General features: G+C 46.4%; 53 protein-coding genes, 2 pseudogenes and 2 riboswitches. Of the genes and pseudogenes, 7 read left to right on the top strand and 48 right to left on the bottom strand.

Going from position 1 to position 43,316, the window contains the following annotated elements:
- The 41 genes and pseudogenes from EV211_RS06255 to EV211_RS06060 all read right to left on the bottom strand — a co-directional run.
- Positions 1-806, bottom strand: an 806-nt coding sequence (locus tag EV211_RS06255) for an IS30 family transposase (RefSeq protein WP_243108551.1), incomplete at its 3' end; no start/stop codon positions are given.
- A 315-nt stretch (positions 807-1,121) separates the two neighbouring features.
- Positions 1,122-1,238 (bottom strand): annotated as a pseudogene (locus tag EV211_RS11160) (helix-turn-helix domain-containing protein); the annotation flags it as partial.
- Between the two features lie 386 nt (positions 1,239-1,624).
- A complete protein-coding gene (locus EV211_RS06250) occupies positions 1,625-2,326 on the bottom strand; it encodes a DUF4430 domain-containing protein (protein WP_133528566.1) in 702 nt (233 codons plus the stop codon).
- A gap of 272 nt (positions 2,327-2,598) precedes the next feature.
- Positions 2,599-2,790: riboswitch (cobalamin riboswitch) on the bottom strand.
- 111 nt (positions 2,791-2,901) lie between these two features.
- Positions 2,902-3,675: a sugar phosphate isomerase/epimerase family protein gene (locus EV211_RS06245; RefSeq protein ID WP_166635387.1), complete on the bottom strand. Its 774-nt coding sequence runs from the start codon at positions 3,673-3,675 to the stop codon at positions 2,902-2,904.
- 51 nt (positions 3,676-3,726) lie between these two features.
- Positions 3,727-4,665, bottom strand: coding sequence for an ECF transporter S component (locus EV211_RS06240; RefSeq protein ID WP_243108549.1), 939 nt, complete (start codon positions 4,663-4,665; stop codon positions 3,727-3,729).
- Positions 4,644-6,305 (bottom strand): ABC transporter ATP-binding protein, encoded by a 1,662-nt coding sequence (locus EV211_RS06235; protein ID WP_133528564.1) that lies wholly within the window; start codon positions 6,303-6,305, stop codon positions 4,644-4,646. Before EV211_RS06235 ends, EV211_RS06240 begins: the two co-directional genes overlap by 22 nt.
- On the bottom strand, positions 6,278-7,183 hold the full coding sequence (locus tag EV211_RS06230; protein WP_133528563.1) for an energy-coupling factor transporter transmembrane component T: 906 nt from the start codon (positions 7,181-7,183) through the stop codon (positions 6,278-6,280). The genes EV211_RS06235 and EV211_RS06230 overlap by 28 nt, the downstream gene beginning before the upstream one ends.
- Positions 7,184-7,328: 145 nt before the next feature.
- Positions 7,329-8,384 (bottom strand): M23 family metallopeptidase, encoded by a 1,056-nt coding sequence (locus EV211_RS06225; protein WP_133528562.1) that lies wholly within the window; start codon positions 8,382-8,384, stop codon positions 7,329-7,331.
- Positions 8,385-9,011: 627 nt separating this feature from the next.
- Positions 9,012-9,353, bottom strand: coding sequence for a 50S ribosomal protein L17 (gene rplQ, locus EV211_RS06220; RefSeq protein ID WP_133528561.1), 342 nt, complete (start codon positions 9,351-9,353; stop codon positions 9,012-9,014).
- Positions 9,354-9,375: 22 nt separating this feature from the next.
- On the bottom strand, positions 9,376-10,320 hold the full coding sequence (locus EV211_RS06215; protein WP_133528560.1) for a DNA-directed RNA polymerase subunit alpha: 945 nt from the start codon (positions 10,318-10,320) through the stop codon (positions 9,376-9,378).
- A gap of 46 nt (positions 10,321-10,366) precedes the next feature.
- Positions 10,367-10,987, bottom strand: coding sequence for a 30S ribosomal protein S4 (gene rpsD, locus EV211_RS06210; protein ID WP_133528559.1), 621 nt, complete (start codon positions 10,985-10,987; stop codon positions 10,367-10,369).
- Between the two features lie 22 nt (positions 10,988-11,009).
- Positions 11,010-11,408 carry a 30S ribosomal protein S11 gene (gene rpsK, locus EV211_RS06205; RefSeq protein ID WP_133528558.1) on the bottom strand — a complete coding sequence of 133 codons (399 nt, stop codon included), beginning with the start codon at positions 11,406-11,408 and terminating at the stop codon, positions 11,010-11,012.
- A complete protein-coding gene (rpsM, locus tag EV211_RS06200) occupies positions 11,408-11,791 on the bottom strand; it encodes a 30S ribosomal protein S13 (protein ID WP_133528557.1) in 384 nt (127 codons plus the stop codon). Before rpsM ends, rpsK begins: the two co-directional genes overlap by 1 nt.
- A gap of 129 nt (positions 11,792-11,920) precedes the next feature.
- On the bottom strand, positions 11,921-12,034 hold the full coding sequence (gene rpmJ / locus EV211_RS06195) for a 50S ribosomal protein L36 (RefSeq protein ID WP_133528556.1): 114 nt from the start codon (positions 12,032-12,034) through the stop codon (positions 11,921-11,923).
- A gap of 22 nt (positions 12,035-12,056) precedes the next feature.
- Complete coding sequence (gene infA, locus EV211_RS06190) at positions 12,057-12,284, bottom strand: translation initiation factor IF-1 (protein ID WP_133528555.1); 228 nt, start codon at positions 12,282-12,284, stop codon at positions 12,057-12,059.
- 15 nt (positions 12,285-12,299) lie between these two features.
- Positions 12,300-13,046 (bottom strand): type I methionyl aminopeptidase, encoded by a 747-nt coding sequence (gene map / locus EV211_RS06185; protein WP_133528554.1) that lies wholly within the window; start codon positions 13,044-13,046, stop codon positions 12,300-12,302.
- A gap of 2 nt (positions 13,047-13,048) precedes the next feature.
- Positions 13,049-13,696, bottom strand: a complete 648-nt coding sequence (locus EV211_RS06180; RefSeq protein WP_133528553.1) for an adenylate kinase — start codon at positions 13,694-13,696, stop codon at positions 13,049-13,051.
- 11 nt (positions 13,697-13,707) lie between these two features.
- Entirely contained in the window at positions 13,708-14,985 is a 1,278-nt protein-coding gene (gene secY / locus EV211_RS06175) for a preprotein translocase subunit SecY (RefSeq protein WP_133528568.1), read from the bottom strand.
- 7 nt (positions 14,986-14,992) lie between these two features.
- Positions 14,993-15,433 (bottom strand): 50S ribosomal protein L15, encoded by a 441-nt coding sequence (rplO, locus tag EV211_RS06170; protein WP_133528552.1) that lies wholly within the window; start codon positions 15,431-15,433, stop codon positions 14,993-14,995.
- Between the two features lie 21 nt (positions 15,434-15,454).
- Positions 15,455-15,640: a 50S ribosomal protein L30 gene (gene rpmD, locus EV211_RS06165; RefSeq protein WP_133528551.1), complete on the bottom strand. Its 186-nt coding sequence runs from the start codon at positions 15,638-15,640 to the stop codon at positions 15,455-15,457.
- 13 nt (positions 15,641-15,653) lie between these two features.
- Positions 15,654-16,157, bottom strand: coding sequence for a 30S ribosomal protein S5 (rpsE, locus tag EV211_RS06160; RefSeq protein WP_133528550.1), 504 nt, complete (start codon positions 16,155-16,157; stop codon positions 15,654-15,656).
- A gap of 14 nt (positions 16,158-16,171) precedes the next feature.
- Complete coding sequence (gene rplR / locus EV211_RS06155) at positions 16,172-16,537, bottom strand: 50S ribosomal protein L18 (protein WP_133528549.1); 366 nt, start codon at positions 16,535-16,537, stop codon at positions 16,172-16,174.
- A 16-nt stretch (positions 16,538-16,553) separates the two neighbouring features.
- Entirely contained in the window at positions 16,554-17,099 is a 546-nt protein-coding gene (gene rplF, locus EV211_RS06150; RefSeq protein ID WP_133528548.1) for a 50S ribosomal protein L6, read from the bottom strand.
- 11 nt (positions 17,100-17,110) lie between these two features.
- On the bottom strand, positions 17,111-17,509 hold the full coding sequence (rpsH, locus tag EV211_RS06145; protein ID WP_133528547.1) for a 30S ribosomal protein S8: 399 nt from the start codon (positions 17,507-17,509) through the stop codon (positions 17,111-17,113).
- 104 nt (positions 17,510-17,613) lie between these two features.
- A complete protein-coding gene (locus tag EV211_RS06140; RefSeq protein ID WP_133528546.1) occupies positions 17,614-17,799 on the bottom strand; it encodes a type Z 30S ribosomal protein S14 in 186 nt (61 codons plus the stop codon).
- Positions 17,800-17,811: 12 nt separating this feature from the next.
- Complete coding sequence (gene rplE / locus EV211_RS06135) at positions 17,812-18,354, bottom strand: 50S ribosomal protein L5 (RefSeq protein ID WP_207667998.1); 543 nt, start codon at positions 18,352-18,354, stop codon at positions 17,812-17,814.
- A 17-nt stretch (positions 18,355-18,371) separates the two neighbouring features.
- Positions 18,372-18,677 carry a 50S ribosomal protein L24 gene (gene rplX / locus EV211_RS06130; protein ID WP_133528544.1) on the bottom strand — a complete coding sequence of 102 codons (306 nt, stop codon included), beginning with the start codon at positions 18,675-18,677 and terminating at the stop codon, positions 18,372-18,374.
- 12 nt (positions 18,678-18,689) lie between these two features.
- Positions 18,690-19,064, bottom strand: coding sequence for a 50S ribosomal protein L14 (gene rplN, locus EV211_RS06125; protein WP_133528543.1), 375 nt, complete (start codon positions 19,062-19,064; stop codon positions 18,690-18,692).
- 14 nt (positions 19,065-19,078) lie between these two features.
- Entirely contained in the window at positions 19,079-19,339 is a 261-nt protein-coding gene (gene rpsQ / locus EV211_RS06120) for a 30S ribosomal protein S17 (protein WP_133528542.1), read from the bottom strand.
- 18 nt (positions 19,340-19,357) lie between these two features.
- Positions 19,358-19,561 (bottom strand): 50S ribosomal protein L29, encoded by a 204-nt coding sequence (gene rpmC, locus EV211_RS06115; RefSeq protein ID WP_133528541.1) that lies wholly within the window; start codon positions 19,559-19,561, stop codon positions 19,358-19,360.
- Positions 19,561-19,995, bottom strand: coding sequence for a 50S ribosomal protein L16 (rplP, locus tag EV211_RS06110; protein ID WP_133528540.1), 435 nt, complete (start codon positions 19,993-19,995; stop codon positions 19,561-19,563). Before rplP ends, rpmC begins: the two co-directional genes overlap by 1 nt.
- 26 nt (positions 19,996-20,021) lie before the next feature.
- Complete coding sequence (rpsC, locus tag EV211_RS06105; RefSeq protein ID WP_133528539.1) at positions 20,022-20,927, bottom strand: 30S ribosomal protein S3; 906 nt, start codon at positions 20,925-20,927, stop codon at positions 20,022-20,024.
- Positions 20,928-20,944: 17 nt separating this feature from the next.
- Complete coding sequence (rplV, locus tag EV211_RS06100) at positions 20,945-21,280, bottom strand: 50S ribosomal protein L22 (protein WP_133528538.1); 336 nt, start codon at positions 21,278-21,280, stop codon at positions 20,945-20,947.
- A gap of 103 nt (positions 21,281-21,383) precedes the next feature.
- Positions 21,384-21,662: pseudogene (rpsS, locus tag EV211_RS06095) on the bottom strand (30S ribosomal protein S19); the annotation flags it as partial.
- A 14-nt stretch (positions 21,663-21,676) separates the two neighbouring features.
- On the bottom strand, positions 21,677-22,510 hold the full coding sequence (gene rplB, locus EV211_RS06090) for a 50S ribosomal protein L2 (protein WP_133528536.1): 834 nt from the start codon (positions 22,508-22,510) through the stop codon (positions 21,677-21,679).
- An 18-nt stretch (positions 22,511-22,528) separates the two neighbouring features.
- On the bottom strand, positions 22,529-22,819 hold the full coding sequence (rplW, locus tag EV211_RS06085; protein ID WP_133528535.1) for a 50S ribosomal protein L23: 291 nt from the start codon (positions 22,817-22,819) through the stop codon (positions 22,529-22,531).
- Positions 22,819-23,442 carry a 50S ribosomal protein L4 gene (gene rplD / locus EV211_RS06080; protein WP_133528534.1) on the bottom strand — a complete coding sequence of 208 codons (624 nt, stop codon included), beginning with the start codon at positions 23,440-23,442 and terminating at the stop codon, positions 22,819-22,821. Before rplD ends, rplW begins: the two co-directional genes overlap by 1 nt.
- 27 nt (positions 23,443-23,469) lie before the next feature.
- Positions 23,470-24,108 carry a 50S ribosomal protein L3 gene (gene rplC / locus EV211_RS06075; protein WP_133528533.1) on the bottom strand — a complete coding sequence of 213 codons (639 nt, stop codon included), beginning with the start codon at positions 24,106-24,108 and terminating at the stop codon, positions 23,470-23,472.
- Positions 24,109-24,169: 61 nt separating this feature from the next.
- Positions 24,170-24,481: a 30S ribosomal protein S10 gene (rpsJ, locus tag EV211_RS06070; protein ID WP_067532850.1), complete on the bottom strand. Its 312-nt coding sequence runs from the start codon at positions 24,479-24,481 to the stop codon at positions 24,170-24,172.
- Between the two features lie 502 nt (positions 24,482-24,983).
- Complete coding sequence (rbr, locus tag EV211_RS06065; RefSeq protein ID WP_133528532.1) at positions 24,984-25,520, bottom strand: rubrerythrin; 537 nt, start codon at positions 25,518-25,520, stop codon at positions 24,984-24,986.
- A 112-nt stretch (positions 25,521-25,632) separates the two neighbouring features.
- On the bottom strand, positions 25,633-26,034 hold the full coding sequence (locus EV211_RS06060; RefSeq protein ID WP_133528531.1) for a Fur family transcriptional regulator: 402 nt from the start codon (positions 26,032-26,034) through the stop codon (positions 25,633-25,635).
- Between the two features lie 168 nt (positions 26,035-26,202).
- Here EV211_RS06060 and EV211_RS06055 point away from each other — a divergent pair, with 168 nt between their 5' ends.
- Positions 26,203-26,580 (top strand): desulfoferrodoxin family protein, encoded by a 378-nt coding sequence (locus EV211_RS06055; RefSeq protein WP_133528530.1) that lies wholly within the window; start codon positions 26,203-26,205, stop codon positions 26,578-26,580.
- A gap of 513 nt (positions 26,581-27,093) precedes the next feature.
- Here the strand turns inward: EV211_RS06055 and EV211_RS06050 are convergent.
- The 7 genes from EV211_RS06050 to EV211_RS06020 all read right to left on the bottom strand — a co-directional run bounded on the left by EV211_RS06050 (position 27,094) and on the right by EV211_RS06020 (position 36,027).
- Positions 27,094-28,758, bottom strand: coding sequence for a nucleoside kinase (locus EV211_RS06050; protein WP_133528529.1), 1,665 nt, complete (start codon positions 28,756-28,758; stop codon positions 27,094-27,096).
- Between the two features lie 170 nt (positions 28,759-28,928).
- Positions 28,929-29,477 (bottom strand): YdbC family protein, encoded by a 549-nt coding sequence (locus EV211_RS11065; protein ID WP_133528528.1) that lies wholly within the window; start codon positions 29,475-29,477, stop codon positions 28,929-28,931.
- 214 nt (positions 29,478-29,691) lie between these two features.
- Positions 29,692-30,573, bottom strand: coding sequence for a metallophosphoesterase (locus EV211_RS06040; protein ID WP_133528527.1), 882 nt, complete (start codon positions 30,571-30,573; stop codon positions 29,692-29,694).
- Positions 30,566-32,692: an ATP-binding protein gene (locus tag EV211_RS06035; RefSeq protein WP_133528526.1), complete on the bottom strand. Its 2,127-nt coding sequence runs from the start codon at positions 32,690-32,692 to the stop codon at positions 30,566-30,568. The genes EV211_RS06040 and EV211_RS06035 overlap by 8 nt, the downstream gene beginning before the upstream one ends.
- A 53-nt stretch (positions 32,693-32,745) precedes the next feature.
- Positions 32,746-33,462 carry a cache domain-containing protein gene (locus EV211_RS06030; protein ID WP_133528525.1) on the bottom strand — a complete coding sequence of 239 codons (717 nt, stop codon included), beginning with the start codon at positions 33,460-33,462 and terminating at the stop codon, positions 32,746-32,748.
- Positions 33,463-34,585: 1,123 nt separating this feature from the next.
- Positions 34,586-35,332, bottom strand: coding sequence for an exodeoxyribonuclease III (locus tag EV211_RS06025; RefSeq protein WP_133528524.1), 747 nt, complete (start codon positions 35,330-35,332; stop codon positions 34,586-34,588).
- 59 nt (positions 35,333-35,391) lie between these two features.
- Entirely contained in the window at positions 35,392-36,027 is a 636-nt protein-coding gene (locus EV211_RS06020) for a biosynthetic peptidoglycan transglycosylase (RefSeq protein ID WP_133528523.1), read from the bottom strand.
- 201 nt (positions 36,028-36,228) lie between these two features.
- Positions 36,229-36,316: riboswitch (glycine riboswitch) on the top strand.
- A 161-nt stretch (positions 36,317-36,477) separates the two neighbouring features.
- Between EV211_RS06020 and gcvT the strand changes: the two genes are divergently transcribed.
- The 6 genes from gcvT to lpdA are packed head-to-tail and all read left to right on the top strand — an operon-like array spanning position 36,478 to position 43,196.
- Positions 36,478-37,581: a glycine cleavage system aminomethyltransferase GcvT gene (gcvT, locus tag EV211_RS06015; protein WP_133528522.1), complete on the top strand. Its 1,104-nt coding sequence runs from the start codon at positions 36,478-36,480 to the stop codon at positions 37,579-37,581.
- Positions 37,582-37,630: 49 nt separating this feature from the next.
- Complete coding sequence (gene gcvH / locus EV211_RS06010) at positions 37,631-38,005, top strand: glycine cleavage system protein GcvH (RefSeq protein WP_133528521.1); 375 nt, start codon at positions 37,631-37,633, stop codon at positions 38,003-38,005.
- A 14-nt stretch (positions 38,006-38,019) separates the two neighbouring features.
- The gene (gene gcvPA, locus EV211_RS06005; RefSeq protein ID WP_133528520.1) at positions 38,020-39,354 is read left to right on the top strand and encodes an aminomethyl-transferring glycine dehydrogenase subunit GcvPA; all 1,335 of its coding nucleotides are present in this window, start codon (positions 38,020-38,022) and stop codon (positions 39,352-39,354) included.
- A gap of 3 nt (positions 39,355-39,357) precedes the next feature.
- Complete coding sequence (gene gcvPB, locus EV211_RS06000) at positions 39,358-40,797, top strand: aminomethyl-transferring glycine dehydrogenase subunit GcvPB (RefSeq protein ID WP_133528519.1); 1,440 nt, start codon at positions 39,358-39,360, stop codon at positions 40,795-40,797.
- Positions 40,798-41,808 carry a lipoate--protein ligase gene (locus EV211_RS05995; protein ID WP_133528518.1) on the top strand — a complete coding sequence of 337 codons (1,011 nt, stop codon included), beginning with the start codon at positions 40,798-40,800 and terminating at the stop codon, positions 41,806-41,808.
- A gap of 2 nt (positions 41,809-41,810) precedes the next feature.
- Positions 41,811-43,196 (top strand): dihydrolipoyl dehydrogenase, encoded by a 1,386-nt coding sequence (gene lpdA / locus EV211_RS05990; RefSeq protein WP_133528517.1) that lies wholly within the window; start codon positions 41,811-41,813, stop codon positions 43,194-43,196.
- Positions 43,197-43,316 lie beyond the last annotated feature (120 nt).

Below are 43,316 nucleotides of genomic sequence, written 5' to 3'. Positions count from 1 at the left end.
ATATCGTCGCCGTATAAAAAGCTGAACAACTGATGTGGTGATCGGTCGCTCAGCTTTTTTCTTGTATATGAATTGATATTATCCATCATCAGATCCACCTTATCCTGTGTAAGAAATTGGAATGATGCCTTCTTAGGCAATACCCTGCGTATGAACTCATGATTCACCTCCACTGCTCCTTTCTGATCGGAGCGCTGCGGATCACAGTAAAATACTCTGGTGCGATATTCCCCGTTCTCATCCATTTCTATTGCGGATGGGTCTGTAAATTCGCTCCCTCTGTCTGTGAGTATAACAGGGAATAATCTGCAAAAGGTTTCTCTGCCTAAAAGTTCATACAGTCTGTTGATAATAGCTGTCACCGAGCGAGCAGTGTTTGCCTCCCTTAAAAAAGCCAACATAAAATTACAGTTAGTAAATATGAGCGTCATAAGCACTTTCGTCGAATCACGAGCCCCCTCTACAGAATCCATTTGTACAACAGGAACATCAGGGTTTTCTTCCATGAACTTCAGAAAATCCTCATATGTCCTTCCATTGTGACATTGTTTATCTACTCTCACAACTTTCTTGACTTTACGAGAGTGATATCTGACCTTTCGTGGAAGATCAAGATTCCCTACAGTAAGAAGGCCATGATCCACATAATGATATATGGTCCTCTCGTCCAACATGATTTCATCTGCGTTATTGCTGCAAATATGATGGATCGACTGTCCTTGTTTTATCAACGGTGAGATTATGTCATCTATGCGAGCCAGTTCATCAGCATCGATACCGATGCCTTGTCTGCTTTCGCTACGCATCAGCTCATACTCCCTTTGCGCCTCCTTCGCATCGTATGTACATTTACTCAGTGTACAACTCCTCCGAGTTTTGCACCCATTACAGACATATGGAGGCTTTTTCAGGACCTTGCATCGATATTCCCTGAACTCTGGACAAACATCATTGCACATTCCACAAACCGAGCAATACCTGCTTTCTTGCCACGATGATGTCTGTATGCATAACTCACATATGTCTCCTTCGTGCATACAGGTTTTTCTATGTACACATGAGTTGTGTGGCCTCGATTTTGTCCCGGTCTTTGTCACATGTGCATGCGCCTTGATTTCCTTTGAGATCGTTGATGCATCACGGTTAAGAGCGACACCTATCTTTATGAACGATGTGCGATCTTTTAACGCATGCTGTATTTCGATTCGATCATCTAATGTTAAATGTTTGTATTTCATTTCTTTCTCCTTTGCTCCGCCACCTCCTCTGCTGAAGTTAGAATATTTTACATCATTCAGATATGAAACGCAAAAAAACTGACACGATTAAATGTCAGCAATTATCCATTTGCAATGATAACTTCCGTTTCTCGGCCCACGCATCATACACTATGTTGGGGCATGGAAGTTAACTATTCAATTGAACTAACTAATCGTCAGGTAACAAATCGCCCTCAAATTACCCATTATTTGTCATTTTGTTATGTCAAAGTTAGTTATTGCGTCTGAATTTATATACTCCAGCTCAATTTTCCCTGGGTCCACAAGCCATTTTCTTTTTTTAACAGGCAGATATGCGGTTTTGATGGAAAACAAGTCTGCGCCCGAAGCCCGTTCCCGATGCCCTAGTCTTTAGTATAGTTGATCGTATAGAACCAGTGGATCACATCGCCATTCTTCAGTTTGTACTTGGAGCAGCCGTAGTCCGGCTGAACGCCGTTTACCTGGTAGAGCCATCCACTCAGCTTGCCGGCGTCATACTCATACAGATAATTGATGCCTTTCACATACTGCGAACCATAAGAAGAATCATACTTGCTGTCCTTCTGGATGCCTTTACGGCTGCAGACTGCTTCCAATGCGTCGTATACAGTCTCGCCGCTCTTGAATTCGTACTTGGTCTTGCCGAGTATCACTCCGTTGGATGGAATGTACTTCTTCACAGCTTCATCCTTCAGCTTTCCCATGTTATTTGATAACTCCGAGCAGCTGATGGAGATATATACATACTTAGATGAGGATTTGGCTGCGCCGGAGGAGGAACTGCTGCCGGATGACGATGAAGACGATGAAGACGCCTTGGACTCAGCCTTCTTTTCCTTTGTGGCCTTTTTCTCAGCCTTCTTCTTTGCCTCAGCCTTCTTCTCAGCTTTTGTTTCCTCAGACTTGGCCGTCTGCGCAGCCTCAGCCTTAGCCTTCTTCGCATCGCTGGCCTTTTTCACAGACAGACCCCAGACCGCAGACACAGCAAAAAGCGCCACCACTACGATCACAGCGATCAGCCTCATTTTCTTTTTCCTGGCCTTCTTTAACAGTTCATCTTCCATTGTTTCCCCCCAATATTCACGGCCGTTCTATGCACGGCCCGGTATCTACGTAGATTTTATTATATTTCAAGCGAATAGTCAACGCTATCCGCCTTATACTCAATGAGGCAGGGTGACGAATCCTGCCTCCAATGAAAAAAGAATGAAAAGCAATTGGGGCTCCACAGTTTCCAGCTCATAATCTATCTTATTTAAGGAAACATATTAAAAGGACTGTGGTGTGCCCACAGCCCGTATTCGCTGATGCAAGTTTCTATTTACCGGTTCACCGCCGATGGAAACGATTCTATGCAGGTCTCCTGGCTTATGGATCATAGCACCGCTTCTCCTTCCCAGCCCGCAGGCCAGTGGATGACTTCAGTCTTGAAGTGATGCTCCCCAATCACAGTGGCGGGACCGCGCAGGAGTTTACCTGCTTCCCTCTTAGCTTTCCTGTGGAAAGAACATAAAACGCATTTTTCAATTGCACCTACATTCTACTATTCACAGGGATTTTAGTCAAGGGATAATGGCCCTTTAATTACGCATTCCTAAGGAATTTTTCATATACTTCCCTCATTAGCTATCTGACTGGATCAAACAGCCTTTTCCATGAGCCACCTGATGCTCTCGTCGCATTCTCTGCTCTCAACGGTAATAGTAGCCGACGGATCGCAGTAGCGGTCTATAGTCGACAAAATATTATCTATGTTGAGTGTGCCGCGGTCAAGTGGATCGTGGAGATCCGTGACGCCGTCGTTGTTGTGGAAGTGAAAATGGCCGATGTGGCTGCCCCAGATCTTTATCCAGTCTTCTACGGTATAGTCAGGCAGCGTCACTACGTTGGCGTGACCTATGTCCAGACAAAGCATTACTCGTGGATCGTCTATCTCCTCCACTATCTGCAGCAGCGGGCCCGGCTCTTCGTCCAGGACGTTTTCTATATAGATATGAAAATCCGCCGGCTTGTCTGCCATGAATTCCTTCCAGAATTTCACTGACTGCTGCACGTGCCACTCGTTGAAATATATGAGCGGAATGAAGCCCGAATGGACCACCAGACGGTCAAGGCCCAGGGCGCGAGTTCCCTCGTAAGCCTGATTCAGGCGCAAAAGTCCCATTTCCACAGCCAGATGGTCTATAGACTGTGGGCAGATCTCCGTGAACGGTCCATGGACCAGAGCCTTAGACGGCGAGTCTACGCCGCATTGCTCCATTTCCTTCTTCATGGCCGCAACGGTCTCCTGGCGCGTTCCATCGTCTAATGACGATGAGATACAGAACTCATTAAGTTCCATGCCGCAGCCGTATTTATTTATGACATCGGTGGCCTTGTCGGAAAAGGTCGCCAGGAAAATGTCTCTTTTCATTGAAACTCCTATCTGGCGGGCGCAGCGCATTCAGTAATGCGCGCCCGTATATTATCTGTAAATGCCGTATTTGATCTTGATGCGCTCAAGCTTTTTGATGAAGGCGTCTCCGAACAAAAATACAAATATCGCTGCCGTGGCTGCATGAGCTGCGTCGTAAGGGGCGCCGGAAATGTACAGGATCCGCAGGGTGTTGAAGCTGATCGGCTTGCCGCCTGCCAGACCTGATGATGTGACCATGGCGCATATGTTCATGATGCCGCCGTATATTATAAACGTTACAAAAAACGTAAAGATCGCCATAGAAAGCCCGTCTACCGGCAGGCGTTTTCTTTGTACCAGTACTCCCGCCAGGAGCCCTGCACCGCCGAAGACATAGAGCCGCCATCCGAAGAAAGTCTGGTCGCTGCCGGGCCAGATCAGGTATGACACATACGCCGCCAGAGCCGCAACCACTATGCACACGATTGGCCCAAGGACCACCGAGAAATTCCGGGACTTGAGCTTGTCATAGTCGACTTTGTTGAAGGCCAGTCCGGCCAGGAATCCCAGCAGGCCCCAGCAGAACATCTGCCACGGCGTCCATGGGCCCTGCCCCATGTAGAAATTGCACACGAAACGGGCCAGAGCTCCTATGAGGAAGCCGGCCTCGGGTCCCAGGGAAATACCTGAGATTATGACCATTGCCGTGCCAGCCTGGATGGGGATGGTCACGTGGAAGAACAGCTGCAGCACTACAGTCAGGGCCGCCATCATGGCTATGAGAACGATTTCCCGGGCCTTAGGCTTGCGCCGCTCGAAGACCAGGAAAAACGGGATCATAGTGTAGATGATGATCAGAAGACTGCCGACCATATACAGGTCGCTGCTTATGAGCAGGCTGCCGCCGATTATGGTGATCGGTATTATGAGAAATATCATTATTGACGAGACGATGGTCCGCTTTCTGTGGGCGGCCTCGTACTGGGTCACATCGAATCCCCGACGCACTTGGCCACCTCCTCCCAGGTAATGGCGTCCGGAAAATATTCCCGGGCCATTTTATTGGCAGCCGTGGTGTAGAAGTTGTTCCCGGAGAAAAACTCCTGTGGCGTGCCGATGGAAACTACGCTGCCGTCGAAGAACATGGCGCACTGATCTGCATATTCTGCGCAGAATTCTATGTCATGGGATACCATGAGTATGGTCGTGCCGTTTTCTGTCAGCTTGCGCAAAATCCCCGCCAGGGTGATCTTGAAGAACGGGTCAAGACCTTTGGTCGGCTCGTCCAGAAGCACCACATCCGGCTCCAGCAAAAGAACTTTTCCCAGAGCCAGCCGCTGCTGCTCGCCGCCGGAAAGATCGTAAGGATGAGCTTTGCGCAGGTGGGTTATCTCCATGAGGGCCAGCATGTCCAGGACGGCCCTGACCTTTTCCTCATCGCTTTCTTTATCGTAATGGAGGGCCTCCATGAGTTCGTCCTCAACGGAAATCTCCGTAAACAAAGCCTGCGGGTTCTGTGGCAGCATGGCCAGCTTACCTTGAACGTCTACCTTGCCCCGCTGAAGCTTCAGCATGCCGCTGATGGCTTTCAAAGTGGTACTTTTGCCCACGCCGTTGCCGCCGAGTATGCAGAAGAGCTGATTTTTTGCCACGCGCAAAGTGAGACCCCGGAGCACGTCCTGGGATTTTTTGTCGTAGCGGAACCAGACATTATCCATGGTGATAGCCGGGTCAGTTACCTTCGGCGCCGGCTGGTTGTCGGCTTTATCGCAGGCAGCTCCCTCTTCAAGGGGCTCAACGCCTGCATCATCCATGACCTTGTCCACCCAGAGTCTGCCTTCTCTGATGGTCAAAGGGCTCGGCCCCTTGCCGCCGGCCTCCTGGAATATCTTGGTCACAGCCGGGAGTCCGTAGAACATAGGATGTCTGTCCTCTGTGGAATTGCCCGCCATGAAACTGCCGATTGTCTGAGGTGTGTCGTAAGCCACGATTTTCCCCTGGTCCATGACCATGACCTTGTCCGCCATGGTGAAGGCCTCCTCCAGCCGGTGCTCCGACAGGATGATCGTAGTGCCCAGGTCGCGGTTTATCTTATATATGGTCTGCAGGAAATCGCCGGATGCGATAGGATCCAGCTGTGATGTAGGTTCGTCCAGCACCAGCAGCTTAGGCTGCATGGCCATAATGGACGCCAGGTTCAAAAGCTGCTTCTGCCCGCCGGACAGCTGGCTCACGTCTTTTCTGAACCAGGCCTGAATGTCGAAGTAGCTGGCCATTTCCGCCACTCTCCGCTTGATGGCGCGATTGTCGAAGCCCAGGCTTTCCAGACCGAAGGCCAGCTCGTGCCAGACCTTATCCGTAACGATCTGATTGTCCGGGTTCTGTTGAACGAAGCCGATCTCGGCGGCGTTTCTCCTGTCATCCAGATCCTCGATTTCGTCTCCGCAGTAGGTGACGCTGCCCTGAAAATTCCCATAGGGCTTCAGGTTTTTCTTCATATGCTTAAGCAGCGTCGTCTTGCCGCAGCCTGACTTGCCGCAGACTACGATGAACTTGGATTTCTCCACTTCGAATGATATATCGTCTAATGCCTTTCTATCTGAAAGGGGATACGAAAATGTTACATTTCCAAACTTGATCGTTTCCATCTTACCTCCCCGCTTATGTCTATAATTATCGGCAGGAACAAAAGCAACACATAGGCTGCCAGCGTTACGGCCGTCATAAGGTCGAAATTACCTAAAACGTACACCGGATAGAACCACACGGTGGTTTTGCCCAGGGCGCAGCCGGCTACGACTATGGCCCCCAGTATGATCATTAACAAAAGTAAGACTGTGTCTCTCCGCGTGAATTTATACAGATGAAAGCTCGTGCGGCCACGCAGGCCGTATCCTCTGGCTTCCATGGAGTCTGCGCTTTCAATGGACGATTCCAGCGACCATGAAACCAGTATGGACGCCTCTTTGCCGAACTGCCGCATCTTGCCGATGAAACCTTTGCCGCTGCCGCGGCCAAGGCATGCCTGACCCATGCGGATCTCCTGAAATCTATCCTTCAGCAGCGGAACGTAGCGGAATATCATGGACATGGTCAGCCCCAGGACCGGCGCCGCCTTGCCAAAGATGAATATGAGTTTGTCCGCGCTCATAATGACGTTGAAGCTGACGAACCATATTATGACCGATATGAGCATTACCGCCGCGCTGACGCCATATATGAGGGCCTCAAGGGTGACTCCGTTTCCTCTGATATAGAAGAATACCGTGGCCCCGTTGTGAGTAAAGAGCACATTGATGCCCGCCATGATGACCAGCGTCCAGAAACTGAAAATCAGGTTCATCTTAATGACGCCCCTGCCTCTGAGCAGCACTGAATAGAGCCACGACGATACGAACGTGGCTGCAAGAAACCATGGGGACAGGGAAAACATCGTGATCCCGATGGCCAGTATATAATATGTGAGATTTACCCAGGGATGATATCCGGAAAATTCGGACCCCTCCCCAATACCGTCTTTTAACATCTATTGCTCCATTGCTTAATGAATTATTAATGCTTACGCGTTCTTATTATACTAAAAAAACATGGATTTATCTACCCTATTTGAAAAACATGCGCATCAACTGATGCGCATGGATTATTAAATGTCTCGTTTGTGATTATCTGCTTCACGGCAGGTAGTTCAAAGGATTCCTTGACGAACCGTTTACCTGTACTTCAAAGTGCAGGTGCACGCATGTTGCTGAGCCCGTACTTCCGGCTCTGCCGAGAGTTTTACCCTGGCTGACCTTCTGTCCCGAATGCACGCTTATGCTGCTGAGATGTCCGTATAGAGTCACAACGCCGTTGCCGTGGCTGACCATAACGGTCTTACCATATCCGTAATACCATCCGGCGCGGATAACGGTGCCTGCCTTGGCAGCCTTGACCTTAGTGCTGGTTGATGCGCTTATATCGATTCCTTCATGGAATGATGAACCATATCCTGTGCGGTAGCCGTATCCTGACAATACCGATCCGTTTACCGGCCACATGTAATCTGATCTGGTCGTAGCCAATGTTGACTTGGATGTAGTAGCCTCGCCGGCTTCATTATATGCAACGACAGTAAATCTGTACTTGGTGCTGCTGGACAAACCTGAGAGTTTAGCCTTACTTGAAGTAACGGTCTTAGACTTAACGGTCTTGCCGTTCCTGGTTGCCTTGACCGTGTATTTGTCAGCACCTGCGATAGGAGACCACTTGACGCTCACGGAACTTGCAGTCCTGGCTGTCGATTTAACATAGCCTGAAACCACATATCCTGTAGACTTAACAGAACTATATTTCTTAGTCCCATTTACGTCCTTGTATGCCTTTACCGAGTACTTGTAATTAGTTGATGACTTAAGATCTGTGTACGCTACATCTGTATCTGTAGATTCGCTTACGACCTTAGTAGAAACTTTAGAAGAGCCTTTCTTCTTGGCGGTGACTACATACCCTTCAGCATTATCCACCTGTTCCCAGGTTACCTGAGTAGTGCTGAATTTCACCCTGTTGGTGTCGACCTTCTCGGCCGCTGATAGATTATTCTCTGCTACATCTGTGGCTGTACCGGTAGAAGTTCCAGTAGTACCGGTTGTCTCATCACCTGCAAAAGCAAATGATGTGAACCCTGCGCTCATAGTGATAACAATTGCCAATGACAGTACCATGACCGTCATTCTCTTTAATATATTCATTAGCTAATACTTCTCCTTTTGCAAAGTTGGTATCGCTAATCCCCGTTCTGAACTCTAGCGCCCCTCAACGCTAAATCTTAAGCAATTCTTAACTTCTTAAGATTTCTTAATAAGTTTACTATATTAAAGAGTCAATGTCAAGGTTATAAGGAAATTTAACCCTCACTTAACCACACAAAAGTGATAACACTTATTAGTGTAGTCATATAGTATATTGGTTGAACTATCCAAACAAAAATCAAGGGCTCTTTCAACCAGCCGACCGTCGCTTCCGCACCTGCGATTCCGCAGGAGCAGACACAGCCATAGTCGCAAACGAGCAAGAAGAGCAGTCTAATATGTCGCGCTGTCTGAGGCGAAATAATTAAAAAGGAGAAGGCCGAAAGTGTAATCGTACTTGTATAATTACACCGAGGAATTCTCCTTTCACAGTTTCAACAGGAAACTGTGTTATTTCGTCGAGTTCGCGGCATATTCTGCTCTTCGCGAGTGAGACTATATGGCTGTTCGCGCACGAGGACCAGCAGTGCGGATGCTGCCGGTCGACCACAAAAAAGAAGCCGCCGCGGGCAGCGATCAAATCGCCACGGCCGCAACAGCCCCTTCAGGTTACTTTTTGTTAAAAGCCTATACTAGCTCCAAAAATACTACCTCTGCACTGTCGCCTCTGCGAGGTCCCAGTTTGAGTATTCTGGTGTATCCGCCATTCCTGTCTGAATATCTTGGCGCAATTTCTTCAAACAGCTTAGTTACTACATCTTCGTCGAAAATGTAGCTAAGTGCCTGTCTTCTTGCGTGAAGATCTCCACGTTTAGCAAGGGTGATCAGCTTTTCAGCTTCTCTTCTGGCTTCCTTGGCTCTGGTATCTGTTGTGGAAATTCTCTCTTCTCTGAAAAGGTCAGTTACGAGATTCCTCAGCATTGCCTTTCTGTGAGCCGAATTTCTGCCCAGTTTTCTATATCCCGGCATGTCCATGCTCCTTTCTTACTGCTTATTCGTCACTAGGTTTCAGACTGAGACCCAGTTCTTCTAGCTTATTCTTAACCTCATCCAGAGACTTCTTACCGAGATTTCTGACTTTCATCATGTCGTCTTCGGTGCGCTCTGTGAGCTCTTCAACGGTGTTGATGGAGGCTCTCTTCAGGCAGTTGAATGAACGAACAGAAAGTTCAAGTTCCTCAATCGTCATCTCCAGAGCTTTTTCCTTCTGGTCTTCTTCCTTCTCGATCATTATCTCCAGTCCATCAGTTGAATCATCCAACTGTATGAACAGGTTCAAATGTTCCTGCATGATCTTGGCGCCTATGGACACACCTTCTTCAGGCGTAATAGAACCATCTGTCCAGATCTCAAGGATAAGCTTGTCATAGTCGGTGACCTGTCCGACTCTGGTGTTCTCAACTGTAAAGTTCACCTTACGTACAGGTGTGTAGATCGAATCTACAGGGATAACTGATATCGGAGTGTTCTCCGTCTTATTCTGCTCAGAAGGAACGTATCCGCGCCCTCTGGCCAGATTGATCTCCATGACCAATGTTGCCTTGTCTTCAAGAGTTGCAATATGAAGATCAGGATTGAATATCTCCATTTCAGAGTCGCCGATAATGTCTGCCGCTGTTACTTCTTTAGGTCCAACTGCATTGATGATAACTCTCTTGGTATCGTCTCCGCTGAGTTTAACAGCTAACTGCTTGAGGTTCAGTATGATCTCTGTAACGTCTTCTTTGACGCCTGGGATCGTTGAAAACTCATGAAGTATGCCGTCGATCTTTACAGAAGTGACTGCTGCACCCGGAAGGGAACTGAGAAGAATTCTTCTCATGCAATTTCCCAAGGTGGTACCATAACCTCTTTCCAGAGGTTCTACAACGAATTTGCCATATTCACCATCTTCGCTAATATTCTTCGTTATCGTTGGTTTTTCGATTTCTATCACTAAAAAACCCTCCTTTTTCTTCCAAACACTATAACTTTACGCTACTTTATTTGGAATACAACTCGACGATCAAGTGCTCTGCAATTGGTGTATCGATATCTGCTCTTGTTGGTAAAGAAACTACCTTTCCTTCAAGCTTCTCAGCATCTACTGACAGCCATGAAGGTACAGTTATCTGCATCTCCTTGATTTCCTTGAACTTAGGCGAATTTGCGCTCTTTTCCTTAACTTTGATCACATCTCCGGACTTCATTTCCATAGCCGGTGAGTTCACCTTCTTGCCATTTACTGTGAAATGACTATGAACGATAAGCTGCCTAGCTTCCTTTCTTGATGAAGCCAGACCTAATCTGTAAACAACGTTATCAAGTCTGCTCTCCAAAAGGATAAGCAGGTTGTCTCCTGTTACGCCTTTCTTAGATTCAGCTTTCTCAAAGAGGTTATGGAACTGAGTTTCCTGCATTCCATAGAATCTCTTAGCCTTCTGCTTCTCTCTAAGCTGTAAGCCGTATTCTGAAGTCTTCTTTCTGCTCTGTCCGTGCTGACCGGGAGCGTAATTTTTTCTCTCAAGGGCACATTTTGCGCCGTAGCATCTGTCGCCTTTCAGGAAAAGTTTCTGACCTTCTCTTCTGCAAAGCCTGCAGTTAGCATCTGTATATCTTGCCATTATTTATTACTCCTCCCTTCTATTAGACTCTTCTTCTCTTAGGTGGCCTGCATCCGTTATGTGGAATAGGCGTAATGTCCTTGATCATTGTGATCTCAAGGCCTGCAGCCTGAAGTGCTCTGATAGCAGCTTCTCTTCCGGAACCTGGTCCCTTTACGTAAACTTCAACTGTCTTAAGACCGTGCTCCATAGCAGCCTTGGTTGCAGTTTCTGCAGCCATCTGTGCGGCGAACGGAGTGGACTTCTTGGATCCTTTGAAGCCAAGCGATCCTGCGCTTGACCATGAAAGGGCGTTTCCATCCATGTCGGTCAATGTTACTAATGTATTGTTAAAGGTGGACTGAATATGTGCCTGACCTTTTACAATGTTCTTACGCTGTATTCTCTTCTTACGTACAGTCTTCTTTGCTGCCTTAGCCATTATTTCAATCCTCCTTCCTTCTTCTTTCTGCCTACGGTCTTCTTAGGACCCTTGCGAGTTCTCGCATTGGTCTTAGTTTTCTGACCTCTTACAGGGAGACTTCTTCTATGTCTGATTCCTCTGTAACTACCAATTTCCATGAGTCTCTTGATGTTCATGGAAGTTTCTCTTCTAAGATCACCTTCTACCATGTAATCAGCATCAATGATCTTTCTGATTTTACCAGCTTCATCCTCTGTCAGGTCCTTGATTCTTGTATCAGGGTTTACTCCTGCTTTCTTAAGGATGTCGTTTGCTGTGGTTCTGCCAATTCCATAAATGTAAGTCAAACCTATTTCGACTCTCTTATCTCTTGGCAGGTCGACACCGGCTATACGAGCCATATGCTTCCTCCTTCTCCTATCTTCCGTCACAGTACCAGGGTGATACAGACAGGGGTTCTGAAAATATAATTGTAGATAATGCGATCCTGGTATCGCTACCTTTTGTGATACGCGCCCGCAGGCGTTTAGTTAACCTTGTCTCTGCTTATGCTTTGGGTTCTCGCAGATAACCATGACCTTGCCATGTCTTTTGATAACCTTGCACTTTTCACAGATCGGTTTTACTGAAGTTCTTACTTTCATTTCGTACCTCCCTTATGAAACCTTAATTACTACCTTTATCTCTCCACGTTATTCTCCCGCGGGTAAGATCATAAGGTGAAAGTTCAACCTTTACTTTGTCTCCCGGCAGGATCCTAATGTAGTTCATCCTGATTTTACCTGAAATGTGCGCAAGCACTTCAAAACCGTTTTCCAGCTTGACCTTGAACATTGCGTTCGGCTGAGCATCTACAACAGTTCCCATTGCTTCTATGACGTCTTTTTTCGCCATTATTTACACCTCTCTTTAATACGTAAGCAGTTCTGGCTCGCCATCTGTTATGACTACGGTATTTTCGTAGTGAGCCGCGAGTCCGCCATCTTTAGTTACTACGGTCCAGTCATCCAACAAAGTATCGACTTCATAGGAGCCTTCAACGATCATCGGCTCTATGGCCAAGGTCATGCCCCTCTGGAGTCTCGGCCCTTTGCCGGCTTTTCCATAGTTTGGTATCGGCGGATCTTCATGCATGTCACTACCTATGCCGTGACCGGTGTAATCTCTGATCACACCAAAGCCCTCGCCTTCTACATATTCCTGTATTGCGTGGGAGATGTCATACAAACGCTGACCCTCCCTCGCGTATTTGATTCCTTCAAAGAATGACTTCTCAGCTGTCTCGATCAGGTGACTGGCCTCCGGGCTGATATTGCCGACGCCGTATGTTCTTGCAGCGTCTGCCATATACCCTTCGTATTCCACTACCAGATCCAGGCTGATTATGTCTCCCTCTTTCAGAACGCGCTTCCTGCTGGGGATTCCGTGAACTACCTCCTCATTAATGGAAGTGCAAATGCTTCCGGGATAGTCATAGTACCCCTTCTCGGAAGCTTTCATACCATGTTTCCTGACGGTCCGTTCTACGAACTCATCGATCTCCATAGTAGTCATTCCTGGTTTAATCAGGTCTTTCAGACCGTCAAGGATCAGTTTATTGACCTTTCCGGCCTCACGCATCAAGTCTATTTCCTCTGCTGATTTGAGTATAATCATTGTTACTCTCCCAACGCGGCTACTATATCCTTGAACGTCTGTTCAAGTGGAGTAGAGCCATCAATGGAAGCAAGCTTCCCTGCCTTCTCGTAATAGTCTACGAGGGGTCTGGTCTGCTCGTTGTAAACATCGATGCGGTTCTTTGCGGTTTCGGCATTGTCATCAGGTCTCTGAATAAGCTCGCCACCACATTTGTCGCAGATACCTTCCTTCTTAGGCGGTATATTGACAACATGATAACTTGCTCCGCAAGCCTTGCATACTCTACGTCCTGTCAATCTGATCATCAGCAGGTCTTCGCCTACCTCAAGATCTATGACCTTGTCTAATTCCTGTCCGTGAGCCTCAAGAAAAGCATCAAGCTTCTCTGCCTGATAAACAGTCCTAGGGAATCCATCAAGAAGGAAACCGTTTTTACAGTCATCCTTCAATAGCCTGTCTGTGGCGATCTCAATTACGAGATCATCAGGAACAAGCTCTCCCTTGTTCATATATTCCTGAGCTTTCTTTCCGAGTTCAGTTCCGTTTTTGATGTTATCTCTGAAAATGTCTCCGGTCGAAATATGAGGAATATTATATTTTTCAACTATTTTTTCTGCCTGGGTTCCCTTACCGGCTCCCGGAGGTCCCAGCAAAATCGTTCTAAGCATAATTTCATCTCCTACTTAAGGAATCCCTGGTAATTTCGCATTACCATCTGGTTTTCCAATTGTCTCATTGTATCGAGAGCAACACCGACTGCTATAAGCAACGACGTACCGCCGAATCTGATATCCAGACCTGTATATTCTGAAACCAGTGTAGGCAATGTAGCTACTACTGCCAGGAATATAGCTCCTACGATGGAGATTCTGGACATTACTTTGCTCAGATAGTCAACTGTGGCTTTACCCGGCCTGATGCCTGGGATGAATCCACCGTTAGCTCTCATATTCTGCGCAACCTCTACAGGATTGAATGTTACTGCCGTATAGAAGTAGTTGAAGAATATTATCAGCATTATGTTGAGTATAGCATATACCCACACTCCCGGATTTCCGCTTGGTGATAGATATTTCTCACAGAAATCATAGAATGCTGTATCTGGGAAGAAGTACATGATCGTCAGAGGGAACTGCAGTAATGAAAGGGCAAATATGATAGGAATTACTCCTGCCTGATTTACCTTTAAAGGAATATGTGTAGACTGTCCGCCGTACATCTTCCTTCCTACAACTCTCTTAGCGTACTGTACAGGTATCCTTCTGGTTCCCTGCTGTATCTCGATGACGCCGACTACTACTATCAAAGCGAAGATTATGAACAGTGCCACTGTGATCAGATTCATTGATCCATCTGAGTACTTAGTGTACATGCTCGAAATCCCGCTCGGGATCCTAGCTACGATGCCGCCGAAGATCAGTAACGATACTCCGTTTCCAATACCGGATTCATTGATTTTCTCACCCAGCCACATAAGGAATGTGGTTCCTGCTGTAAGTATGAGCATGATTACAATAAATGTGAACCAAGTCTGGTTGATTATAGTCTTTCTGAACAGACCTACCGTCAGTCCTGCAGCCTGAACGAAAGCCAGTACTACAGTCAGATAACGGGTTATCTGAGCCATCTTCTTTCTGCCTTCCATTCCCTCTTTGGCTAATCGCTCAAAATATGGGAACGCTATGGTCAGCAGCTGAATGATGATAGTCGCCGTAATGTACGGCGTTACACTCAGAGCGAAGATGGTGAAGTTATTGAAAGAACCACCCGAGAACAGATTGAACAGCTCGAACAAACCCATGTTGTCCCCTGTGAACATCTGTGCCAGATATGTTCTGTTAATTCCCGGAACCGGGATGTTAGACCCGATTCGGAAAACAACCAGCATCAGTAATGTGAAGATTATTTTGCCTCTGATTTCCTTGACCTTCAGAGCCTTGGAAATCGTTTTAAACATCTCCATATTAGATCACCTCTGCCTTTCCTCCAGCAGCTTCGATTTTCTCAATAGCAGTTTTGCTAAATTTATTGGCTTTTACTGTGATGTTATTCTTCAGTTCGCCGTCTCCCAGGATCTTGACTCCGTCTTTCACCTGCTTGATCATGCCTGCTTCAGCCAGAAGTTCCGGCGTAACTACAGTACCAGCCTCAAATCTGTTGAGATCTTTTACATTAACGATTGTATATTCGGTTCCAAAAATGTTTGTGAAACCTCTTTTTGGTAAACGTCTGTACAGTGGCATCTGACCACCCTCGAAGCCAAGTCTGACTCCGCCGCCGCTTCTGGATTTCTGGCCATTCATACCTCTACCACTGGTTTTACCCTGACCGGTAGCTGTACCGCGGCCTCTCCTTTTACGGTTACTGTTAGATCCAACAGGCGCTTTTAATTCATGCAGTTTCATTATACCTCGCACCTCCTATCCTTATAGTTCTTCTACAGTTACAAGATGCGAAACTTTTGCAACAGCGCCGCGTGTCTGCGGTGTGTCAGCCAATTCAACTGAATGATGCATCTTTCTAAGTCCTAGCGCTTCGACAACCTTTCTCTGCTTAGGGGAGGCGCCAATAGTGCTTCTAGTCAAAGTTATTTTCAACATTTTATCTGCCATTTGCGATATCCTCCTATCCTAAGATTTCTTCAGGTGTCTTTCCTCTCAGTTTTGCTACCTTCTCAACTGTCATAAGACCCTTAAGTCCTTCGAGAGTTGCGTAAGCAATATTTCCTGAGTTGTTAGAGCCAACTGATTTAGCTCTGACGTCTTTGATTCCTGCAGATTCCAGTACTGTACGCGCAGATGAACCTGCGATTACTCCGGTACCTTCTGCAGCCGGCATGAGAATTACTCTGCCTGCTCCGAAAACGCCGATATTTCTATGTGGTATAGTGGTTCCAACTGTTGGAACATATATCAAATTCTTTTTTGCATCTTCCGTAGCTTTTCTTACGGCTTCAGGGATTTCCTGAGCCTTTCCAAGACCTACGCCTACATATCCATTGTGATCGCCAACTACGATAGTAACAGAGAATCTCATGTTTCTACCACCTTTTACGGTTTTGGCAACACGTCTGATGTTAACGATGGTTTCAGTCAGATCCAGCTTGGAAGCATCAATAATATTACGCATTATATCTCCTCCTGTTAGAATTTCAATCCGCCTTCACGAGCACCATCAGCCAGTTCCTTAACTCTTCCGTGATAAAGGAATCCGCCTCTGTCAAAAGAAACTACTTCGATTCCTTTTGCAAGCGCTCTCTTAGCAATAGCTTCGCCAACTTTCTTCGCTGCATCTTTGTTTCCGCCGTTTTCGACTTCTCCCTTGATGTCTTTGTCCAGGGATGATGCTGCTACTAAAGTTTTCTGACTCTCGTCGTCAATGATCTGGCAGGAAATATTCTTGTTAGATCTATATACACAAAGTCTTGGCTTTTCAGGAGTTCCGATTAAATTTTTTCTAACTCTGGCGTGTCTCTTTACACGCTTGTCTGTTCTTGATACTTTTGCCATTTTGCTTCACTCCTTTCTATGCCTTAGCTCCGGTCTTGCCTTCTTTTCTACGTACGTGCTCACCCTCGTATCTGATTCCCTTGCCCTTATATGGCTCAGGCTGTCTCCACGATCTGATATTAGCAGCATAGTTTCCAACTAAGGCTTTATCGATTCCTTTTACAACGACCGTATTAGCATCAGGTGTTTCTGTAGTGATGCCATCCGGATCCTTCATCTCAACAGGATGTGAGAATCCCAGATTCATAACCAGAGTGTCGCCCTTCTTCTCAGCTCTGTATCCAACGCCGATGATCTGAAGTTTCTTCTCGAATCCTTCTGTAACACCGATAACCATGTTGTGTACCAGAGTTCTGTAAAGTCCGTGGTTTGCTCTGTTCTGTCTATCGTCGTTAGGCCTTGTGAATGTTACTTCACTGCCTTCGACACTGATTTTTATCTTTGAATCAACCTGCTGTTCAAGCTGTCCTTTCGGGCCCTTAACTGTTACGACATTTTTGTCGTTTACCTTAAGTTCCACACCGGCAGGAAGCGTTACAGGTTTATTGCCTATTCTTGACATTTTGTTACCTCCTACCAAACATAACAGATTACTTCACCGCCAACGCCCAGTTCTCTGGCTTTTTTGTCGCTTACGATTCCCTTTGATGTGGAAATGATTGCGATTCCAAGTCCGCCCAGAACTTTTGGAACGTCGTTAGCCTTGGCATAAACCTTAAGGCCCGGCTTAGAAATCTTCTTGATTCCGCTTATTACTTTTTCTTTGTCAGCACCATACTTCATAGTAACCTTGATAGTGCCCTGTGCATTGTCATCGATCACGTCGTAGCTCTTGATGTATCCTTCGTCAACGAGGATATCAGCTATAGCCTTCTTCATCTTGGAAGCAGGGATCTCGACGGTTTCATGACCTACAGTATTGGCATTTCTGATTCTTGTTAGCATATCTGCTATAGGATCTGTCATTGTCATTACGATTTATCTCCCTTCTCGCGCAGTATGGGATGTGCCCACTTACGCAATATATATGTTGTTTTTACTACAGTCGCTTTCTCACGAAAGCTTTGTGTTAGTCTTTACCAGCTTGCTTTCTTAACGCCGGGGATTTCTCCCTTATAAGCAAGTTCTCTAAAGCAGATACGGCAAATTCCATACTTCTTGAGAACGGAATGAGGCCTTCCACAAATTCTGCATCTCGTGTAACCACGAGTAGCATATTTAGGTTTTCTCTGCTGCTTTATTTTTAGAGACTTCTTTGCCATTTCAACCTCCTACTACTTCTCAAACGGCATTCCCAGGAACTCCAGAAGAGCTGCTGCTTCTTCATCGGTCTTGGCCGTTGTAGTGAATACTATGTTCATTCCTTTGATCGTATCAACGTCATCATAATTGATCTCAGGGAATATCAGCTGCTCTTTAACGCCCATGGAATAGTTTCCTCTGCCGTCAAATGAATTCTTGCTAACGCCCTTGAAGTCTCTTACTCTAGGAAGAGAAATGTTGAAAAGCTTATCTACGAAGACATACATGTTGTCTCCTCTGAGAGTTACCTTAGCGCCTACAGGCATTCCCTGTCTGACTTTGAAGTTAGCTATTGACTTCTTAGCTTTAGTAACTACAGGTCTCTGTCCTGCTATCAGGCCGATCTCATTTACGGCTGTCTCCAGGATCTTGGCATTTTCCTTAGCTTCGCCCAGTCCCATGTTGATGGTAACTTTCTCAAGCTTAGGTACTTCCATTACATTCTTATACTGGAACTTATCCATCAGTGATTTAAACACTTCTTTATCGTAAGTTTCTTTTAATCTTGCTGTCAAAATCTTCTCCTCCTTCCCTAGTCGATTACGTTTCCGGTCTTCTTGGATACTCTGACTTTTTTACCGTCTCTTACTTCATATCCAATCTTGATCGCTTCTTTTGCTTTATCGTCGTAGTACATAACGTTGGAAACATCAATAGGTCCCTCAACGTGTTTGATTTCAGCCTGCTCAGTCCTGGTCTGCTTCTGATGCTTAGCCTGGATGTTCACGCCCTCAACTACTACTCTGTGCTGTTTAGGTATGGCCCTCAGTACTTTTCCGGTCTTACCCTTGTCTTTTCCGGTAATAACGATTACCATATCATCTTTTTTAATACGCATTCGTTACACCTCCTACAGTACTTCCGGTGCTAGTGACACGATCTTCATGAATCCTCTGTCTCTCAGTTCCCTGGCTACAGGTCCGAAAATACGTGTTCCTACCGGAGTCTTATCTTCTTTATCTTTAATAATTACTGCTGCGTTCTGGTCGAACTTCACATAGCTTCCATCTGCTCTTCTGGCGCCTTTCTTAGTTCTAACCACTACAGCTCTGACAACGTCACCCTTTTTAACGACGCCGCCCGGAGTTGCATCTTTTACAGTGCAAACGATGATGTCTCCAATGTTAGCATACTGACGGCTGGTACCGCCGAGAATACGTATGCACAGGAGCTCTTTTGCACCTGAATTGTCAGCAACCTTCAATCTTGTTTCTGTCTGAATCATGATCTGGCGCCTCCTTATTTAGCTTTTTCTACGATGTTCACGAGTCTCCATCTCTTGTCTTTTGATAGTGGTCTCGTTTCCATTATTCTAACTTTATCTCCGATGTTGCATTCGTTCATCTCATCATGAGCCTTGATTTTCTTGGTCCTCTTTACTGCTTTTCCATAAAGAGAATGTCTTACAAAATCTTCGATTGCAACTACTATAGTCTTATCCATCTTGTCACTGACAACGACGCCGACTTTAGTCTTTCTTCTGTTTCTTTCATCTGCCATCTTGCATCCTCCTTTCGATTAAGCCTGAACCTTATCAAGTTCTTTTTCTCTGATAATAGTTTTCGCTCTGGCTATGTCTCTCTTAACTTCCCTCATCTGTACAGGATTTTCAAGTTGTCCTGTTACGTGCTGGAATCTTAAGTTAAACAATTCCTTCTTCATTTTTTCTAGTTCAGCGTTGAGTTCAACATCTGTCATTTCTCTCATTTTATTCAAATCCATTACGCTTCACCACCCTTTGCCGCAGTCTGGTCCTTTGATACAAACTCAGACTTTATAGGGAGCTTGTGTCCTGCAAGTCTCATTGCCTCTCTGGCCTGCTCTTCGGTGACTCCACCGATCTCAAACATTACTCTGCCCGGTTTAACAACAGCTACCCAGTACTCAGGAGCACCTTTTCCGGATCCCATACGTACTTCAGCTGGTTTCTTAGTAACCGACTTATGCGGGAAAATCTTAATATATACTTTGCCGCCTCTCTTGGTATATCTTGTCATTGCAATTCTGGCAGCCTCGATCTGATTTGAAGTTATCCAGCCGCACTCATCAGCGACAAGTCCGTAATCACCATAAGTAACCTTGTTACCTTTGGTTGCTACGCCTTTCATTCTACCTCTATGAACTCTTCTATGTTTCACGCGCTTTGGCATCAACATGGCTTAGTTCCTCCTTTCACTATTGCTTATTCCTGTGTTTCTGAAGCTTCAGCTGGTGCCTGTGCCTCAACCTGAGGTGTTTCTACCTGAGGAGCTGCTTTTGGCTCAGCTTTAGGAGTCTTCCTTGTTCTTGGATTAACAGCTTTTGCGACTTCCGGTTTGTCGAATCTGTCGTTTCTTCTTCCGCCGCCTCTTCTGTCATTTCTCCTGTCATTGTTTCTTCTTCTGCCGTCTCCGTCTCTTCTAGGTCTTCTTTCTCTCTTATCGCGTTTTTCTTCGCGGATAGGGCTCTGAAGTCCCTTGTCGAGGATCTCGCCATGGTTGATCCATACCTTTACGCCGATCTTACCATAGGTAGTATCTGCTTCAGCAAAGCCATAGTCGATATCAGCTCTCAAAGTGTGAAGAGGAACATTTCCTTCGCTGTATTTCTCGTTCCTTGCGATCTCAGCTCCGCCGAGTCTTCCTGAGCAAAGAACCTTGATTCCCTTGCAACCGGCTTTCATTGTTCTGCCGATGGCCTGCTTCATGGCTCTTCTGAAAGATACTCTGTGCTCCAGTGCTTCTGCAATGCTTTCAGCAGTCAGCTGAGCGTCAAGTTCGCTTCTTCTGATTTCTTCAATAGAAATCGTTATCTCTTTTCCGGTCATTTTCTCAAGTTTTTTCTTGAGGTCGTCGATTCCTGAACCAGATCTTCCGATTACCATACCAGGTCTTGCCGTAAGTACGGTTATCTTCATCTTGTTCTCAGCGGCTCTCTCAATCAAAATCTTGGACACGCCGGCTCCGTATAACGTTTTCTTTACATATTCTCTAACTTTATTGTCTTCAGCAAGGAAATCTGCAAAATTTCCCTTGTTAGCGTACCATTTAGAATCCCAGTCCTTGATTACGCCTACTCTTAACCCATGCGGGCTTACCTTCTGACCCATTCAATGAACCTCCTATCTTAGTCTCTTTCCTTAAGAGTTACGCCAACATGGCTTGATCTCTTAAGGATCTGTGATGCTCTACCCTGGGCTCCTGCTCTCCATCTTTTCATGGTAGGGCCCTGGTTGGCATAAATTTCTGCAACGTATAGATTATCAGGGTTCATGTCAAAATTGTTTTCCGCGTTAGCTGCTGCTGACTTTACAACTTTCTCAACGATCTCTGAACCTTTGCCAGGCGTGAACTTTAGAATGTTCAATGCCTCATTTAAGTCCTTGCCTCTTACAAGATCTGTAACAGGCTTAAGTTTAATAGGAGACATCCTGACATATTTTGCAATTGCTTTTGCTTCCATTTTCTATCTCCCTTTCTTACTCTTCTGAAGCAGTCTCTGCTGCCGGTGCTGCTGCTGCAGGTGCTGCTGCCGGAGCTGCTGCTCCAATGCTTACTCCTGCTGACTTGCTGACCCTGGTAGCTTTATCTGCCTGGTGGCCTCTGAAAGTCCTGGTCGGAGCAAACTCTCCAAGCTTATGTCCAACCATGTCCTCAGTAATATATACAGGTACATGCTTCCTTCCGTCATGAACGGCAATGGTGTGTCCTATCATCTGTGGGAAGATAGTGGATGATCTTGACCATGTGATCAAAACCTTCTTTTCATTTGCTGCATTCATAGCTTCGATCTTGGCAAGAAGCTTAGGATCGACGAAAGGGCCCTTTTTAATTGATCTGCTCATTTATGTGCTCCTTCCTACTTATCATTTCTCTTTTTAACGACGTACTTATCGGAAGCTTTGTTCTTCTTCCTTGTCTTATATCCAAGTGTCGGTTTGCCCCAAGGGGTAACTGGACTCTTACGTCCAACAGGAGCTCTTCCTTCACCACCACCATGTGGATGGTCGTTAGGATTCATGACGGAACCTCTTACTGTAGGTCTCCAGCCCATGTGTCTTTTTCTTCCTGCTTTACCGATCTGGATATTGGAGTGGTCAGTGTTGCCAACTTCTCCGATAGTAGCCTTGCAGACTACCAGTACTTTTCTTACTTCTCCGGACGGCAGCCTTACCTGAGCATACTTGCCTTCCTTAGCCATAAGCTGAGCGCCGTTTCCAGCTGATCTAACCAGCTGAGCACCTTTGCCCGGCTTAAGCTCGATGTTGTGGATAAGTGTTCCTACCGGTATGTTCTGTATCGGAAGAGCATTTCCAACCTTGATATCTACATCAGCTCCTGAGTAGATCACATCGCCGACCTTCAGGCCTTCCGGTGCGATTATGTATCTCTTCTCGCCGTCCTTGTAGAACAGCAAAGCGATATTGGCGCTTCTGTTTGGATCGTATTCAATAGTCTTAACTGTTGCTGGAATACCATCCTTGTCTCTCTTAAAATCGATGATCCTGTATTTCGGCCTATAGCCGCCGCCTCTGTGTCTGACAGTGATCTTTCCTCTCTGATTTCTTCCTGAATGCTTCTTCAGAGTAACCGTAAGTGATTTCTCTGGTTTGCTTTCAGTGATTTCTTCGAAAGTCGAAACCGTCATACCTCTAAGGCCAGGAGTAGTCGGATTATATTTTTTGATTCCCATTAATTCCTACCTCCTATATTACAGACTTGAGAAGAACTCGATCTCTTTACTTGCATCTGTAAGTGTGACTATTGCCTTCTTATATGCAGGTGTTCTTCCTACGTTTCTTCCCATTCTCTTGAGTTTTCCGTTTACGTTCATGATGTTTACTTTCTTAACTTCGACATCAAATATTTCCTCGACTGCATGCTTGACTTCTGTTTTATTAGCGTCAACAGCAACCTTGAATGTGTACTTTTTACCTGGAGCCTGGTCCATACTTCTTTCACTGATGACCGGCTTGAGTATTACGTCGTATGCTGATCTCATTATAAGTACACCTCCTCAATTTTCTTTACTGCTTCCTTAGTTACAATGAAGCTTGTGTGGTTAACGATCTCATATACGTTCATCGTATTCACGAGAACTGTTCTTACTCCCGGGATGTTTGAAGCAGATTTAACTACGTTCTCATCCTTATCTGCAGTTACGATCAGAGCCTTCTTTGCAGCCTTAACGTTTGCAAGTGTCTCTACCATAGCCTTTGTTTTCGGAGCATCCATCTTCAGATCATCCAATACGATGATCTCATTATCCTGCACCTTTGCGGATAAAGCAGACTTCATTGCAAGTCTCTTTACCTTCTTAGGAACTGCATAACTGTAATCCCTTGGCTTTGGTGCGAAAGCGATACCGCCTCCAACCTGTGAAGGGTCTGTCGTGCTTCCCTGTCTATGACGTCCTGTTCCTTTCTGTCTGAAAGGCTTCTTGCCGCCTCCTCTGACTTCAGCTCTTGTCTTTGCAGACTGTGTGCCCTGTCTCTGATTGGCAAGATAGTTCTTTACGACTTCGTGAACAGCGTTTTCGTTTGGCTCAATGCCGAATATCTCATCTTTAAGCTCTATAGTACCGGCTTCTTTACCGTCCATACTGAGCATCTTTACTTTTGCCATTTGCGCTTCCTCCTTTCCTAGCCTATCTTATTTGTCGTCCTGACCTTTAACAGCGTATCTGATTTTCACCAGGCTGCCTCTGCCGCCAGGAACAGCGCCCTTGACAAGCATAAGATTTCTGTCAGTATCAACTTTTACTAATACAACGTTCTGCACCGTGATGGTGTCGCGGCCCATGCGGCCAGGTCCATCGTTTCCAGGGAATACCCTTGATGGATAAGTCGCTCCTGCAAGACCGCCGGCTAATCTCTTATGTTTAGAGCCGTGAGTCATCGGTCCTCTGTGGTGGCCATTTCTCTTGATATTTCCCTGTGTTCCCTTACCTTTGGAAACGCCCGTGATATCAAGCTTCTTGCCTTCTTCAAAATCTGCTACGGTTATTACCTGTCCAAGTTCATAAACTTCGCCGTCTTCAACTCTGAACTCTGCGAGGTGCTTCTTTGGAGCAGCTCCGCTCTTCTCAAAGTGTCCGGTCATAGGTTTGTTTACTCTCTGTGGTTTCTGTTCTTCAAAACCTACCTGTACTGCATCGTATCCGTCTGATTCAACGGTCTTGACCTGTGTTACCACTTCCGGTCCCGCTTCAATGACAGTAACAGGAACAACCTCTCCTGATTCTGCGAAAATCTGGGTCATCCCGATTTTCTTACCTAAAATTGCTTTCATATTTTTCCTCCTGTTTTCTTACAGCGGATCGCTCTTGGCGATCATACTAAGGGAGAGTCCCTTACAGCTTGATTTCAATGTCAACGCCTGCAGGCAGATCCAACTTAGTCAGAGCATCTGTTGTCTGCAATGTTGCATTGGTTATGTCGATCAATCTCTTGTGTGTTCTCTGCTCGAACTGCTCTCTGCTGTCCTTGTACTTGTGAACTGCACGTAAGATCGTTACAACCTCTTTCTCTGTTGGTAGCGGAATAGGTCCTGAAACATCCGCGCCGGTTTTCTTCGCTGTCTCGACTATCTTAGCAGCCGACTGATCCAGCAAAGCATGGTCATAAGCTTTAAGCTTGATTCTGATTTTCTGTAATTCGCTCATTTTTTCCTCCAATTTCTGTTAGTACTGATTTCGCTATTCTCGTACAGGGGTCCTAAATGCCTACTTTTCAACGTGTGCGAGATATTGCCTGCGTTGCACACGGTTCCGTGCGTTTCCATTGTTATGGCACAAAACAAAAGTCAGCGAACTCCCTCGCCCCTGTCTGGCAGGGACAATTCTCGGTAGAAATTACCTGATAGCTCAGCAACTTCCTACTTCTTCGCCTTATGCAAGCCTTATTAGTATATAATAAACAAAAGATAAATGCAAGACTTTTTTTCAAAGATTTTCAAAGGTTTTTACCTGGCAAAATGGCTGATTGCAAGCGCTTTATTATAGTAAAACCATACACGCATCCACGCGTTTGCTAGTGCCCGCACAAAAGTCACCCTGGATATCTTTGGCGGCCGTGTTTGGTCGCGGGCAGAAATTCCGCCCGTAAAAACAGCGCCTCGCTTTCGCGAGGCGCTATGCTTTGTTCCTACATTATAATGTGCAAGGCTTAATAATTCTCTGACTTCACCTGGAAGTATGCCTGAGGATGTTTGCATACCGGGCAAAGTTTAGGTGCTTTCTTGGCAAGGACCTGATGTCCGCAGTTGCTGCACTGCCAAAGTACTTCTTCTTCCTTCTCGAATACTACGCCTTCCTTGATGTTCTCGGCCAGCTTGCGATATCTTGCCTCATGGAGTGCCTCGATCTTAGCTACGCCTTCCATCTGGATAGCGATCTCAGGGAATCCCTCTTCTTTGGCAGTCTCAGCCATTTCCTTATACATCTCTGTCCACTCGTAGTTCTCGCCTGCTGCTGCATCAAGAAGATTCTGCATAGTGTCATTGATTCCTACGGCATGTTTGAACCAGAGTTCTGCATGCTCTTTCTCATTTCCTGCTGTCTCTTCGAATATCTTCTGGATCTGAACGTATCCATCTTTCTTTGCCTGTGATGCATAGAATGTGTACTTGTTTCTTGCCTGTGATTCACCGGCGAATGCTGTCATGAGATTTTCTAACGTTTTAGTTCCTTTTAAGTCTTTCATTTCTTACCTCCATTGTAAATAGTAATTTAATTAGTTGTAAAGTTGTACTTTATATAATGTTTATTGGTTATACCTGATCATTGTCGCAGGCTGCTCCTGCCGGACAAGCTCATCACTGCTCTGATTTCAGACAGTCGTTGCATACGCCTCGCAGCAGCGTGCGTCCCATGCGGACATTCTTGTCTCCTACTCCGAAGGTGTCGCAAATGACACTTCTGAGTTTCTCCATGTCTTCTTTATTTGTCGGGTAAAGATCCTGGAGTTTACCGCATCGTATACACTGCATATGGCAATGCTCTGTCAGCTGTCCGTCGAAACGATCTACATTACCTGCCGCTGTCAGACGATCTATTTCCCCTGCGCCTACTAAGGCGTTCAGGTTTCTGTAAACCGTGGCCAGCCCGATAGAAGGCATCTCTTTCCTGGCCTGCTCATATACCCATTCCGCAGATGGATGTGTGTCAGTGCCTCGAACGATGCTCAGTACTAGACTCCTTTGCTTGGAATACTTCATGTAGGCCCGCCTCCTTTCAATTAATTGATAATGATTATCATTATTATAATTATTTATTCTTAAGTTGTCAAGCCATTTTTTTAAAAATAATTATGTTTACTTATGTGAGCAAAGGGTATATAATTGATATTACAAAGTTAAACTTATTTAGATTTGGAGGTAATCGAAATGTTAGAAATGTACAGATGTTCACTATGTGGAAATATCGTAATTATGGCTTACAAAGGCGGTGGCACACTGACCTGCTGTGGTCAGGAAATGGAACTGCTTAAGCCTAATACAGTAGATGCAGCTCAGGAGAAACATGTTCCTGTAGCAACAGTCGATGGCAACAAGGTTACTGTAAAGGTAGGAAGCGTAGAGCATCCTATGACACCGGAGCACTACATCGGAAGTATCCTTCTGGAAACCTCCAGAAGCCTGCAGGTAAAATACATGAAGCCTACTGATAAACCGGAAGCAGAATTCGAGGTTGCACCTGGCGAGAAACCAGTTGCAGTTTATGAATATTGCACACTTCACGGACTTTGGAAGGCAGAAATTTAATCTAGTCATATTACCAAAAGGGCTCCCCGGATCGGGGAGCCCTTTATTTATTGTTGGACGTGGCGGTCTACGTATTTGAGGGCAACTGATATGTAAGAATAATCAAAACCAAAATTCAGGACTCTTTCCACTAACTAGACCGCCTGGCCTGATGCGCGATTCCGCAGGAGCAAGAGCAGCCATAGTCGCAAGCGAGCTGGAAGAATAGAAAAATATGGCCTCGCTGTCTGAAGACGGAATAAAGTGCGATGATAATGGTGAAAACATGCTCGCATGATTTTCACCTTAAGAGTCGCACTTTAAAGGAGTTGCCTCTAAATATGGAAGCAACTCCTTGAGAATTCCGTCAAGTTCGCGGCATATTCTATTCTTCGCAAGTAAGACTATATGGCTGCCTGCGCACGAGGAGAGCCGTAGACCGCCACGTGCTGAAGCACTGCGGTCCTGACAGGGGACCTACCAGCGGCTCATGCTTAGCCGGGTTAGGTCTCCCAGCAAGCCAGGCTAGGCGGTCTAGTCTACGAAGATGCTGCCGCCAATGAATTCTCTGATGATCGAATTATTGACTATCATCGAATCATCCTCGATCGTATCGAAGAACGCCAGAAAACGAAGCATACGTTCTGCTTCAGCGTATTCAGGCTCATTCGGGCTCACCTTTTCCAGAAGTGGCTCAGCGTATTTCTTCAGAACATTTATCTCATAAACGTGATACGAATTGAAGAGAACATCTGCTTCGCCGCTGTAAGGGAAAATATTCTTATCCTCCCCGGCCCTGACCTTCGGCCAGTCTCGGATAGTGCTCTGAGCATCGTGGCCCCTGTAAAGACTGTCACGGACCATACGTCTGAGCATACGCTCATCAGTCGTCGGCACGCGGTTATGTTCATCGATATTCAACTGCGTCAGCGGACTGATATATATCTTAAACTTCTCGGCATCATCTATTTCCTCAGTCATCTTCTCGTTGAGGCCATGGATCCCTTCTATTACTATTAGCTGATTTGATTTAATGGAAGTGATCCTTTTACCGTATTCCTTCTCGCCTGTCAGGAAATTGAAAGTCGGCAGATCTACCTCCTTGCCGGCCAGCAGATCATTCATGTTGCTGTTGAACAGACTTATGTCTATAGCCTCAAGACCCTCATAATTTTTCTCACCGTTTTCATCCAGCGGAGTATCTTCTCTGTCGACAAAATAATCATCTGTACCCATGTACAGGGGATCCAGTCCGTTGACCTTCAGCTGAACGCAAAGTCTGCGCGCAAACGTTGTCTTTCCGGAAGACGACGGTCCCGCGATCAGTATTATACGTTTATGTCTATGCTTGATCATATCAGCGATCTCGGCGATTTTCTTCTCATGAAGCGCTTCCGAGACCTGGATAAGTTCTTTATAGTCTCCGTTTTCTATCTTCTCATTGAGATCCACTACATAATTCACCTTCAGCAGATTGTCCCACATAGTCTGCTCAGCGAAAGCATCATAAAGTGTTTTTTGTTCGATATAGCCAGGCATGCCATCAGGCGATGCAGGCAGCGGGAACCTCACTATCATTCCCCTCTTATACTTGACTACCTGGAAGTCCTGAACGTAGCCCGTCGAAGGCACCATAAGACCGTAAAAGTAATCTTTATAATCCTCCAGAGAATAAAAAATCACTTTTTGTATTCTCTTGGATCTTTCTATGAGACGCAGGTTGGCAGGCCAGCCTTCTCTGCGGATTATGTCGAGGCCTTCTTCACGCGACACTATTTCCTTAACAAAAGGTATATCTGCCTTCACCAGTTCCCTCATGCGGTTTTCTATAGCCTTGGCCGTCTTATCGTTTAGTCCTTCCTTGCCTTTTATCTCTGTGAAAAGGCCCTGATTCAACGAATTAGCTACTTCTACTCTGACGTTTCCCAGAACGTCTCTGACTGCTTTCAGATATATCAGTGTCAGACTGTACTGGTATGCGTAATTGGCTGCCTGGGTCCTGGCATCCAGCAATTCTACCCTGCATTCCTTCTCTATTCTATAATTAAGATCCTCGTATGTATTGTCAACTCTTGCCACCATAATAGTGTACGGAAGCTGTTCTTTCATACTCTTATACAATTCTTCTAATGTCGTTCCGCCATTGACCTGGATCTCGCGGTACTCACCCTTGGGATCCGTTTTTAGCTGTATTTTCATTTTTACCTCCCCTTTTTTGCGCCTATGCGCTAGGTATTATGATCACCAGATCATCGACACTCATTATACCACAGTATATATGAAGTCAAAAGCACAAGGCGCAAATAATCAGGGAAATATAATTATGGTAGAAAGACGAGTAAAATATGGTTTAGGTTATTTCGATTTTCTTAGAATGGCACATGGCTAGATTCGGCGCAGACCGATTCGGTTCCGTCTAAACCCAAGGCCACTGTAGCCGCCAGTTCTTCATCTGTCAATCCATCATCCGGAAGAGTTCCTTGCTTATGGACCATAGAGCCTGACCCTTCCACCAGTGTCTCTCCCTCTCCCATATCGATCTGCTGATCTTCAGTTGACGTGGCGGCGGGACTATCTGCTGTACCCGTTGGCTCTGTTCCGGCATTGTTATTATAATTCCTGGAATTTCTATCGTTCCAGTACTGCTCATTGCGTTTTGCTTCATCAGCCTTTGCATCATCTACCACCCTTCTGTTGCGATACTTGGTGTAAGCATCTACCAAAGTTTTCATCTCATCGGCAAAAAGTGTAATACCTTTACCCATGTGGCTATGGTCATCTGACCATTCGCGAAGGTCATACTTAGGCGGCTGGCCGTTCCAACTGACAATATTCAGTTCCCTGTTCCAACCGTTCTTCTTCCTCGATACGGTTCCAACGTATTCCTTGATTTCATATCTTATTTCTGTATTTGCCATATTATTTATCTCCTTTCATTTAGTAACAATATAGCTCTTTTGTAGGCATATATTAGCATTGCTGGTAATATATGTCAACACATTTTGCACAAAAAACACGCCCTGAGGAAATAGAAAATCTTTTCCCAAAGGCGCGCGTAATTGCGTATTTGTGCAGAGGTGAGCCAATATGCTGATGCACGCGTGGACGCAACGCCAGGCTGCGTTTTGTGCTCTATCGTTCCAATGTCACCACCACCAGCTCCGGCCTGTTATTCAGCCTGAAAGGGAACACGCTGTTGCCAAGTCCACGGCTGACTATCATCGTAGACCCGCCGCACCTGTGAGCGCCGCTGGCCAACTGGGGCAGAACTCCCTGACCCGGTGAATACAAGCCCTGTCCTCCCGGAAGCCGGAACTGTCCCCCGTGAGCGTGTCCGCAGAAGATCATATCGATCCCCGGCCTGCTGTAACTCTTGATGTGCTGAGGCTCGTGAGCCAGCAAAAGAGTAAAATTCTGGTCTTTTTCCGCGCTGATCTCATCTACCATGTCTGCCAGGGCTGCCTCCCCAACGTCCGCTCCCTGCTCATGGCAGACTTCGTGAACGCCATATAGAGTGTACTCGGAAATTCCCATTATGTTGATGGACTCGTCGCCGCGGCTGACGCTGACCACATCATCGAAAACCAAATGGGTACCCATTTCCTCCATGGTCCTGTAGAAGCGCCACATTTTCTCCTCAGGCAGGGCCAACTCGTGATTGCCGTTGACGTAATACACCGGCGCCAGCGTCAGAAGCCCGCTCAAAGCACATATGGCGGCTTTCCTGTCCGTGTGATTACGGTCGAGCAGATCTCCCGTCATAAGTATATAGTCCGGCTTCGCAGCCTTGACCCGGTTCAAAAGGTCTGCCTGCATGTTGCCGAAGTACTGGCTCTGCAGGTCGGACACATTAACAATGCGCGCGCCCCTGAAAATCTCAGGCACCCGCTCAGAGTGATATGTGTACTCTGTCGTGACTATGGATTTATTATTCCAGCGCAAAAAGCGACCTGCGCAGTATCCCGCGGTCGCTCCGCCTGCTATCATTAATGCTGTCTTACTGTTTTTATTCATGGCTGTCTATCAAAGTCCTATACACATCTTTTGGTTCTAACGGTTTGGCTATGTGGGCGTTCATACCCGCGTCGAGACAGCGTTTGATATCCTCGTCAAATGCGTTGGCCGTCATAGCTATAATCCGGATGCCGGCGGCGTCTGGTCTGTCCAGACTGCGGATACGGCCGGTCATCTGGTAACCGTCCATTATCGGCATCCTGATATCTGTCAGCACATAATCGTAGTACCACAGCTCGGAGCTGCTGAATTTCTCCAGACCTTCCTGGCCGTCTTCTGCTACATCGACTATCATACCGGCATTATTCAATAATACCCTGGCGATCTCCAGATTTATGGCATTATCCTCCACCAGCAGGGCGTGCTTGTTCTTAAGCAGCATCATGCCCGCCTGATAAGAGTCCTTTTCCATCTGTCGATGATACTCGGTATTCTTGACACAGTCAAGCATAAACTCTACTGTGAATTCTGTGCCCTCGTCTAACTTGCTCCTGACATTGATAGTACCGTGCATCAGTTCTACCAGATTCTCTACAATGGCAAGCCCCAGTCCCGTGCTGTTCACCGTGGACCAGGCCACATTCCTGCCCTCTTGGGAGAATGGCTCAAAGAGCACCTTCTGGAAGTCTTCGCTCATGCCTATGCCGTTGTCTGTGATAGTCATAGTGATCTTAAGTTTCGGCTTGTCCAGCGTATGGTCCAGCACTGATGTCGACCTATAGCGGACTTCTCCGCCCTCCTGAGTGTATTTGGTCGCGTTGGACAAAAGGTTGAATATGATTTGATTTATGCGCATGCGATCCATAAGAGGCACATATTCCCTGTCCTCCCTCATATCAACTATAAACTTCTGGTTTCTTTCATCGCACATAGGCTTTATGACCGAATCCAGGTACTGAGCGGCCTCATAGGCCGGATATGGTTCAGGCTTCAGTATTATCTCTCCGCTTTCGATTCTGGTCATGTCCAGTATGTCGTTGAGAAAGCCCAGCATATACTGGGAAGAAATGTCGATTTTTTCCAGGCACTTAGCTGTTTCCGGCGGATTGTCCTGGGCCCTGGAAATTCTGGTCATACCTATGATACCGTTCATCGGCGTTCTAATGTCGTGGCTCATCCTCGACAAAAATTCTGTCTTGGCATTAGTAGCTACATTGGCATCTTCCAAAGCCCTCTTCAGTTCGCTTTGCTGTCTCATCTGCTCGTCGACATTCTCCACGAAGAAGACGAAGGTCTGATCATCTTCATATCCTACGCCTCTTATTATATTAGTGGCATACCAATGTCCATCCTTAAGTTCCACTATGATCGAGTAGCCCTGACTGTCGTTGAGCCTCTCTCTTATGGTATCAAAGGATACCTCATGAAGATATTTCTCTAAATATTCATCCTTTACATATCGTCTGGCATATCTCCTGTCGATCTCATCGGCACTTATCCACGGATCGTAAATCGCGCTGTAGTAAGGATCCATTTTAATGGTATCATATTTCCTGGTTTCAGTATTTCCGATGAATACTGCCGTATAATAATGTGTAAGAGATTTCAGCGTTCTCTGCTGATCCAGGGTCGCGTCTGTCACATCGTTTTCAAGAATAGCCACAGTCCTCTTGCCTTCCATATCCATAGCAAGCAATGTCAATTCTATAATCACTCTGTCCTTCTCACCGTTGTCTTCTGAAATAATGCGATCGAAACGATTAGTCAGGCTCATGCCGTTTTCCATGTTTTTCAAAGCGTCCGGGCTGCACATCCTGCCGAATTCAACTTTGTCAGTTTCCCCTGTAATGGCTTCATAGAATCTGTTGTATGCATCATGATATTCGCCAATGTCGTGCATCTCGTTATTCTTATCATTTTCGATGCATTTCCAGGTGCTTATATCTACATATATCTGGCGGTCATAGGCCCCTTTAGTTATCTCTGTAATGATATGGCCGCGTTCTGCCATTTCTGCCAGCATTCTGTTATTCCTGCGGTAAATGAGGATTTCCAGAAGTATAAGGAACAGAACGCCCAGGCCTATAGCCAGGAAATTCCTGCCCAGTATTTCCCAGAAGGAAATGATGACGCAGTAAGTATTGTCGTTTTTATCCTGGTAGGAATACATTGCTTTCATATGACCATCTATTCTCGTCACTATCAGCTGCTTGGGACGGTTTTCGGCCTTTCTCAGGCTCTTGCCAGACTCTTGTTGATATGCTTATCGGGTTCATTAATGTTGTGGGCATATAAGTCCTCGTCGGTGCTGCTCAGAATATACCCGTTCTTATCATATAAAATAGCAGAACTGCTTTCATAAGTAGTAGTCCTGTCTACAACAATATCATCCAGCTGTGATAGCTTGATATCCAGATCAAAGGAAATGGTTTTAGAATATTTCTTGACTATAGATAGTTCGATATATGCATCCTCACTGATAGCATCGCCGGTACCCCCAAGGTAAGAAACATATGGAGCGATCACCGCGACCTTACCGGCTGCTTTTTGCGCGCCTTTATACCACGGACGCGCCGTAGCGTCATAATCACTGTAATCCCCGTAGTTCCAACTGTGAGCGTAGCCGCCTTTATACGACAAAGCGAAGCCGTCGTAAATGTCAGCTCCGACTGCTTCTTCAAATACTGAATCGTAAGCCTTCAGCCATGCATCCATTTCTTCAAATGACGGATTCGTGGCCAGTTTCTTCTCAACGGGTATTATCATGGCCGAGAATATGGATTTATAGCTGTCCATCAGCATTTCATAATTGTAATCTACATCCTTGACATATTTATCAGCTTCTTCAGCAACGACGCCAATGCTGTTGATCACGATTATTATGGATATGCCTATCGTTAAGAGCAATTCAATGGCTAAGGCCAGAATCGAATCGTGCTTTTTCCTCATTGCAAGCATCCTCCATGATCATCAGTGTTACGTTTCTGCATATGTACATTATATTGCCGCGGGAATAATAAAGCAAGAATTTACTTTATAATGTGAAGGAACCGTTACCAAATCATCACAAAGTATCACGCAAAAGGGCGAATTCCTATCACATTTCTTTGGTATATTAGTAACTGTCAAAGGGAGTTACCCGATGACAACAATTACATACACATAATAACACATTCTTTTCAACGTTCTTTCTCAATAAGAAACAATAACTCAATAACTCAATCAAAACGTAAAAAAGCTCGCTTCGGCGGGCTTTTTTATTTTACATTCACATGCAACAATTGGCGGACGGATCGGGCCCCTTTGGTGGCTGCCGTCGAGAACTTCTGCTGGCGAATTTGCTTTGATTGGGTCTCACGCACGTATCGGGTAAATATCTAGAGTGATAGTGCGTTTTTTCCTTTATTGTAAACCAAATTCGCACTTATTGACTGAATCAAACATGTCGAGGTGCGCACCGTTGGTTTTATAATACTTAATTAGTATTTTATGGTATTTAGCCAGGCCTTATACGCACTTCTTATCCTCTAAATGAGCTGATGCGTGCGCGGGCAATCGTTGAAATTCCAATATACGCACCTTCATGCTCTGAGAATTGCCGATAAGTGCGGAAATAAAATTGGTGATCTCTAAAACGCACCTTGATTCCTTAATAATAGGCTATAAGTGCGCAGCCGCACGTATAGCCCTAAATACATAGAAGGAAGTGCGCGGCGGCTGTGATGAGAACATCTTCCCACATTCGGATAAACATATCAGATCCAAGATCCAGTGTTCTTTCAACTACGTCGGGCCGCCCTTCCGCTAAACGCTTCCGCAGGAGCAAGAGCAACCCCCGACGAAGTAAAACGACAAGAATAGCAAAACGCCATGCAGTGTTTGAAGTTGAAGCAAAGGGTGAATACGATGAGGATACCTTACTTGTATGGTATCCTCGAGTAATCACACTTTAGAGCCTTGAAAAGGCTCCATTTGCTTCAACGAGTTTGCATGGCTTTCTATTCTTGGTTTTATAAGTCGCTCGGGGTTGCCTGCGCACGAGGACTAGTGCAGCGGAAGGGGCCGCCCGGCCTTATTTCAATTCCAGTTCAACCGGGCAATGGTCACTGCCGAAAACCTCATTATGTATCTTCGCATCCACGATCTGCGGCTGCAGACGATCACTGACAATGAAGTAGTCGATGCGCCATCCGGCATTCTTATCCCTGGCGTGGAAGCGGTAGGACCACCAGCTGTAAACACCGGCCAGATCCGGGTAGAGATAACGATAAGTATCAGTAAATCCGGCTCCCAGAAGCTCCGTCATCTTGCCGCGCTCCTCATCAGAAAAACCGGCATTCTTATGATTAGTCTTCGGATTCTTCAGGTCGATCTCCTCGTGAGCCACATTCATGTCGCCGCAGAGGATCACCGGTTTCTTAGCATCCAGCTCCAGCAGGAACGCCCGCAGGTCGTCCTCCCACTTCATGCGGTAATCCAAGCGTTTCAGCCCATCCTGCGAATTCGGCACATAGACATTCACCAGGTAAAAATCTTTGTACTCCAGAATGATGCCGCGGCCCTCGTCAGTATGCTCACCGAAATTATACTGGACGCTGAGAGGCTTCTCCTTGGCAAAAATCGCCGTCCCGGAATAGCCCTTCTTCTCAGCACTGCAGAAAAACTCCTCATACTCAGGCAGGTCCACCTCCGCCTGACCCTCCTGCATCTTAGTTTCCTGTATGCATATAAAATCCGCGTCGAGGCCTTTCATCGACTCTACGAAGCCTTTGCCCAGGCAGGCCCTGAGGCCGTTGACGTTCCACGATATAAATCTCATTAAAAATACCTCCTGTAATGTACATTAGTATATCACAGGAGGCGGTATTTGTAATGCTATTAATTGGCTGCGCCTACATAAGAATCGTAGACGGCCGGATTGTAATACTCCGGGCATTTGATGGTGATTATCAGCCTTCTGGCCTGGCTCCCCTTCAGCTGGGACGGATCGATGCGGTAGTAATGGCGTGTGGCTTCCTTAAGGCCTACGCAGTCCTGACCGTAGTAAATGGCGTTGCAGTAAAGCTCAAGGATCTGGTTTTTCGTGTATTTCTTTTCCAGCTGCCGTGCAACAAAGATTTCCGCGACTTTGCGCTTCAGCGTACGGTTGTTTGCGAAGTACATATTTTTTGCAAGCTGCTGGGTAATGGTGCTTCCCCCCTGCACCATAGAACCGGCGGCAACATCAGCAATGACAGCCCTTCCGATAGCAATCACATCGAAGCCCGGGTGATAATAGAAGCGTCTGTCTTCCGATTTCACAATACCCCTTTTGAAATCCTTGGAAATATCCCCTAGCTTCACATAATCCTTCTGGGATTCTATCTGAGCTACCTTTTGTTCAACGCTGACCTTGTCCACAGCCGAACGGTACATTTTGTATCCCGCGATCACCGTCGGCACTGAAATCAGCATGCCGATGACCATGCACATGATCACTGCCCCCGCCAGCGCTCTCATAAATAATTTCACCATGACCAATACCCCCTTATCTCAATTCCACATTCATTGTAGCTTCCGGCGGCCATTGCTGCCATAGATTTGACTTACATCTGTCTTACAAAATTGTAATATTGTACTCAGGTAGAAAATTGCGAAAAGTTAAATTATTAACGGGTTTCAAAGCATTGAAAAGCCCAACTGACTGTGATAAAATTAATTATAGTTTGATTTTGGTAGATGGATCCGGGAGAGTCTGCACCCTATCTGCAGCGCCGAAGGGGAGATGTGAGAAACTCTCAGGCAAAAGGACCGGTTCACGGACAAAACTCTGGAGAGCATATAGCACCGAAGAAGTAAAATCTTTCAGGTAAACGGACAGAGCACACGAACTATTTGTTCGTGTGATTTTTTATATTACAAGCTATACGATTGGTTCCGGGTCAGCCAGACTCAAGGAACTGGAGCATAAGGAGGATAATATTTATGTCAGAGGAAAAACTATTGAGGACGTCACTTTACGACACTCATGTAAAGTACGGCGGAAAAATCGTACCTTTTGCCGGATGGGAGCTTCCGGTAGAGTACAAGACAGGAGTAATTGCTGAGCATATGGCAGTAAGGACCAAGGCTGGGATGTTCGATGTTTCACACATGGGCGAGATTCTTTGCAAGGGACCTGACGCTTTGAAAAACCTCAACATGATCCTGACCAACGATTACAGCGGCATGCATGACGGCCAGGCAAGATACAGCCCTATGTGCAACGAACAGGGCGGAGTTGTAGACGACCTGATCGTATATAAGAAGAATGACCAGGAATACCTGATGGTAGTTAACGCAGCTAATAAGGACAAGGATTTCGCGTGGGTCAAGGCTCATCAGTCAGGCGATGTGGAGTTTGAAGACATTTCAGACACCATCGGACAGATCGCCCTCCAGGGACCTCTCGCAAAGGGCATCCTGAAGAAGATCACTGCTGTGGAGAATATTCCTGCAGAATATTATGCATGCACTTTCGACAGAGATGTTGCAGGAGTTAAATGTATGATTTCAACTACAGGTTACACCGGTGAAGACGGCGTGGAAATCTACATGCCTATGGAAGACGCGCCTAAGATCTATGAAGCTCTTATGGCAGCAGGAAAAGATGAAGGGCTCATCCCTTGCGGACTTGGTGCCAGAGATACGCTGAGACTGGAAGCAGGAATGCCTCTTTACGGTCATGAGATGGACGACACAGTTTCACCTAGAGAAGCAGGACTTGGCATCTTCGTTAAGATGGACAAGGAAGACTTCATCGGCAAGGACGCCATCGAGAAGATCGGCAAGCCGCCTAAACGTCGTAAGATCGGCCTTAAGGTCACAGGACGCGGCATCATCAGAGAGCACCAGGATGTATATCAGGACGGAAAGAAAATCGGCGTAACGACTTCCGGAACTCACTGCCCATACCTGAACCACGCTTTCGCAGCAGCCCTCGTTGAGACTGACAAGAGAGATCCTGGCACAAAGGTAGAAGTCGACGTCCGCGGCCGTATGGTTGAGGCTGAGATCGTCAAGATGCCTTTCTACAAACGCGCTGATTAATAAAGTATATATAAATTTAACGAGATAATATTTATGGAGGTAAATCAAAATGAGTCTACTATTTTCTAAATCCCACGAGTGGGTAAATATGATCGATGATACTACAGCACAGGTTGGTCTTACAGACTACGCCCAGGCTGAACTTGGCGGATTGGTATTCGTTAACCTTCCTGAAGAAGGCGACGATGTAGTTTCCGGCGAGCCTTTCGCAGATGTTGAGTCAGTAAAAGCTGTATCAGATGTATTCTCACCTGTTACAGGAAAAGTTGCTGAAATCAATGAAGAACTTCTGGATGCTCCTGAGAAAATCAACGAGGCACCTTATGATGCATGGTTCGTTAAAGTCGAGGGCATCACTGATAAAGTTGAGCTGATCGACGAAGCAGCATATAAAGCATACGTTAGTACCCTCAGCGAAGAGTAATCGAGGTGAAATCAATGGGTTCTTTTGTACCAAATACGGACAGAGAACAGGAGGAAATGCTGAAAGAAGCCGGTTATAAAAGCTTCGACGACATGTTCTCATGTATTCCTGACGAGGTCAGACTTAAGAGACCTCTGAACCTGCCTTCAGGTTTAAGCGAGATGGAAGCCATCCGCGAAATGGAGGAAATATCAGAAAAAAACGTAACATTCAAACATATCTTCCGCGGCGCAGGCGCATATAACCATTATATCCCTGCTATTGTCAAGAGTGTAACAGCCAAGGAAGAATTCGTTACTACTTATACGCCATACCAGGCTGAGATCAGCCAGGGCGTGCTTCAGTCGATTTTCGAATATCAGACTATGATGTGCGAACTGACCGGCATGGATGTAGCCAATGCTTCTCATTATGACGGAGCTACTGCGGCTGCAGAATCTATCCCTATGTGCAAGGACAGAAAACATAAGGTAGCTTATGTTTCATCCACCGTTCATCCTGGAACGATCCAGGTCATGGAGACTTACTGCTTCGGCAGCAACACCAAACTGGTCCAGGTTCCTTCCAAGGACGGCGTCACAGATATGGATAAACTTGCGAAGATGCTTAAGGATGACCCTGAAGCGGCTTGCCTGGTAATGCAGCAGCCTAACTTCTACGGCATCTATGAAGACGCAACCAAATTGGGCGAGATCGTTCATGAGGCAGGCGCCAAATTTGTCATGAGTGTCAACCCTATCGCTCTTTCTGTAATGAAGACTCCTGCTGAGTGCGGAGCTGATGTAGCTGTCGGCGATGGCCAGCCTCTGGGCATGCCTATTGCTTACGGCGGACCTTACCTGGGATTCATGGCTGCACCTAAGTCAATGATGAGAAAACTTCCGGGCAGGATCGTCGGTGAAACTACAGACGATAAAGGCAACAGAGCTTACGTCCTGACACTTCAGGCTCGTGAGCAGCATATACGCCGTGAGAAGGCAAGTTCCAATATCTGTTCCAACCAGGCACTCTGTGCTCTGACTGCTTCAGTTTATATGGCTGCTATGGGCGCAGACGGAATGAAGGAAGCGGCTACTCAGTCAACATCCAAGGCACATTACCTGATGGATGCTCTGAAGAAGGCCGGTCTGAAGCCTATGTTCAGTGGAGAATTCTTCAATGAATTCATTACAGACTGCCCATGCGGTTCAGACAAACTGCTCGACGCACTTGCCGAGAAAGGAATCCTCGGCGGACTTCCTCTTACAGAGAATGTTGTCCTGTGGTGCACTACAGAAATGAATACTAAAGAAGAAATGGATCAGGTAGCTTCAATCGTTGCCGCGCTGATCAGCGGAAAGGAGGCGTAGGATATGGACCTTATATTTGAAATCGGTTCAGAAGGCAGAAAATTATCCCTGCTTCCTAAATGCGACGTACCTGAAGTAAAGGTACCTGAATCTCAGAGCCGTAAGACTGCCCTTCATCTTCCACACGTTTCGGAAAACGAACTGAGCAGACATTACAGCAAACTGGCTAAACGCTCTCATGGAGTTAACGATGGATTCTACCCTCTGGGTTCATGTACTATGAAGTACAACCCTAAGGTAAACGAGATCGCCGCTTCATTTAAGGGATTTACCGGCGTACATCCTCTTCAGAACGAAAGGACAGTCCAGGGATCCATGGAAGTCATCAAGAAAACCGAGGATACCCTTTGTGAGATCGCGGGCATGGATGCATTCACACTGCAGCCTGCAGCAGGCGCCCACGGAGAATTCACAGGCTTGCTTTTGATCAAGGCTTACCATGTAGACCGCGGAGACACCAAGAGGACCAAGATCATCGTTCCGGACTCGGCTCACGGCACTAACCCTGCCAGCGCAGCTATGTGCGGATTCGACGTTGTCAGCATTCCTTCACAGGATGACGGCTGCGTAGATCTGGACGCTTTGCGGGGCGCTGTGGGAGATGACACGGCCGGCTTGATGCTGACCAACCCTAACACAGTTGGACTCTTTGACAAGAATATTCTGCAGATCACCAAGATCGTTCACGACGCAGGCGGTCTCTGCTACTATGACGGCGCTAACCTTAACGCTGTTATGGGTATCGCAAGACCTGGCGACATGGGATTTGATGCAGTACATATCAACCTGCACAAAACCTTCTCCACACCTCACGGCGGCGGCGGTCCGGGCGCAGGCCCAGTTGGCTGCAAGGAATTCCTGAAGCAGTTCCTGCCTGGGCATCATGTGGCTGGCGATGAGAACGAGGGCTTCCGTTACGAGATTGAGACTAAGTCTATCGGCGCAGTCAAGATGTTCCACGGAAACTTCCTGGTTATCGTAAGAGCATTGACTTACATGCTGATGCTTGGCAAGGAAGGCGTTCCGGAGGCATCATCTAATGCCGTACTGAACGCAAACTATATGAGAACTAAGCTGGATGACCTCTATGAAATGGCTTATGACACTACATGCATGCATGAGTTCGTAATGAGCCTGGAGCCTCTGAAGCACAAGACCGGAGTTTCTGCTCTGGACGTTGCCAAGGGACTTCTGGATTACGGCATCCATCCGCCTACAATGTACTTCCCGCTTATCGTTGAGGAGGCTCTTATGATCGAGCCGACAGAGACTGAGCCTAAGGAAGTTCTGGATGAGGCTATCGTAGCATTGAGGGCCCTGTATAAGGAAGCTACCGATAACCCTGAAGCACTACACAGCGCACCGCATAACACAGTGATTGGAAGGCCTGACGAAGTCGGCGCCGCAAGGAACACTGTACTGCGCTACCAGTGGACGGACTAAATGATAAACAAACTTCAGTGGCTGGCGACGGATAACACTTACCCGTACCAGAATCTGGCCATGGAAGAATATCTGACAATGAATGTCGGCCCCGGTGAATGCATCATGTATCTGTGGCAAAACAGGCACACGGTGGTCATCGGCAAGAATCAGAATTGTTGGAAGGAATGTAAAGTAAACTCTCTTGAGAAAGACGGCGGATTTCTTGTTCGCCGTCTTTCCGGCGGAGGGGCTGTTTTTCACGATATGGGAAACCTGAACTTTACATTTTGTTTACAACATGATGATTACAATGTGGAAAAACAGCAAAGCGTGATTTTGCGGGCAGTGCAGATGCTGGGTATCCACGGCGAAAGAACCGGGCGGAACGACATTACAGTAGACGGACGTAAATTCTCAGGCAACGCCTTCCTGCGTGTAGGCGATCAATGCTATCATCATGGTACTATTATGCTAAACGCCAATACTGAGGATATGTCTAGGTACCTGAATGTAGATAAGAAGAAACTGGAATCCAAAGGTGTCGCTTCGGTCAAGTCCAGAGTGGCCAACCTTATAGAATTCAAACCTGATATAACGGTTCCTATGATGCAGGATGTTCTGGTCAAGGCCTTCCAGGAAGTCTACGGACTGCCTGCAGAAGAGCTTTCAGAGAATTCTCTGCCGGCGGATGAGATATCTGCTCTGACGGACAAGTTCTCATCCTGGGACTGGAAATACGGGCGAAAGATACCCTTCGACTACGAAATGGCAGATCGCTTCGACTGGGGCGATATACAGATGCAATTTCATGTCAATGGTGGTATAATCAAAGAAATCAATGTCTTCTCAGACGCAATGGATCAGGAAGTCATCTGTCTTTTCAAAGATGCGCTTACTGGCCAGCCTTACTCCGAGAAAGATATGACGTCGGTAATCATGAACACTGAGATCCCGGCTGACGGGCCTCCTACCGACATAGTCCTCTCAATGAAAAAGGACATTGCAAATCTTATACAAAGGGAGATTTAACTATGGAAAATTTTGATTTAATTATTATCGGAGCCGGCCCAGGTGGCTATGAGGCAGCCGTAGACGCTGCCAAACAGTATAACATGAAGGTCGCCCTGGTAGAGAACAGAGAACTTGGCGGCACCTGCCTCAACCGCGGATGCATCCCAACTAAGACTATGCTCTACTCTGCTTCCCTCTACCACGAGATCAAAACTCACGGCGACGAGATCGGCCTGACAGGCGCCGAAGATGACGGTTACGACATGGCAAAGATCCAGTATCGTAAACAGGCTGTCGTAGCTCAGCTGCGCGCCGGCGTTGAGACTCTCATGAAGATGAACAAGATCAACGTATTCTACGGTACCGGTACCATTATGGACAAAACCCACGTAAGGGTTGCCGGCGTTGATGGAGTTGTCACGGATCTGGAAGCTAAGAATATTATGATTGCAACAGGATCTATCCCTTCAGTTCCGCCTATCAAAGGCGCTGATCTGGACGGTGTCGTAACAAGCGATCATCTTCTCAATCAGGACAAGCCTCTGGAAAGTCTCGTCATTATCGGCGGCGGCGTCATAGGCATGGAGTTCGCGTCAGTCTTCAGTTCTCTTGGAACAAAGGTAACTGTCATCGAGGCTCTCGACAGGATCATCGCCAACATGGATAAGGAAATCTGCCAGAGTCTGAAGATGCTCTCTAAGAAGAAGGGCATCGATATCCACACAGGTTCTATGGTCACTGAGATCAAAGGATCCACGGGAGATATGACGGTCTGCTATACAGAGAAGGAAAAGCCATGCGAAGTTTCCGGCCAGCTGGTTCTGCTGGCTATCGGCCGCAGAGCTTATACTGAAGGCTTATTCGCTGATGAGTCTTCTGATGAAGTAAAGAACATGTCTATAGAAAGAGGGAAAATCACTGTAGACGGGAGATACGAGACAAGCGTTCCCGGCATCTATGCTATAGGCGATGTTACAGGAGGCATTCAGCTGGCCCATGTAGCTACAGGTGAAGGAAGATCGGCAGTTGCCTATATGAACAACAGCCACCCTTCCATCGATATGACCATCGTTCCGTCCTGCATTTATACTCATCCTGAGATCGCAAGCGTCGGCCTCAGCGGTGATGAAGTTAAGAAGCAGGGACTGAAGGTCATCACTCATAAGTACGCCATGGGCTCTAACGGAAAGTCCATACTTTCTCTTCAGGAGCGCGGCTTTATTAAGATCATAGCCGACGAGGACACTCACAAAGTTCTGGGTGCTCAGATGATGTGCGCCAGAGCTACTGATATGATCAGCCAGTTCTCACAGGCTATCGTAAGCGGCCTGACCCTGGAAGAAATGTCCAAGACCATCTACCCTCACCCATCCTTCAGCGAAGGCATCGGCGAGGCACTGAAATAAGCTAGAAAATGCATTAATCGAAGCAAATCGAGTAGGGGCTAGCAAGTAGCCCCTCTCACACCACCGTACATGCCGTTCGGCATACGGCGGTTCAATTCATATAATAATCTAAACAACTTA

The sequence above is a fragment of the Aminicella lysinilytica genome, from assembly GCF_004362975.1.
GTDB classification, from domain to species: Bacteria; Bacillota; Clostridia; order Peptostreptococcales; family Anaerovoracaceae; genus Aminicella; species Aminicella lysinilytica.
The sequence above is the reverse complement of the archived record's forward strand: the minus strand, read 5'-3'. Positions and strand labels throughout refer to the sequence as shown.

Bases quoted from the DNA above. Each gene is read 5' to 3' on its own strand.
- EV211_RS06250 (WP_133528566.1), bottom strand. From the start codon at position 2,326: ATGGAAGATGAACTGTTAAAGAAGGCCAGGAAAAAGAAAATGAGGCTG.
- EV211_RS06245 (WP_166635387.1), bottom strand. From the start codon at position 3,675: ATGAAAAGAGACATTTTCCTGGCGACCTTTTCCGACAAGGCCACCGAT.
- EV211_RS06235 (WP_133528564.1), bottom strand. From the start codon at position 6,305: ATGGAAACGATCAAGTTTGGAAATGTAACATTTTCGTATCCCCTTTCA.
- EV211_RS06230 (WP_133528563.1), bottom strand. From the start codon at position 7,183: ATGTTAAAAGACGGTATTGGGGAGGGGTCCGAATTTTCCGGATATCAT.
- EV211_RS06225 (WP_133528562.1), bottom strand. From the start codon at position 8,384: ATGAATATATTAAAGAGAATGACGGTCATGGTACTGTCATTGGCAATT.
- rplQ (WP_133528561.1), bottom strand. From the start codon at position 9,353: ATGCCGGGATATAGAAAACTGGGCAGAAATTCGGCTCACAGAAAGGCA.
- rpsD (WP_133528559.1), bottom strand. From the start codon at position 10,987: ATGGCAAGATATACAGATGCTAACTGCAGGCTTTGCAGAAGAGAAGGT.
- rpsK (WP_133528558.1), bottom strand. From the start codon at position 11,408: ATGGCTAAGGCAGCAAAGAAGACTGTACGTAAGAAGAGAATACAGCGT.
- rpsM (WP_133528557.1), bottom strand. From the start codon at position 11,791: ATGGCTCGTATAGCCGGTGTCGACCTGCCAAGAGATAAGAGAGTCGAA.
- rpmJ (WP_133528556.1), bottom strand. From the start codon at position 12,034: ATGAAAGTAAGAACTTCAGTAAAACCGATCTGTGAAAAGTGCAAGGTT.
- infA (WP_133528555.1), bottom strand. From the start codon at position 12,284: ATGGCGAAAAAAGACGTCATAGAAGCAATGGGAACTGTTGTAGATGCT.
- map (WP_133528554.1), bottom strand. From the start codon at position 13,046: ATGATTATACTCAAATCAGCAGAGGAAATAGACTTGATGCGTGAGGCC.
- EV211_RS06180 (WP_133528553.1), bottom strand. From the start codon at position 13,696: ATGCTTAGAACGATTTTGCTGGGACCTCCGGGAGCCGGTAAGGGAACC.
- secY (WP_133528568.1), bottom strand. From the start codon at position 14,985: ATGTTTAAAACGATTTCCAAGGCTCTGAAGGTCAAGGAAATCAGAGGC.
- rplO (WP_133528552.1), bottom strand. From the start codon at position 15,433: ATGAAACTGCATGAATTAAAAGCGCCTGTTGGATCTAACAGTAACCGT.
- rpmD (WP_133528551.1), bottom strand. From the start codon at position 15,640: ATGGCAGATAAAATGTTGAAAATAACTTTGACTAGAAGCACTATTGGC.
- rpsE (WP_133528550.1), bottom strand. From the start codon at position 16,157: ATGCGTAATATTATTGATGCTTCCAAGCTGGATCTGACTGAAACCATC.
- rplR (WP_133528549.1), bottom strand. From the start codon at position 16,537: ATGGCAAAAGTATCAAGAACAGACAAGCGTGTAAAGAGACACGCCAGA.
- rplF (WP_133528548.1), bottom strand. From the start codon at position 17,099: ATGTCAAGAATAGGCAATAAACCTGTAACGCTTCCTGCCGGTGTGGAA.
- rpsH (WP_133528547.1), bottom strand. From the start codon at position 17,509: ATGACAATGACAGATCCTATAGCAGATATGCTAACAAGAATCAGAAAT.
- EV211_RS06140 (WP_133528546.1), bottom strand. From the start codon at position 17,799: ATGGCAAAGAAGTCTCTAAAAATAAAGCAGCAGAGAAAACCTAAATAT.
- rplX (WP_133528544.1), bottom strand. From the start codon at position 18,677: ATGCGTATTAAAAAAGATGATATGGTAATCGTTATTACCGGAAAAGAC.
- rplN (WP_133528543.1), bottom strand. From the start codon at position 19,064: ATGATTCAGACAGAAACAAGATTGAAGGTTGCTGACAATTCAGGTGCA.
- rpsQ (WP_133528542.1), bottom strand. From the start codon at position 19,339: ATGGCAGATGAAAGAAACAGAAGAAAGACTAAAGTCGGCGTCGTTGTC.
- rpmC (WP_133528541.1), bottom strand. From the start codon at position 19,561: ATGGATTTGAATAAAATGAGAGAAATGACAGATGTTGAACTCAACGCT.
- rplP (WP_133528540.1), bottom strand. From the start codon at position 19,995: ATGTTGATGCCAAAGCGCGTGAAACATAGAAGAGTTCATAGAGGTAGA.
- rpsC (WP_133528539.1), bottom strand. From the start codon at position 20,927: ATGGGTCAGAAGGTAAGCCCGCATGGGTTAAGAGTAGGCGTAATCAAG.
- rplV (WP_133528538.1), bottom strand. From the start codon at position 21,280: ATGGAAGCAAAAGCAATTGCAAAATATGTCAGGATGTCTCCTATTAAA.
- rplB (WP_133528536.1), bottom strand. From the start codon at position 22,510: ATGGGAATCAAAAAATATAATCCGACTACTCCTGGCCTTAGAGGTATG.
- rplW (WP_133528535.1), bottom strand. From the start codon at position 22,819: ATGAGATCAGCATACGACGTAATACTCAAGCCGGTCATCAGTGAAAGA.
- rplD (WP_133528534.1), bottom strand. From the start codon at position 23,442: ATGGCAAAAGTAAAGATGCTCAGTATGGACGGTAAAGAAGCCGGTACT.
- rplC (WP_133528533.1), bottom strand. From the start codon at position 24,108: ATGAAAGCAATTTTAGGTAAGAAAATCGGGATGACCCAGATTTTCGCA.
- rpsJ (WP_067532850.1), bottom strand. From the start codon at position 24,481: ATGAGCGAATTACAGAAAATCAGAATCAAGCTTAAAGCTTATGACCAT.
- rbr (WP_133528532.1), bottom strand. From the start codon at position 25,520: ATGAAAGACTTAAAAGGAACTAAAACGTTAGAAAATCTCATGACAGCA.
- EV211_RS06060 (WP_133528531.1), bottom strand. From the start codon at position 26,034: ATGAAGTATTCCAAGCAAAGGAGTCTAGTACTGAGCATCGTTCGAGGC.
- EV211_RS06055 (WP_133528530.1), top strand. From the start codon at position 26,203: ATGTTAGAAATGTACAGATGTTCACTATGTGGAAATATCGTAATTATG.
- EV211_RS06050 (WP_133528529.1), bottom strand. From the start codon at position 28,758: ATGAAAATACAGCTAAAAACGGATCCCAAGGGTGAGTACCGCGAGATC.
- EV211_RS11065 (WP_133528528.1), bottom strand. From the start codon at position 29,477: ATGGCAAATACAGAAATAAGATATGAAATCAAGGAATACGTTGGAACC.
- EV211_RS06040 (WP_133528527.1), bottom strand. From the start codon at position 30,573: ATGAATAAAAACAGTAAGACAGCATTAATGATAGCAGGCGGAGCGACC.
- EV211_RS06035 (WP_133528526.1), bottom strand. From the start codon at position 32,692: ATGAAAGCAATGTATTCCTACCAGGATAAAAACGACAATACTTACTGC.
- EV211_RS06030 (WP_133528525.1), bottom strand. From the start codon at position 33,462: ATGAGGAAAAAGCACGATTCGATTCTGGCCTTAGCCATTGAATTGCTC.
- EV211_RS06025 (WP_133528524.1), bottom strand. From the start codon at position 35,332: ATGAGATTTATATCGTGGAACGTCAACGGCCTCAGGGCCTGCCTGGGC.
- EV211_RS06020 (WP_133528523.1), bottom strand. From the start codon at position 36,027: ATGGTGAAATTATTTATGAGAGCGCTGGCGGGGGCAGTGATCATGTGC.
- gcvT (WP_133528522.1), top strand. From the start codon at position 36,478: ATGTCAGAGGAAAAACTATTGAGGACGTCACTTTACGACACTCATGTA.
- gcvH (WP_133528521.1), top strand. From the start codon at position 37,631: ATGAGTCTACTATTTTCTAAATCCCACGAGTGGGTAAATATGATCGAT.
- gcvPA (WP_133528520.1), top strand. From the start codon at position 38,020: ATGGGTTCTTTTGTACCAAATACGGACAGAGAACAGGAGGAAATGCTG.
- gcvPB (WP_133528519.1), top strand. From the start codon at position 39,358: ATGGACCTTATATTTGAAATCGGTTCAGAAGGCAGAAAATTATCCCTG.
- EV211_RS05995 (WP_133528518.1), top strand. From the start codon at position 40,798: ATGATAAACAAACTTCAGTGGCTGGCGACGGATAACACTTACCCGTAC.
- lpdA (WP_133528517.1), top strand. From the start codon at position 41,811: ATGGAAAATTTTGATTTAATTATTATCGGAGCCGGCCCAGGTGGCTAT.